Source organism: Lysinibacillus halotolerans (assembly GCF_003711845.1).
GTDB classification, from domain to species: domain Bacteria; phylum Bacillota; class Bacilli; order Bacillales_A; family Planococcaceae; genus Ureibacillus; species Ureibacillus halotolerans.
In genome coordinates, this window is sequence record NZ_RHLQ01000003.1 from 57,672 (window position 1) to 115,075 (window position 57,404).

The 57,404-nt window shown below is 35.9% G+C and carries 70 protein-coding genes, 2 pseudogenes, 1 riboswitch and 1 other annotated feature (2 of these 74 cut by a window edge); of the genes and pseudogenes, 15 read left to right on the plus strand and 57 right to left on the minus strand.

The genetic code is table 11. The features are described from left to right. The 5 genes and pseudogenes from EC501_RS02465 to EC501_RS02485 all read right to left on the minus strand — a co-directional run. A protein-coding gene (locus EC501_RS02465) for a response regulator transcription factor (RefSeq protein ID WP_122970702.1) crosses the window boundary here: on the minus strand, positions 1-479 show its 5' portion. 217 nt of this gene lie to the left of the window's left edge; only the first 479 of its 696 coding nucleotides appear in the window; it begins with the start codon at positions 477-479; the stop codon falls past the left edge of the window. A gap of 14 nt (positions 480-493) precedes the next feature. Continuing rightward, positions 494-1,156: an HAD family hydrolase gene (locus tag EC501_RS02470; protein ID WP_122970703.1), complete on the minus strand. Its 663-nt coding sequence runs from the start codon at positions 1,154-1,156 to the stop codon at positions 494-496. A gap of 17 nt (positions 1,157-1,173) precedes the next feature. After that, positions 1,174-1,749 (minus strand): annotated as a pseudogene (locus EC501_RS02475) (nucleotidyltransferase family protein). 93 nt (positions 1,750-1,842) lie between these two features. Further along, positions 1,843-2,400, minus strand: coding sequence for a cysteine hydrolase family protein (locus EC501_RS02480; protein ID WP_122970704.1), 558 nt, complete (start codon positions 2,398-2,400; stop codon positions 1,843-1,845). 108 nt (positions 2,401-2,508) lie between these two features. Continuing rightward, a complete protein-coding gene (locus EC501_RS02485) occupies positions 2,509-3,255 on the minus strand; it encodes a class I SAM-dependent methyltransferase (protein WP_122970705.1) in 747 nt (248 codons plus the stop codon). A 185-nt stretch (positions 3,256-3,440) separates the two neighbouring features. Here EC501_RS02485 and EC501_RS02490 point away from each other — a divergent pair, with 185 nt between their 5' ends. Genes EC501_RS02490 through EC501_RS02500 form a run of 3 tightly spaced genes read left to right on the plus strand, consistent with a single transcriptional unit; the run spans position 3,441 to position 5,187 of the window. Further along, positions 3,441-3,647, plus strand: coding sequence for a spore coat protein (locus tag EC501_RS02490; protein ID WP_122970706.1), 207 nt, complete (start codon positions 3,441-3,443; stop codon positions 3,645-3,647). Positions 3,648-3,662: 15 nt separating this feature from the next. Next, the gene (locus EC501_RS02495; RefSeq protein ID WP_122970707.1) at positions 3,663-4,031 is read left to right on the plus strand and encodes a spore coat protein; all 369 of its coding nucleotides are present in this window, start codon (positions 3,663-3,665) and stop codon (positions 4,029-4,031) included. Between the two features lie 19 nt (positions 4,032-4,050). Then, on the plus strand, positions 4,051-5,187 hold the full coding sequence (locus EC501_RS02500; RefSeq protein ID WP_122970708.1) for a zinc-dependent alcohol dehydrogenase: 1,137 nt from the start codon (positions 4,051-4,053) through the stop codon (positions 5,185-5,187). Positions 5,188-5,285: 98 nt separating this feature from the next. Here the strand turns inward: EC501_RS02500 and EC501_RS02505 are convergent, their stop codons facing one another. Beyond that, complete coding sequence (locus EC501_RS02505) at positions 5,286-6,461, minus strand: endonuclease (RefSeq protein WP_122970709.1); 1,176 nt, start codon at positions 6,459-6,461, stop codon at positions 5,286-5,288. Positions 6,462-6,634: 173 nt separating this feature from the next. Further along, positions 6,635-7,465: a glycerophosphodiester phosphodiesterase gene (locus EC501_RS02510; RefSeq protein WP_122970710.1), complete on the minus strand. Its 831-nt coding sequence runs from the start codon at positions 7,463-7,465 to the stop codon at positions 6,635-6,637. Positions 7,466-7,857: 392 nt separating this feature from the next. Between EC501_RS02510 and EC501_RS02515 the strand changes: the two genes are divergently transcribed. The 5 genes from EC501_RS02515 (at position 7,858) to EC501_RS02530 (ending at position 13,704) form a co-directional block, all read left to right on the plus strand. Continuing rightward, a complete protein-coding gene (locus EC501_RS02515) occupies positions 7,858-9,036 on the plus strand; it encodes a beta-ketoacyl synthase N-terminal-like domain-containing protein (protein WP_158599659.1) in 1,179 nt (392 codons plus the stop codon). Between the two features lie 717 nt (positions 9,037-9,753). Further along, a complete protein-coding gene (locus EC501_RS02520; protein ID WP_158599660.1) occupies positions 9,754-11,442 on the plus strand; it encodes a GGDEF and EAL domain-containing protein in 1,689 nt (562 codons plus the stop codon). Positions 11,443-11,601: 159 nt separating this feature from the next. Then, on the plus strand, positions 11,602-12,138 hold the full coding sequence (locus EC501_RS18750; protein ID WP_338322880.1) for a TolB family protein: 537 nt from the start codon (positions 11,602-11,604) through the stop codon (positions 12,136-12,138). Positions 12,139-12,170: 32 nt separating this feature from the next. After that, the gene (locus tag EC501_RS02525; protein ID WP_338322881.1) at positions 12,171-13,388 is read left to right on the plus strand and encodes an alpha/beta hydrolase family protein; all 1,218 of its coding nucleotides are present in this window, start codon (positions 12,171-12,173) and stop codon (positions 13,386-13,388) included. Between the two features lie 136 nt (positions 13,389-13,524). After that, on the plus strand, positions 13,525-13,704 hold the full coding sequence (locus EC501_RS02530; protein ID WP_122970713.1) for a small acid-soluble spore protein H: 180 nt from the start codon (positions 13,525-13,527) through the stop codon (positions 13,702-13,704). Between the two features lie 53 nt (positions 13,705-13,757). On the opposite strand, the gene EC501_RS02535 is transcribed toward EC501_RS02530, so the two are convergent. The 6 genes from EC501_RS02535 to EC501_RS02555 are packed head-to-tail and all read right to left on the minus strand — an operon-like array spanning position 13,758 to position 16,601. Further along, positions 13,758-14,750 (minus strand): S66 family peptidase, encoded by a 993-nt coding sequence (locus EC501_RS02535; RefSeq protein ID WP_122970714.1) that lies wholly within the window; start codon positions 14,748-14,750, stop codon positions 13,758-13,760. 20 nt (positions 14,751-14,770) lie between these two features. Beyond that, a complete protein-coding gene (locus EC501_RS02540) occupies positions 14,771-15,337 on the minus strand; it encodes a DNA-3-methyladenine glycosylase I (RefSeq protein WP_122970715.1) in 567 nt (188 codons plus the stop codon). Between the two features lie 13 nt (positions 15,338-15,350). Beyond that, positions 15,351-15,566, minus strand: coding sequence for a hypothetical protein (locus EC501_RS02545; protein ID WP_122970716.1), 216 nt, complete (start codon positions 15,564-15,566; stop codon positions 15,351-15,353). 29 nt (positions 15,567-15,595) lie between these two features. Further along, a complete protein-coding gene (locus tag EC501_RS02550) occupies positions 15,596-16,012 on the minus strand; it encodes a GNAT family N-acetyltransferase (RefSeq protein WP_122970717.1) in 417 nt (138 codons plus the stop codon). A 40-nt stretch (positions 16,013-16,052) separates the two neighbouring features. After that, positions 16,053-16,211 carry a hypothetical protein gene (locus EC501_RS18470; RefSeq protein ID WP_174232634.1) on the minus strand — a complete coding sequence of 53 codons (159 nt, stop codon included), beginning with the start codon at positions 16,209-16,211 and terminating at the stop codon, positions 16,053-16,055. Between the two features lie 33 nt (positions 16,212-16,244). Further along, positions 16,245-16,601 (minus strand): cupin domain-containing protein, encoded by a 357-nt coding sequence (locus EC501_RS02555; RefSeq protein ID WP_122970718.1) that lies wholly within the window; start codon positions 16,599-16,601, stop codon positions 16,245-16,247. Between the two features lie 176 nt (positions 16,602-16,777). Here EC501_RS02555 and EC501_RS02560 point away from each other — a divergent pair, with 176 nt between their 5' ends. Next, complete coding sequence (locus tag EC501_RS02560; protein ID WP_122970719.1) at positions 16,778-17,461, plus strand: hypothetical protein; 684 nt, start codon at positions 16,778-16,780, stop codon at positions 17,459-17,461. A gap of 62 nt (positions 17,462-17,523) precedes the next feature. On the opposite strand, the gene EC501_RS02565 is transcribed toward EC501_RS02560, so the two are convergent. From EC501_RS02565 to EC501_RS02600, 9 genes are all read right to left on the minus strand, one after another. Next, positions 17,524-18,018, minus strand: a complete 495-nt coding sequence (locus tag EC501_RS02565; protein ID WP_158599661.1) for a CarD family transcriptional regulator — start codon at positions 18,016-18,018, stop codon at positions 17,524-17,526. A gap of 221 nt (positions 18,019-18,239) precedes the next feature. Continuing rightward, positions 18,240-19,229: an acyltransferase family protein gene (locus tag EC501_RS02570; protein ID WP_122970721.1), complete on the minus strand. Its 990-nt coding sequence runs from the start codon at positions 19,227-19,229 to the stop codon at positions 18,240-18,242. 323 nt (positions 19,230-19,552) lie between these two features. After that, positions 19,553-20,035 carry a tetratricopeptide repeat protein gene (locus EC501_RS02575; protein ID WP_122970722.1) on the minus strand — a complete coding sequence of 161 codons (483 nt, stop codon included), beginning with the start codon at positions 20,033-20,035 and terminating at the stop codon, positions 19,553-19,555. 42 nt (positions 20,036-20,077) lie between these two features. Further along, the gene (locus EC501_RS02580; RefSeq protein WP_122970723.1) at positions 20,078-20,599 is read right to left on the minus strand and encodes a GNAT family N-acetyltransferase; all 522 of its coding nucleotides are present in this window, start codon (positions 20,597-20,599) and stop codon (positions 20,078-20,080) included. Positions 20,600-20,721: 122 nt separating this feature from the next. Beyond that, positions 20,722-20,898 carry a hypothetical protein gene (locus EC501_RS18475; RefSeq protein ID WP_174232635.1) on the minus strand — a complete coding sequence of 59 codons (177 nt, stop codon included), beginning with the start codon at positions 20,896-20,898 and terminating at the stop codon, positions 20,722-20,724. Between the two features lie 53 nt (positions 20,899-20,951). Beyond that, entirely contained in the window at positions 20,952-21,545 is a 594-nt protein-coding gene (locus EC501_RS02585) for a DUF5700 domain-containing putative Zn-dependent protease (protein WP_122970724.1), read from the minus strand. Positions 21,546-21,772: 227 nt separating this feature from the next. Beyond that, a complete protein-coding gene (locus tag EC501_RS02590; protein WP_122970725.1) occupies positions 21,773-23,197 on the minus strand; it encodes an amidohydrolase in 1,425 nt (474 codons plus the stop codon). 77 nt (positions 23,198-23,274) lie between these two features. Beyond that, the gene (locus EC501_RS02595) at positions 23,275-23,997 is read right to left on the minus strand and encodes a small-conductance mechanosensitive channel (protein ID WP_122970726.1); all 723 of its coding nucleotides are present in this window, start codon (positions 23,995-23,997) and stop codon (positions 23,275-23,277) included. 15 nt (positions 23,998-24,012) lie between these two features. Continuing rightward, entirely contained in the window at positions 24,013-24,726 is a 714-nt protein-coding gene (locus EC501_RS02600; protein ID WP_122970727.1) for a DUF5058 family protein, read from the minus strand. A gap of 195 nt (positions 24,727-24,921) precedes the next feature. Between EC501_RS02600 and EC501_RS02605 the strand changes: the two genes are divergently transcribed. Next, entirely contained in the window at positions 24,922-25,731 is an 810-nt protein-coding gene (locus EC501_RS02605; RefSeq protein WP_122970728.1) for a helix-turn-helix transcriptional regulator, read from the plus strand. Between the two features lie 104 nt (positions 25,732-25,835). Here EC501_RS02605 and EC501_RS02610 read toward each other — a convergent pair whose 3' ends face one another. The 28 genes from EC501_RS02610 to EC501_RS02740 all read right to left on the minus strand — a co-directional run bounded on the left by EC501_RS02610 (position 25,836) and on the right by EC501_RS02740 (position 48,174). Beyond that, positions 25,836-26,960, minus strand: a complete 1,125-nt coding sequence (locus EC501_RS02610) for an NADH-dependent flavin oxidoreductase (protein ID WP_122970729.1) — start codon at positions 26,958-26,960, stop codon at positions 25,836-25,838. A gap of 73 nt (positions 26,961-27,033) precedes the next feature. Further along, complete coding sequence (locus EC501_RS02615; protein ID WP_122970730.1) at positions 27,034-27,297, minus strand: metal-sensitive transcriptional regulator; 264 nt, start codon at positions 27,295-27,297, stop codon at positions 27,034-27,036. Positions 27,298-27,482: 185 nt separating this feature from the next. Next, positions 27,483-27,881 carry a hotdog fold thioesterase gene (locus EC501_RS02620; protein WP_122970793.1) on the minus strand — a complete coding sequence of 133 codons (399 nt, stop codon included), beginning with the start codon at positions 27,879-27,881 and terminating at the stop codon, positions 27,483-27,485. Positions 27,882-27,949: 68 nt separating this feature from the next. Then, complete coding sequence (locus EC501_RS02625; RefSeq protein WP_122970731.1) at positions 27,950-28,942, minus strand: NADPH:quinone oxidoreductase family protein; 993 nt, start codon at positions 28,940-28,942, stop codon at positions 27,950-27,952. Positions 28,943-29,127: 185 nt separating this feature from the next. After that, on the minus strand, positions 29,128-29,343 hold the full coding sequence (locus tag EC501_RS02630; RefSeq protein ID WP_122970732.1) for a hypothetical protein: 216 nt from the start codon (positions 29,341-29,343) through the stop codon (positions 29,128-29,130). Positions 29,344-29,615: 272 nt separating this feature from the next. Then, a complete protein-coding gene (locus EC501_RS02635; RefSeq protein ID WP_122970733.1) occupies positions 29,616-30,770 on the minus strand; it encodes an RHS repeat-associated core domain-containing protein in 1,155 nt (384 codons plus the stop codon). Continuing rightward, positions 30,667-31,368 carry a DUF6531 domain-containing protein gene (locus tag EC501_RS02640; protein WP_122970734.1) on the minus strand — a complete coding sequence of 234 codons (702 nt, stop codon included), beginning with the start codon at positions 31,366-31,368 and terminating at the stop codon, positions 30,667-30,669. The genes EC501_RS02635 and EC501_RS02640 overlap by 104 nt, the downstream gene beginning before the upstream one ends. Before the next feature lie 147 nt (positions 31,369-31,515). Then, a riboswitch (cyclic di-GMP riboswitch) is annotated at positions 31,516-31,608 on the minus strand. Positions 31,609-32,002: 394 nt separating this feature from the next. Then, positions 32,003-32,371: a DUF1801 domain-containing protein gene (locus EC501_RS02645; RefSeq protein WP_122970735.1), complete on the minus strand. Its 369-nt coding sequence runs from the start codon at positions 32,369-32,371 to the stop codon at positions 32,003-32,005. 32 nt (positions 32,372-32,403) lie between these two features. Beyond that, complete coding sequence (locus EC501_RS02650; protein ID WP_122970736.1) at positions 32,404-32,904, minus strand: GNAT family N-acetyltransferase; 501 nt, start codon at positions 32,902-32,904, stop codon at positions 32,404-32,406. A gap of 124 nt (positions 32,905-33,028) precedes the next feature. After that, on the minus strand, positions 33,029-33,532 hold the full coding sequence (locus tag EC501_RS02655; RefSeq protein WP_122970737.1) for a GNAT family N-acetyltransferase: 504 nt from the start codon (positions 33,530-33,532) through the stop codon (positions 33,029-33,031). Between the two features lie 124 nt (positions 33,533-33,656). Continuing rightward, positions 33,657-33,935, minus strand: a complete 279-nt coding sequence (locus EC501_RS02660) for a hypothetical protein (RefSeq protein WP_122970738.1) — start codon at positions 33,933-33,935, stop codon at positions 33,657-33,659. A 41-nt stretch (positions 33,936-33,976) separates the two neighbouring features. Continuing rightward, complete coding sequence (locus EC501_RS02665) at positions 33,977-34,402, minus strand: NUDIX hydrolase (protein ID WP_241559260.1); 426 nt, start codon at positions 34,400-34,402, stop codon at positions 33,977-33,979. A 4-nt stretch (positions 34,403-34,406) separates the two neighbouring features. Then, positions 34,407-34,730, minus strand: a complete 324-nt coding sequence (locus EC501_RS18615) for a hypothetical protein (protein WP_225230204.1) — start codon at positions 34,728-34,730, stop codon at positions 34,407-34,409. Positions 34,731-34,809: 79 nt separating this feature from the next. Beyond that, positions 34,810-34,995: a hypothetical protein gene (locus tag EC501_RS18620; RefSeq protein WP_225230205.1), complete on the minus strand. Its 186-nt coding sequence runs from the start codon at positions 34,993-34,995 to the stop codon at positions 34,810-34,812. A gap of 66 nt (positions 34,996-35,061) precedes the next feature. Further along, positions 35,062-35,289: a hypothetical protein gene (locus tag EC501_RS02675; RefSeq protein WP_122970740.1), complete on the minus strand. Its 228-nt coding sequence runs from the start codon at positions 35,287-35,289 to the stop codon at positions 35,062-35,064. Between the two features lie 134 nt (positions 35,290-35,423). After that, entirely contained in the window at positions 35,424-35,783 is a 360-nt protein-coding gene (locus tag EC501_RS02680) for a DUF4275 family protein (protein ID WP_318241020.1), read from the minus strand. Between the two features lie 187 nt (positions 35,784-35,970). After that, entirely contained in the window at positions 35,971-36,741 is a 771-nt protein-coding gene (locus tag EC501_RS02685; protein WP_122970741.1) for an IclR family transcriptional regulator, read from the minus strand. 65 nt (positions 36,742-36,806) lie between these two features. Continuing rightward, the gene (locus tag EC501_RS02690) at positions 36,807-37,946 is read right to left on the minus strand and encodes a CaiB/BaiF CoA transferase family protein (protein ID WP_122970742.1); all 1,140 of its coding nucleotides are present in this window, start codon (positions 37,944-37,946) and stop codon (positions 36,807-36,809) included. Positions 37,947-37,958: 12 nt separating this feature from the next. Beyond that, a complete protein-coding gene (locus EC501_RS02695; RefSeq protein ID WP_122970743.1) occupies positions 37,959-39,914 on the minus strand; it encodes a TRAP transporter permease in 1,956 nt (651 codons plus the stop codon). An 11-nt stretch (positions 39,915-39,925) separates the two neighbouring features. Then, positions 39,926-40,885 (minus strand): TAXI family TRAP transporter solute-binding subunit, encoded by a 960-nt coding sequence (locus EC501_RS02700; RefSeq protein WP_158599662.1) that lies wholly within the window; start codon positions 40,883-40,885, stop codon positions 39,926-39,928. 21 nt (positions 40,886-40,906) lie between these two features. Then, positions 40,907-41,713 (minus strand): enoyl-CoA hydratase/isomerase family protein, encoded by an 807-nt coding sequence (locus EC501_RS02705; protein WP_122970745.1) that lies wholly within the window; start codon positions 41,711-41,713, stop codon positions 40,907-40,909. 11 nt (positions 41,714-41,724) lie between these two features. Then, positions 41,725-42,777 (minus strand): acyl-CoA dehydrogenase family protein, encoded by a 1,053-nt coding sequence (locus EC501_RS02710; protein ID WP_122970746.1) that lies wholly within the window; start codon positions 42,775-42,777, stop codon positions 41,725-41,727. Then, complete coding sequence (locus tag EC501_RS02715; RefSeq protein WP_122970747.1) at positions 42,774-43,916, minus strand: acyl-CoA dehydrogenase family protein; 1,143 nt, start codon at positions 43,914-43,916, stop codon at positions 42,774-42,776. The genes EC501_RS02710 and EC501_RS02715 overlap by 4 nt, the downstream gene beginning before the upstream one ends. Before the next feature lie 341 nt (positions 43,917-44,257). Continuing rightward, entirely contained in the window at positions 44,258-44,908 is a 651-nt protein-coding gene (locus tag EC501_RS02720; RefSeq protein ID WP_122970748.1) for a FusB/FusC family EF-G-binding protein, read from the minus strand. Positions 44,909-45,047: 139 nt separating this feature from the next. Beyond that, positions 45,048-45,317, minus strand: a complete 270-nt coding sequence (locus EC501_RS02725) for a CD3324 family protein (RefSeq protein WP_122970749.1) — start codon at positions 45,315-45,317, stop codon at positions 45,048-45,050. A 440-nt stretch (positions 45,318-45,757) separates the two neighbouring features. After that, positions 45,758-45,946 (minus strand): hypothetical protein, encoded by a 189-nt coding sequence (locus tag EC501_RS02730; protein ID WP_122970750.1) that lies wholly within the window; start codon positions 45,944-45,946, stop codon positions 45,758-45,760. Between the two features lie 12 nt (positions 45,947-45,958). Beyond that, on the minus strand, positions 45,959-47,152 hold the full coding sequence (locus EC501_RS02735) for a class I SAM-dependent rRNA methyltransferase (protein WP_122970751.1): 1,194 nt from the start codon (positions 47,150-47,152) through the stop codon (positions 45,959-45,961). A 137-nt stretch (positions 47,153-47,289) separates the two neighbouring features. Continuing rightward, a complete protein-coding gene (locus EC501_RS02740) occupies positions 47,290-48,174 on the minus strand; it encodes an AraC family transcriptional regulator (protein ID WP_122970752.1) in 885 nt (294 codons plus the stop codon). Between the two features lie 117 nt (positions 48,175-48,291). Between EC501_RS02740 and EC501_RS02745 the strand changes: the two genes are divergently transcribed. Both EC501_RS02745 and EC501_RS02750 read left to right on the plus strand, forming a co-directional pair. Next, positions 48,292-49,209 (plus strand): EamA family transporter, encoded by a 918-nt coding sequence (locus tag EC501_RS02745; RefSeq protein ID WP_122970753.1) that lies wholly within the window; start codon positions 48,292-48,294, stop codon positions 49,207-49,209. 143 nt (positions 49,210-49,352) lie between these two features. After that, positions 49,353-49,784, plus strand: a complete 432-nt coding sequence (locus EC501_RS02750) for a GNAT family N-acetyltransferase (RefSeq protein ID WP_122970754.1) — start codon at positions 49,353-49,355, stop codon at positions 49,782-49,784. 150 nt (positions 49,785-49,934) lie between these two features. Here the strand turns inward: EC501_RS02750 and EC501_RS18775 are convergent. After that, a pseudogene (locus EC501_RS18775) lies at positions 49,935-50,021 on the minus strand (YjcZ family sporulation protein); the annotation flags it as partial. A gap of 369 nt (positions 50,022-50,390) precedes the next feature. On the opposite strand from EC501_RS18775, the gene EC501_RS18480 reads away from it, so the two are divergent. Further along, on the plus strand, positions 50,391-50,567 hold the full coding sequence (locus EC501_RS18480) for a hypothetical protein (protein ID WP_174232636.1): 177 nt from the start codon (positions 50,391-50,393) through the stop codon (positions 50,565-50,567). Between the two features lie 95 nt (positions 50,568-50,662). Here the strand turns inward: EC501_RS18480 and tyrS are convergent, their stop codons facing one another. From tyrS to EC501_RS02770, 3 genes are all read right to left on the minus strand, one after another. Beyond that, positions 50,663-51,877 (minus strand): tyrosine--tRNA ligase, encoded by a 1,215-nt coding sequence (gene tyrS / locus EC501_RS02760; protein WP_122970756.1) that lies wholly within the window; start codon positions 51,875-51,877, stop codon positions 50,663-50,665. A gap of 83 nt (positions 51,878-51,960) precedes the next feature. Further along, positions 51,961-52,213, minus strand: a binding site (T-box leader). 116 nt (positions 52,214-52,329) lie between these two features. Continuing rightward, entirely contained in the window at positions 52,330-52,797 is a 468-nt protein-coding gene (locus EC501_RS02765; RefSeq protein WP_122970757.1) for a GNAT family N-acetyltransferase, read from the minus strand. A gap of 132 nt (positions 52,798-52,929) precedes the next feature. Beyond that, entirely contained in the window at positions 52,930-53,415 is a 486-nt protein-coding gene (locus EC501_RS02770) for an NUDIX hydrolase (protein WP_122970758.1), read from the minus strand. A gap of 392 nt (positions 53,416-53,807) precedes the next feature. On the opposite strand from EC501_RS02770, the gene EC501_RS02775 reads away from it, so the two are divergent. Continuing rightward, positions 53,808-54,968 (plus strand): LysM peptidoglycan-binding and 3D domain-containing protein, encoded by a 1,161-nt coding sequence (locus EC501_RS02775; RefSeq protein ID WP_122970759.1) that lies wholly within the window; start codon positions 53,808-53,810, stop codon positions 54,966-54,968. Positions 54,969-55,103: 135 nt separating this feature from the next. Here the strand turns inward: EC501_RS02775 and EC501_RS02780 are convergent, their stop codons facing one another. The 3 genes from EC501_RS02780 to EC501_RS02790 all read right to left on the minus strand — a co-directional run bounded on the left by EC501_RS02780 (position 55,104) and on the right by EC501_RS02790 (position 56,409). Further along, a complete protein-coding gene (locus EC501_RS02780; protein WP_122970760.1) occupies positions 55,104-55,436 on the minus strand; it encodes an MmcQ/YjbR family DNA-binding protein in 333 nt (110 codons plus the stop codon). Positions 55,437-55,556: 120 nt separating this feature from the next. Further along, on the minus strand, positions 55,557-55,922 hold the full coding sequence (locus EC501_RS02785) for a DUF3997 domain-containing protein (protein WP_122970761.1): 366 nt from the start codon (positions 55,920-55,922) through the stop codon (positions 55,557-55,559). A 28-nt stretch (positions 55,923-55,950) separates the two neighbouring features. Next, entirely contained in the window at positions 55,951-56,409 is a 459-nt protein-coding gene (locus tag EC501_RS02790; RefSeq protein WP_122970762.1) for a GNAT family N-acetyltransferase, read from the minus strand. Positions 56,410-56,722: 313 nt separating this feature from the next. Here EC501_RS02790 and EC501_RS02795 point away from each other — a divergent pair, with 313 nt between their 5' ends. After that, on the plus strand, positions 56,723-57,404 hold the start of the coding sequence (locus tag EC501_RS02795; protein WP_122970763.1) for a YhgE/Pip domain-containing protein. Its footprint extends 1,484 nt past the window's final position; the window shows 682 of its 2,166 coding nt (coding positions 1-682); the start codon lies at positions 56,723-56,725; its stop codon lies beyond the right edge, outside the window.

Here is a 57,404-nt window from a genome sequence, read left to right on the forward strand (position 1 = left end):
GATGTAAGCTTCACTATCTTATCTTTAACTTGGGCTGTAAATGAATTTAAATCTAATGTCAGTTCTTTGTAGTGTAATGTATTCGCTATCGATTGTTTCTCTACAGTGGAATATTGCGTTGCCCTTCGTATTGCCGCATTTACTCGAGCAGTTAGTTCAATCATAGAAAACGGCTTGCTAATATAGTCGTCGGCTCCAAATCCTAACCCTAATGCTTTATCAATATCGCTACCTTTTGCTGAGATAATTAGTACCGGAACTAAACTAGTTTCCCTAAACTTTTTCAATAACTCCATGCCACTTAATTTCGGAATCATTAAGTCTAGTAAAATTAAATCAAACTTATCTTGTTGAAAATGACTAAGAGCTTCTTCACCATCAAAAGCAGTAATAATCGTAAAGTTTTCGCTCTCTAAGTGACTTTTAATAAGATGACTTATTTCTTTATCATCTTCAACAAGTAAAATAACTTTTTGCATTTTTCCACATCCAATTAGTTTTCATTGTTTAATAAGACCTCTTGTAGTTGATCAACGGAAGGAACGATTAAAGTTGGTTCACACTCTTTTAATTCTTGTAGCGAACCATATCCATAAGTAACGGCAATGAAATCAATTCCCACTTTGTTCGCTCCAATACCATCATATTTCCGATCTCCAATCATTACAAAGTCACATAATGAATGTCCATGATACTGATTTAGTATATACTGAATAATTTCTGCTTTTGAAGAACGGGTTCCATCAAAATGACTACCAACGACAAGTTCAAAAAATGGATCCAGTTGAAAGTACTGTAAAATTTGATTAGCGAATTCAGTAACCTTAGAGGTAGCAACTACTAACTTATATTCCTGTTTTTTCAGTTTCATTAAGAGAGAGGGAATACCGGAATATAATTCATTTTCAAACATTCCCTTTTCTTTAAAACGCTCCCGATAAAATTCAACAGCTTTCTTCGTTTGGCTGTCATCAAAGTTATAAAACTCAGCAAAGGAATGATGTAACGGTGGCCCTATAAACTGTTCTAGATAATCTAAATTAACCTCATCAATGTTCATTTTCTTTAATGCATATTGAACAGAGTTTGTAATACCTTCTTTAGGGTCTGTCAATGTTCCATCTAGGTCAAATAAAATGATTTTATATTTGTTCATAATCGTCTCCTTTATTTCTAATCATCCAACTCATCAATGGAATAAACTTTTAATTGTGGCCAAATGACGTTCCAATTTTTATTGATCCTTCGCACTTCATATAACCTTTTCCCTTCCTTTGTTTCGACTATAAAAGGCGTTGGCTTTACTATTAAATTCACAACATCATGAAAGCCATAGGGTGCCGTTAATTGAAGTTGGTCATTATCATCTATTTTGACACCGATAGCTGTAGCAGTTTCTGGAAATTTAGAAATGGCATCGGTTGAGGATAGATAAGGTTTTACTCCGTTTCTAATATGCATCCGCGCTTCGTTTTTTACTAACTAAGGGATGTCAGGAAAAAGTATTCTTAACTGCTCCTCCAAATCCTTTTCTACTGATTCTCTTAAATTAGTTGGGTCAAAATAAATCACATCAATATCAGGAAGAGGAGTTCTATTTTTATATAAATGGAGCGAATCCCAAATTTTCGAACGAATAAAACCCGCACAAATCCACCAATCTGGTAAATTTAACGTATTTACTACATGTAATATATCCATCATCCATTGATCACTTCGTATTAGTGAAAGTATAGTTTGTTCATTCATTCGTTTAATTTTACTCCTTATAGGTTGTTATTTCCGTTTCTATCAAAATAGTTTTAAAGCGCCTCCATCTCGGAAACGCTTCAAACTTAAAGATTATCGATAGTTGTTGTGGGTCGGGGTAAATAAATCTTCTTCTGCATTACGAACCATTGAAAAATGATACACATTATAATGACCATGAAGAATTCGATTATGATGAAGAATAATTTGTTCTGCCGTTAACATCTTTGAATCATAAGTAGAGTGACCATCTCCAACTAGCGTTACATCAAAACCGCTGACAGTTGCCGTTCTTACTGCGGTATCGATACACGCTTCCGTTTGACAGCCCATGATGACAAGATGTTTAATTTGTTGTTCCTCCAAATAAGCCTTTAAACCAGTCCCATAAAAGGCGTTCGTTGCTGCCTTGTTAAAAATAACTGAGTTATTTGGAACATGAATATCACCATGTACTTCAAAACCCGGGCCTTCCCCGTTGGACACGTCTATGTCTCTTACAAAAATAATCGGAATATTTTCGTCTAACGCCTTTTGAATAACATGATTAATATTAGCTATTAATCGCTCTTTCTTATATACACCTGTCTTTACTTGTTCTCCATCAATTAACGCTTGCTGGGCGTCAATTATTAATAGGGCTTGTTTCAATCTATGACCTCCTCGAGTCATTTTCATAAATAACACTTACTATATGAGTGTCTATTTTTTACTATTCCATTTTAACGAGCCCAAATCCTTGTTCTACTTGTTAAAATTTTACTTTCTATTTCCTTTTTTCGCTTTAATAACAAGAAAGGAAGGTTTCCGTTGTTCATTGATTAATTTCGGCATTTTCTCCAAACCAATTGGAATCGACGTTGGTTCTACTATTTCCTCTAAAACTAGCCCTTTTTTTATTATTGTATTGAGCAAAGTCGAAATCGTGCGATGGTATTTAATAACCCCATCTATATACCAATACTCTTTTCGCATCCCTTCCTCTTGATAATGATCCACAGCCCAATGCAGTTTATTTCCTTCCTCATCCCTTACCCAATTGTTCATGTTTTTTCTTGCCGTTACCATCGGATGTTCAGTAGAGAAAATGAATTCTCCACCATCCGTTAATAAATGGGTAACCTTTGAAATCAATCCTTCGTAATCTTCTATATAGTGAATAGCCAATGAGCTAATAATCAGGTCAAAGGTTTGATTATGTAATTCGAAATCTTCAAAAGGACTACAAAGATATTCTATTTTTTCATGATAATTTTCTTTCATTGCTCTATCGATCATATTTTTTGAAATATCTATTGCCAAAACTTTTGCTGCCCCATTCTCAATACAATAGCTGGCGAAATCGCCTGTTCCACAACCTAAATCTAAAACGGTTTTGTCCTTTAATGTTGGAATAAGCGACTTAATTGCTGGTTGTTCAACAAAATCATTGTACGTGATTCCGCTCTCCCTTAAAGAAATATATTGATTAAAAAACTTCGGGTGGTCATAAATATTTTGTTTCAAAGATTCCCCTCCCATATATTTCATTCAATTGTAAGCACCTACGAATTAAGTTCGCTAAAGACTACACAAGTTCCTTTCAACCTTCAGAGTTAATCAAATTTCTACTTACTGGCCGAATATTTTATTTGAATAAATCTTTACATTAAGGGATAGCCTTTTGAAAGAAAAATAAGGAGGTGCTCTTTATGTTTGAAAAAAAATTAGCACTTCACGAAACGTTAGAATTTCATGAAGTGATTAACTTTATGACGACAAGTTTATTGAAATCAAAACTAAGTCAAGGGATTGTCTTTGACCAAGATTTACGCGAATTATTGGATAAAAACGTTAAATTATCGACACCTGCTTTAGCTGCTATGTTAAAACTCTACTCAAATTCTGAGCTAGAATAATCGGAGGTAAATAACATGAAAGACTATTTAGATCCCATTAACTCTGTCGGCATGCCAGAACTAACGGATTCTGGTATTGCATTGGAGTTTTTATTATCTGTTAAAACGGGTGTACGAACCCTCTCCATCGCTTTAACTGAAACGGCTTCCCCAACGCTTCAAAAAATTTTCAAAACCCAACTGGAAGTAATGATTGAATTATATTTCGAGATTTCCGAATTGATGATGAAAAAAGATTGGCTAAAGCCATATGACTTAGATAAGCAAAAGGAACTCGATATTCGGTCGGCTGAAAATGCCATTAGTATTGCGAAACTTGATTTGTTCCCAGAAAATATGAACCGTAAAGGGCTGTTCCCAACTCCACCAAAGAAGGAAAAATGAATAAAAGGGAGTTTTTAAAATGAAAGCTGTAACCTACCAAGGCATTAAAAATGTTGAAGTAAAAGATGTAAAGGAACCAAAAATTAAAAAAGATGATGATATTATCGTGCGATTAACGACTACTGCTATCTGTGGTTCAGACTTACATTTACTTCACGGCATGATTCCTAACCTAGGAGAAGATTACGTGATTGGTCATGAACCGATGGGTATTGTTGAAGAAATCGGAAAAAATGTGACGAAAGTAAAAAAAGGTGATCGGGTCATCATCCCCTTTAATGTCGCTTGTGGACAATGTTGGTATTGCCATCACGATTTAGAGAGTCAATGTGACAATGCGAACCAAAATGGTGAAATGGGTGCCTATTTTGGTTACTCCGACACTGCCGGAGGATTTCCAGGTGGTCAAGCCGAATTCATGCGTGTCCCTTATGCAAACTTTACACCTTTTAAAATACCTGAAAACAGTGAAGTACCCGATGAAAGTTTAGTTTTGCTAGCAGATGCTGCTACTACCGCCTTTTGGAGTGTCGATAATGCCGGTGTAAAACAAGGCGATACAGTCGTGATTCTTGGATGCGGTCCAATCGGATTATTAGCACAAAAATTTGCCTGGCTAAAAGGTGCCGAACGCATTATTGCAGTCGATTATGTCGGCTATCGATTAAAACATGCAAAGCGGACAAATAAAGTGGAAATTGTTAATTTTGAAGATCATGAAAACTGTGGTGAATATTTAAAGGAAATAACAAAGGGCGGTGCTGACGTAGTCATCGATTGTGTCGGTATGAGTGGTAAAATGACTCCCCTCGAATTTCTTGCCAGCGGTTTAAAACTGCAAAGTGGTGCGTTGGGAGCATTGGTCACTGCCAGTCAAGCTGTACGAAAAGGTGGAACAATTCAAATTACCGGCGTTTATGGTGGTCGTTATAACGCCTTTCCTTTAGGTGACATTTTCCAACGGAACGTAAACATTCGTACAGGACAAGCACCCGTCATCCATTATATGCCCCATATATATAATCTCATTGCGGAAGGAAAAGTCGATCCAAAGGATATCATTACCCATGTCCTCCCCCTTGAAAAGGCAAAACATGGCTATGAAATTTTCGATACAAAACAAGACGATTGTATTAAAGTCGTATTAAAACCATAATCCTATTCAACAAAAAATCATCTTACCTTTAATCTAAGATAAAGATAAGATGATTTTTCATTTTAAAAGGGGGTTTTCTCATGTACCCTTTTCTTCTTTTATTGCCAAATAGCCTCTACCCACTCTGGATGATCAATAAATGGGTTACGGTTATGTTGATAGTCGTTAAAAATGATTTCGTTTCGTTCTCGTTCAAATTGATCGACTGGATCTTGTTGATGCCATTGAAGCAAGACGGATAATTTTCCGTGGTATGGAGCGGAACCGTTATTAACTAAATTATTTAATTCTAAATCTGGTTCTCCACTATCACCTTCATTTCGTACTGCCATATAAAAGAGCATTCGCGCTACGTCTCCCTTTACGCTATCCCGCGGTTCCCAAGAATCAGAATCATAATAATTACCAAGAGCTTCAGAGTGCTCTCTCCCCCCGTTATCAAAGTCTAAATTGTTTCTTGTACTGTTCACTGACGCATCGGTTGGGCGAAGATGATGTAAATCTGTACCGGGCCCCATTGTTGTTCCAAAGTCTCCATGGGATTTCGCCCAAACATGCTCCCGATTCCAATCATTCACCCCTGATCCATTCGTATATTTCCCTTGGGAACGTCCTGTATATAATAAGATTACATTATTCGGATTGTTCGGATCTTCATCCGTTTCTCGAAGGGCATCCCAAACTTCGGAATAGGATAGTTCCGTGTGATCATCAATAATATTATGCAATGCAGTTTTTAATGCTTCTCCCGTTTTTCCAATAGCTGCATCATAGTAACCGTTTGGTATTGGTATTGGATCTGGCTCGGGTTCTGGTTCAGAAGGAGGTATCCCCTCTCCCATTCTTTCGAAAGCTGTTCCATCTTTTAATCCAGCATGGGAAAAATAAGCTGTAAGTGTACCCGTTACTTTAATGCTTTCTCCCATTAAAAAAGGATTCGTTTTTAATCCATAGGAAGAGCGGAACGATGAAGGAACTTGAACATAAAGCATTTTAGAAATATTTGTTTCCGAAGGATTATCGGCTAAAGCAAGGGCATAATCATTCGGAAAACCACTTGTAATAACTGTACTTGTCGATATCGGTTGCCCAACGACGTACCCTTGGACTGTTTTGACTGTGCTAGTTTGACTGTTTACAGCTTGCGAAACAGAAAAAGGTGATGACCATGAACCATCCCCTGCTGCTGCAGTCAATGAAGATGGAATCGTCTGAAGGAAAATGAAAGCAATCAGAAAGATTGTTACTAAACTTTTAATGAAGCTTTTCCCCATGTTACTCCTCCTAAAATAGTTATTTGTTTAATTCCCCTAACGTACTCAATAGTATTATATCATATTTTTAAATTTTCAGACTTTTTATAAACTTATAGAAAACCAACTATAAAGGATACGAGAAAAAGGAGTAGCAATTAGAACTACCCCTCTTTCAAACTTTTTATAGTGTTTTATTTTCTTGGATCTACGTAATCTGGATAATCTGTAATGATTGCGTCAACTCCCATTTCAAATAGGAAGTCTGCTGCTTCTTGACTACGAACTGTCCATGATCCAATTTGCATACCAAGAGAGTGAACTTGGTTAACTAGTTCCTTTGTGACAATTCCGTAACTTGGGTTAAACCAATCTGCATAAGTTGAAAATTCCTGTAAAGCTTCCGGAGTTGTATGGGCACGGTTAGAAGTTAATACACCAATCGGAACTTTCGGAAGAAGTTTATCCATTTTCTTCATTGAATCAAAATTAAAAGATTGGATAATAATTTTTTCGTTTTGAGGTTTATCAAGATTGCGTTCCTTTAATTCCTCCGCCACTTGTTCTTCAATACCTGGATACAGTTCTGGAGATTTCATTTCGACTAAAATTCCAACCTTTCCATGATAACGATCAAGAATTTCATCAAATGTTGGGATTTTCTCTCCTTCAAACTGCTCCCCAAACCAACTACCTGCATCAAGACTTCTAAGTTGTTCAAAAGTTAAATCTCCAACTTTTCCTGTTCCATCCGTTGTACGATCCACTGTTGTATCATGGATTAATACTAATTCGCCATCTTTACTTCTTTGAACATCGATTTCAATATAATCTGCCTTCATCTCAACAGCTAAATCAAAAGCAGCAATCGTATTTTCTGGTGCATAACCTGTTGCACCACGGTGGGCGACATTATCCACTTGTTTTCTTTCTCCTACTGTTGGTTGTTCTGCAAACACCTGACTGAATGGACTAACTAACAATGAAAAAGCTAACCCTGCACCTACTAAAAACTTTTTGTTCACTCTCTCCATCTCCTATCTATCCTGATTTCAATTCCAGTTTAGTAAAGGGATATTGAGGAAGTTTATGGAAATAATTAAAGTAGATGAAGAATGTGTTAATAAAATTCTATCTTTATACTTATATATTTTTACAAATCTATTACTCTAATTTACCTAAAACGCCTTATTCTAGCCCTTTTATGTAACCTTTTTTTAATAGATTAGTTCTTCTTAAAATTGAAATGAAGAAGTTACTTTCGCAATTATTAATAGAAAATGTAAAACTTCATCTAACTTTCAATTATTTAAAATTGAATTTCAAATTTTTTCCGTTGATAGAGTATAAAATCTATCGACCATATCTATTTTTGTTGTTTATAATACAATAAAGTCAAACATTGTAGGTGAAGATATTGGACGATATCGTAATTACAGGTTATGGGATTAAAGGACCTGGTATTTCAGACAAAAATAGTTTTTTACATGTATTAGAAAATGGGATTTGTACCCAAAGCATTTACAACATTGATAATCAGCCCGATTCTAGCATTGTTGCTGGTTTGATAGATGATCACTTTCAAGAAATAAACGGAGAAGATTACAAACGATACCCTCGTTCTGTAAGGATGGCTATTGCGACTGCAGTAGATGCTTCTGCAATGGCAAAGTTAAATTATTTTCAGCCCCAACGAATTGCCGTCATTATGGGGACATCCGCTGGAGCAATATTGGAAATTGAGCAATATTCTATGAATTTTTTCGATTTAAGAAAAACTCCGATTCAAGGTGTTTCGTATGCAGATACGCACACGCTTTCCGGTTCTGTTGCCGAGGCAATTGGTTCTTGTGGGCCTGCCTACACATTAACGACTGGCTGTACCGCAAGTTTAGATGCAGTATCAATTGGGAAACTATTACTAGAGAACGGCAGTGTGGATGCATGTATTGTTGGAGGAACAGACGCTCCCTTAGGTCAATGGACAATTAACGGCTTTAAAAAATTAAGAATCCTCTCTAAAGAAACCTCTATCGAACAAGCTGGAGTTCCATTTTCAACGGAACATCGAGGCTTTGTTTTATCAGAAGGTGCAGGTGTAATCGTTTTAGAGAGAAAACAAACAGCAATCGACCGAAACCAACAAATATATGGAAAAATTGAACGCGTTGTTTCAAGGAACGAAGCACAAAAATTATTAAGATCTGATGTAACGGGCAAACATATGCTTAGCGTTTTCCAAGAAACCCTTGGAAATACAGTACCAACCTACATAAATAGTCAGGCGCTTGGTATCGAAACAAACGATCAAATTGAACGATTCATCCATAACGAAACATTCGGTTTAGAGGTACCGATTACTTCCATAAAGGGAATGATTGGACATTCCTTTGGTGCCATGGGCGCAATGCAAATTATTTCGTCCTTACTGTCAATGGAATACGGATTTATCCCTCCTACAATTAAAACGAAAGGGATTGGTTTCGAAGAACTTCCAATCGTTTACGAAACTAGATATCAAACTGTTGAGTCCGTCTGCATAACTAATCATGGTAGTAGTGGGAATAACGCTTGCCTATTGATGACACATATATAGGAGGATTGTTTCATGTTTTTTATATTTCTAATATTATTATCTTTTATTCCTATATGTGTTGGTATTACACTATTAGTTTTATTTAAAAAAAATAACTTATCAAAAATTATATTTTTATTTCTATTAATGATTTCCATTTGGCAATTAGATGTAGCTTTTTTGTATTCTTATAATCTATTTAGCTACGAAACGATTAAGTTTTTTTTCAATTTATTCCGGTTTGGATCTATCATGATAACCCCATTGATTTTCCATATAGGATATACAATTGTGAATGAGGAATTGTCCAATGATAAAAAAATAAAATGGCAATTCCTCGTAAATCGTACATCAGTCTTATTATTTTATGGAGTAGCTTTTTTTGTCTATATAATAGGATGGAGTGATAAGGGAGTACAAAACATTGAACTTAAACAGATAGATTCAAGTATATTCTACTACCCTGTTTATGGAGAGCTATCGTGGATTTTTTATTCCAACGTTTTCCTTTTCATAGCTAGCATGACTTTCTGTTCTCTGATTAGTTTAAATGTACAAAATAAGAGCATTCGCTCATTTTTAGTTTATTTTAATATCTTTTCGTCTATCGGTTATGCAATTGGCACCTTAAATATGCTCCCATCAGCAAGATTATATCCGAGTTCTATTGCATTACTAGTTTATGCCCTTTCAATTTTAATTCTTTCAAGCCGAATGCATCTTAATATAGTAAACAATATGAATAAAAAGCTATATGATCAATGGAAGTTTTTATATCAAGTCATTGATTTGAACCCGAATTATATTTATGCTCAAGATGAAAATGGACGTTACCTTCTTATGAATCAATCGTATGCCCAATTAATGGGCAAGGATATTCGCGATATGATTGGAAAAACCGATGATGATATAAATAAAGATTCAATAAAAGAGACACCATTTGCCCATCAAGAAATTGATAGTCATAAGTTGGGGAAGTTTTCCATAATTGAAGAATCCATTACGGCTGCAACTGGCGAAGAGAGATGGGTACAAACGGTAAAAGTACCGATTCATATAAATGAAAGTTCCGCATTACTTGCAGTATCAACAGATATTACGGAACGAAAGCAATATGAAGATGAAATTAAATTTCAAGCGAATCATGATGCACTAACAGGTTTGCCGAATCGTAGAATGTTTAATGAAGATTTAACGAACCTTTTGGAAAAAGCAAAAATAAATGGAAGTGAAATTGCCATCGTGTTTCTTGATTTGGATCGTTTCAAATATATTAACGATACACTTGGCCATAATTTCGGAGATTGCTTATTAATAGAAGTATCAAGACGTATCGAAAGGTTATTAAAGCAAAGTTATCAATCCGCACAAGTTTATCGACTAGGTGGAGATGAATTCACTATTTTGCTCCCCCGCTCCACATCAAAAGATTGTGAAGGATTAGCGAAAAGATTATTGAAGCTATTTGTTGAAGGGTTTTTAATAGACAATAATGAGTATTTTATTACTCCAAGTATTGGCATAAGTATTTATCCAAAGGATGGCGATGATGCGAATACATTAATCAAAAATGCAGATACCGCTATGTACTATGTAAAAGAAAGAGAAAAAAATAACTACCAATTATTCACATCTGAAATGCAGCATCACTTCTATCGGAAAATGATGATTGAAAAACATTTAAGAACTGCTTTAGAAAATGATGAGTTTGAACTTTACTATCAGCCAATCCTAGATTTGAAAACAAATAAACTAATAGGGATGGAATCTCTAATTAGATGGAATAACCACATATTAGGACAAGTTAGACCTGATGAGTTTATTTCAATAGCCGAAGAAACGGGAATGATTATCCCAATAGGCCAATGGATATTGAAAACCGCTGTTAAACAAAGCGTTAGTTGGCAAAAGGAAGGAACGGAACCTTTCCGAATAAGCATTAATGTATCTGTGAAACAATTACTTGATCCAATGTTTGTAGAACATGTGAAAACAATAATCGAAAACGCTAACATTGATCCTTCTAATATTATTTTAGAAATAACCGAAAGTATTGCAATGTATGCTGAATCGATGATTGAAAAGTTAAATCGATTAAAGGCGCTCGGTATAAGCCTTTCAATGGATGACTTTGGAACAGGTTATTCATCCCTTAGTTATTTGAATAAATATCCACTAGATTCATTAAAAATCGATAAATCCTTTGTAATGGGCATGCACCGGGACGACGAAAACAAAGCCATTGTCAAAACAATTATAGCTATTGCTAAACAGCTTGATTTGAAAGTGATAGCAGAAGGTGTTGAAGGATTTGAAGAATGGCACTTTTTAAAGGAAATTGATTGTGATTATGCCCAAGGCTATTACTTCAGTCGCCCACTCCCTGCCGATGATTTCAAGGAAAACTGGCTTAAAGAATTAAACTAATCCAACAGTCTAATTATATTTAATCTACACCTCTGTACAGTCTCGTACAGAGGTTTTTCATGAAGCGCCATCCCTCTTTCTAAACAACTAAAATTAATTTTCTGAAAAATCCATATATTGTGTTAATATAAAACTATCTTAATAGATTGGAGAGTTGTTATGGTGAAGTTTGATAAACCGGATGTGGAACAATTTTTTCAAACATTAACAGTTGCGGATTTTACCGTGAGTCCCGACGAAAAACAGCTAGTCATCAGTACGAACTTAAACGGTCATTTTAATCTTTGGGGAATGGATTTACCTAATCAGTTTCCTTACCCACTTACATTTAATAACCAAAGTGTCGATGGCCTTACTTATGCTAAAACAGGTGAATTTATCGTCGTAGGTTTTGACCATGATGGAGATGAAAATACACAAATTTATGCCCTTCCTCCCCAAGGAGGTAAACTTGTACCATTACGTATTCATAAAGGGGAACGCCACTTAGTCTCCCGTATATCGGATGATGGTAAACGGCTATATTACGCAACTACTTATGGAAATTCTACTTATCTTAATAACTATGTCTATGATTTGGAAAGTGGTGAGGAGAAACTATTAGTCGAAGGACAAGAAGCTCCTACCTATTTAATAGCTGTTAGTCCAGAAGAAAAATCGTTTCCTTTAAACAGTTTGGGAATACTCACTCTTTAGCCTACGTTCATCTAAATAATGAAAAATTTTTAATGACGCCTGAGACTAAAGATCAACATACAGTGAATGAAGTAGTTTACACTTCGGAATCGGATATTTATTTTTTAACAAACTATGATTCCGACTTAACTTACCTTGCGAAATTTGATTTAGAAGCGAAAACATTTGAGAAAATATTACAATTAGAAAAAGAAGATTTTACTAACTTAGTATTTTCTAAGAAAGATCAAATACTTTATATAATTGGCTCTTATGGTGTAGAAGATCGATTATATGCATATGATTTAAAAAGTAAAAAGCTAGAGACTATTAACTCTCCAACAAGTATTATTGAAAAATTAATTGTTATGCCAAGTGGTAATCTATATATCAAAGGTAGAACTTCTACAAGACCAAACAATATTTTTGTTTCTAAGGATCGAAGCACCACTTGGGAAGAGTTAACTCGTTACCGTATACCTGGTGTTCGTGATGAAGAATTAGTTGAACCTGCAGTTTTAACTTATCCTTCCTTCGATGGATTGGAAATTGAAGCATTATTCTTTAAAGCGAAAGAGGAAAACTCGAATGGGTACGTCATTTTATGGCCCCATGGTGGTCCCCAATCGTTAGAAAGAAAATGGTTCCGTGCAATGTTCCAAGTTTTGTTAAACCGAGGCTATTCCATCTTCGCACCAAACTTCCGTGGTTCTTCGAATTACGGCTTAAAGTTCGAAAAAATGGTAGAAGGCGACTGGGGCCATGGACCACGCCTTGATAATTTAGAAGGGATAGAATGGATGATTCAAAACGGCTATGCCGATAGAGAGAAAATTCTTTTATTAGGTGGTAGTTATGGCGGCTACATGGCACTTTTACTTCATGGACGTCATGCAGATTACTTCAAAGCGGTTGTTGATCTTTTCGGCCCAAGTAATCTTTTCTCCTTTATCGAATCTGTACCTGATTTTTGGAAACCATTTATGGATCAATGGGTAGGACATCCAGAAAAAGATAAAGAAAGACTGACGAAGGATTCCCCTATCTCCTATTTAGATGGCATGACAAAACCGATGTTAGTTATCCAAGGAGCAAATGATCCTCGTGTAGTACAAAAGGAATCTGACCAAATTGTAGCTGCATTAAAGGAAAAGGGACGTGAAGTGGAATACATCGTTTTAGAAGATGAAGGACACGGCTTTTCCAAAAAACAAAATGAAATAATGGTTTATCGCAAAATGCTCGAATTCTTTGAACGTTATGCGGATTAATCGCAAGAAGCGCCTCATTTTTATAATAATGAGGCGTTTCTTTAATTTAGCCTTAACATCGAATGATTTTTTGACAGGTTGTGAATAATAGTGAGGAGATTTTTATTACAAAATTCCAACTAGGAGGTTATTACTTATGAACGCTCAAAGGGCACAAGAAATTTCAGAATCACCAGTTATTGCAAATGTATTATATAACGGTATGAAAGTGTATATACAACACGTTAATGAAGATAACGAAACTGCTCGAATTTATCCGTTAGACGATCCTCAAAAGGAACAGGAAGTGCCTTTAAACCAATTAATCGAACAATAATATAAAAAGAGAGAATCAGTAAAATTAAGGATTCTCTCTTTTTACATAGCTTTTTATTCTAAAGTCCATTTTTCAATACAATATACTTTCTTTTCCGTTGCATTTAGTCTCACCTTTTTACCAATGGCGATTGGGTGCATCGGGTGGGTATGACAAATATCAAAGTCTGCTAACACTGGAATTTGATGACCATCCAATTGTTCTAATAAAAGATCATAAGGTTTCTTCCCTGTCCCTAAATCTTCATATTGTTCATGTTTGCCTAGAATAATGCCCCCTACTCGATCAAAAACTCCATGAAGTTTTAACATGGCAAAGTTTTTCTCCACAATGGATGCATTTTTCATACAATCTTCAATAAGCAAAATATCCCCATGTTTTATTTCCGGAAAATACGGCGTGCCAATAAATCCATACATTGCATTAACATTTCCACCAATTAATCTTCCTTCAACGTTGCCTGGAATAACGGTTTTCCATTCATTTGGATACAATGTTTTTTCCGTCGTTTTTTCTAACCAGTTGACCGGTTCATCGGACCAAAATGTTGGTAGTGGAATTTCATAAGGAGGATTATTTTCAGCCATAAAATATTGTTCAAAATAATGATATGTATCATTTACTAACGGTTCAAATTCCCCAAAGGATGGAATTAATGCCGGTCCATAATAAGTTGGGATACCTGTTTTTGAATATAAAGCTAATAATATAGCCGTTGCATCGGAATACCCTAGGATATATTTAGGGTGGCTCCTGAATGCTTCGTAATCGATATACGGAAGCATACTATTAGAATTGGTCCCCCCTATCGTCGACATGACCATTTTTATTTCTGGATTACGTAACAATTCATTTAACTCGTCTGCCCGTTCCTTAGGCGTTCCTGAACGGTAATAGTCGATTTGGCCCGTTAACTTCCCTTCCACTAGTTCAAAACCCTTTGATTGTAAAAAGGCTTTTGCCCGTTCAAATCGTTCCCGAGCTGTTACCGTTGCTGGAGATGAAGGGGTAAAAATGCCGATCTTGTCACCTTTTTTTAAAACCATTTATACCGACCCCTTATTTCTTATGAATTATTTGATAGATGACAGAAACATTGTAACGTGTGGTCATTTACCATCCCTACCGCTTGCATATAGGAATAACAAATTGTACTGCCAACAAATTTAAAGCCGTCCTTTTTCAATTTTTTACTCATGGCATCACTAATTTCCGTTGTAACAGGGACTTCCTTTACGGAGGCCCAATGATTAATGATTGGTTGGTGATTGACAAAGCTCCATATGTATTTTGCAAAGGATCCGTATTGTTCTTGAATTTTTAAGAAGGCTTTTGCATTCGTTACAACACTTTGTATTTTCAATTTGTTTCGTACAATACCGGGATTTTCTTTTAACTCCTGCAATTTTTCTTCTGTATAGCGGACAATTTTTTCTGCATCGAAATTGTCAAAGGCTACTCGGTAGTTTTCCCGTTTTTGTAAAATAGTCCACCAACTAAGACCGGCTTGAGCTCCTTCTAGACATAGCATTTCAAACAGTTTTTGATCATCATAAACAGGGACTCCCCATTCGTTATCGTGGTATTGTATATATAAAGGTTCTTTTGTAACCCAATGGCATCGATTTGTCATAATAACTCCTTCTTTATTTAACTTTTGGTTTAGGTACTCTTACTAATAAAATTATTGCGATTATTGTCATCACAATAACAAATATACCATTCCCAACATTTGCTTCTCCAAAAATCATGTATAACAACCGGTCAAATGTTGGTATCCCTAACCATTGGAAAATAATTGGTATAATAATTATTCCGACTAAAATCCCCGAAACAAAGTACCAAATATGCTTTTTCTCCACTAATATCTCCCCATTCCACAATGTGTTAATTATTCTAAATAATCTTCAATTAAATTGGAATTTAAATATCTTGCCATGCCTGTTTCCATTTTCTTAAAGCCTAGTTTCCTATAAAAACCTTCGTTCCTTTTTGTAGAAATAAGGTGAACACATGAAACCTGTTTTAATTGATTTAGTAAACTTTCTATTATGCGCTTCGCAATCCCATTTCTTTGAAATTTAGGATGTACGACCACATCATAAATAGCAGCGTTGAAGACATGGTCTGTTATAGCTCGGCTAAAACCTACTACTTCCCCCTTCACAGTAGCAAAAACATAAACATTACTTGCTTCAAATACTTGTTCAATAATTGCTTCTGTATGTTTCTCCCACCCAACAGCCTTATAAATTACCTCCAATTGATTAAGGGAAACTTTACTAAAATCATGATGAATCTCGATCAAATTCAATTTCACCTCACAAATTTAAAGAGAAGAGAACCACTTACTCGTTGTTAATCATTCGTTCTAGTAATGAAATAATTTGTTTGTTTTGTTCGACTTGAATATCGCTGTTTACTTTTATGATACGAATCCATCGAATAAGAAACGCAACAATAATAATAGGTAATACTGTAATGACCGCAGCAATAAATTCTCCCATTCCCATCACCTCAAACCTTTCTTATAAATTCGTTTATCGTTGTAAGGGCATAAAGGCAGAAGGATTTAATTCAACACTTTCAATGACTATGGCCGTTAACCCATGCACTGTTTTTGTTTCATGCCATTCATCCTGTTCCCAAAACACGGCATCACCAGCTTGAACTTTTATATATCCTTCTTTGTCATTGCGTACATATCCTTCACCATTTACGACTAATAGAAGTTGAGGAACGATAGCTTGATGGTAACCAATTACCCCATTTCCCTCTAAGTACATACAACCGATGTGGGTTTCCATATCCGTCTGAAGTACACGGGACATAATAAATTGGGATTGAAATTGGGTAATGCTTTTCCCGCAATGTTTACTAAAATCATAAAACTGCAAACGATTACCTCCCAAATACTAGACTATACATCACATATTCCAAATCTTTACCCGATAATCCTCTTTATTGAAAAAAATTTATTGAACGAATTACCGAAATTTCAGTCTTTTGTCTAACGTAAACTTTTTTAATTTGTATTAGTATTCATAACAAATACCGCTTAGGAGACTATTTTATGAAAATAAATAAAACGATATTATACATTCATAACCTTGAACAAATGATAAATTTCTATGGGGAAAAGTTAGGTTTTCCTATATTAGAAAAATCACCAAAAGGGTTTCAAATAGCTGTAGGTAACAGTATTCTTGCCTTTGAATTGATTTCACCAACGATATACAAACAATATCATTTTGCCTTTAATATTCCGAGCAATCTTTTTGACCTTGCGAAGGGTTGGATTCAAAAATACACACCGTTATTAACCAATCAAGGGGAGGATGAAGTTTTCTTTCAAAACATTAATGCTCACTCCCTTTACTTTTATGATCCTGAAGAAAATGTGGTGGAATTCATTGCCCGTCACGATATCAATCCTAAAGTGGAAGTTGACACATTTTCTGTACACACAATCATTGATATTGGCGAAATGAACCTAACAACTGATGATTTAATGTATGTCGGTAAACAGTTAATAACAATCGGCATTCCCGTTCGAAACAATGAAAAACTCGATGAAACATCCCTTAATTTTATGGGAGAAGCAGATGATGGTGTCCATCTTTTACTAGGACCTAGTAAGAGGAACTGGTTTTTCTCCACCAAAGATGCAATTGTTAGCCCAATCGTTATAGAGATAAATGACAACATTAAATTAGGCATTGATATTAACGGTCATTTTAAATGGGAGAAAATATAGTAAATAAAGAAAGAAAGAGCATTTCCCCTTTGGCGAAATGCTCTTCTTACATATATGAACTATTAATTTTGTATCGTTTCTTCAACTCTCTTCATGACTTCTTCGACGGATAATTCTAGACTAATTGCTAATTCTTCGTAAAAAATCGGTGAAACTTGTTTCAAAATTTGCGTATCGTGATTTGTTAGTTTTTTATTATCTTGTTCTAACTCGTTTTTCTTTCTCAAAATGGTATTCATCATTTGGGCAATCTGTACATGATCCTTTGACTCTAGTATATTTTGATAATGTTGAGACCGATCGACCATACGCTCTTGCCAAACATCAGGAGGATTTTTAAATATTTCTAAAATACCCTCTGCTTCCTTTTTAGAAGTAATGGGTGCTAATTTTGAATCTTCCGTTTCAACTGGATGATATAATTTTATGGATGCATCATGATAAGAATGTAAGACGTAGTAATGCTTTTGTTGCCCAGAAAAGGATAATTCCTGAATATCTTGAATCACACAAACACCATGAGCACCATAAAAGACTTTATCACCGATTGTAAACATTACATTACCTCCCATTAAATACCTTTTGAATTAAAATAAACATCCTACTAGCAAAGGATCCTCGTATCATTTAGTTGATACATATCAATATATGCTTTCACTAAGCTGTACTTGCCTTTTTTACAAATAAAGAACAAAAATTCACCATTACAAAACCGCGCATAACCTACACTGTTGGGCTATTCGTGAAATAAAAAAGGAACTAGAGAATCATTTCTTCTCTAGTTCTGCGTAGTTCGTTCATTTTTCTTTTTCACCGTTATTAATGGGGCGATTACTTTCCAAATCCATTTATTAGATAAGACACAAACGATTATAAACGCTATACCAAATAATAGGATATAGTTCCCCGTTTCCTTAATCCATTCATAAGCCACTGTTGATTCAAAGGCTCTTATAATAAATAAATGTAATAAATATACACATAGTGTTTTTGCACCTACATTTGTGTACCAACGCTTATTTTCAGGTACTAAAGATAAGAAAATATAAGTCGCCACAAACATGAATACATATACGAGTAAGCGGCTTAACGCACCTATTTCTAGAATTGAAAATTCGATTTCCTCATAAGGAATTCGTCCAAATAGCCATTCTTGCCAACGAACATCTCCGTAAAGATGGATGACGATAACAAGCACTAGCCCTAAAATACTCGCAATGGATACATTCCATTTATTTTTCATCTTCACGAAATTTTCACGACTCATGTAATACCCCATTAAAAAGAACGGGAAGAAGAAAAATATTCTTGCCAATGACAGCCATTCATTTACTTCACTAATATAGCCGACAGATAATGATAAAACTACTGACATTACTACCATAATCCAATGACGGCCAAATATCGTTAACATCAATTTCCACATGACCATACTCAATAAAAACCATAAAGCATAACGCGGTTCAAAAAAATCATAGGTAACATCGTCACCAAAGATGTTTTTATAATAAAATGTATAGGCTATTTGAAAAATGATGTAGGGTAGCACTAACGTTTTCCCTATTTTTTTCAAATCATTTTTACTTTTGATCGTTCGAGAAAAGTGCCCTGATATTAATATAAATGCCGGCATATGGAATAAGTAAATGACCAAATATAAAGTATCGAGATACTCGTTCTCTTGTAGATAACCAGACATTAAATGTCCTAATACCACTAAATAAATAAGTAAGGCTTTTGCGTTATCAAAATATGCACTTCTGTTCATTTTTATCCCTTCTTTTCCTTTCAGATTACTATTCTAACATAGAATCATAGTCTTCCAGATTTCCAATTTCTTCACCGGGATGAAAAATAGCCCGTTTAAAAATTAATTGATTTCTTATATAAACGTTTAATTATTCTATATGAATGCGCTTTATTCATAAAAAATGAAATTTACCCCATTTTCAAAATTTCTGAAGGGTGTCTTTTATCTTACCGAGTGCTATTTTTTTACAATAATTCATTTCATTTTAATCCCACTTCCAAAATTCCCCTCCGCAAAAAAGGGGCAATTATCAAATAGGATAATTGCCCCTTCATTCGTTACTACCACGTTTCATTTAGTTTATTGGCATAAAACCGAATTGCTTTTTCATAGTTTAATAGATCTTCATCCGTCGTTGTGTTAACTAAACAAAGAAGCAATACTTCCATAGCTTGCTGATATTCTTCTAGATTATATAAAGTCATTGAGTAGAAGACTTTTATTGCGTGATTGTTTGGGAATAATTTTAATCCTTTTTGAAAGGTTTCTTTTGATTTTTCATATTCTCCAATTGTTCGATATGTACTGCCTAACCCTATAAGGGCACCTTCCAATTCTTTTTTTGGTAAGCCTAATTTAATTGCTTTTTCATAATAGGGAACGGCTCTTGTTTCCTCTCCTAATACATCGAAACTCCACGCACATTGATAGTTAAGAGAAGCATGGTTAGGAAAGTTTTGTACAAGATCAATCAATATGTTATTCGATTCTTTAAGCTTTCCTTTTCCCCTTAAATCTAATGCTTTTTCTAATATTTGTTCCATTTTTCATCACCACCTTTTTCTCCACATTTCCCCAGTATTGTTTCATTCATTTAACAGAATTGCATCTAAACTTTCCCATCGATAAATTAACAATTCAAGTTCTTTCCCACCAATTTTGATCGTTTCTGATTTGAAAAGTTCAGCACCAAACGCTTCGTAAAAGTAGCGGGTTTTATTGTCTTCTAAAACTTCCACAAACACTGTGTCATAACCTAACTCTTGAAATTGCAAGAACAGTTGCTTCATTAACTTCTTCCCAATCCCTTGACCTTGGTATTCTTCTAAAAGATAGATAGACGTTAAATCCCCTGAATTTGGAATTAGGTTTTCTTTTCTTTTACTACAATCAGCAAACCCTACAATATCTCCCGTTGGACTTTCAGCAACGAACACGTAATTTCCCGTTTGCGCAATATTTCGTTTCCACAATTCCGTTCTTTGCTCGTATGACAGTTTTGCTAAGAAACTATCCGGTATAATATTTTTATAAGTCGTTCTCCAAGAATCGACGTGTACTCTTGCAATTCCTTCTGCATCAGATATTGTTGCCCTTCGAATGTTCATTCTATCCTCCCCTTCATCTTCCTATATTTGTTAATGAATAGTATTCAATAAAAAAAGCATTTATCCTTCAACGGACGAACGCTTCATTTATTTCCTTATAAAGTTTTAATAATAGTGAATGTTTAATCATCTAAATCATTACTGAAAAAGGATTTTTGTTCTTCTTTCATTCCATGCTTTTTTTCTAAATACCGGCCAATAACGGAACTATCAATTCCTTTTCGAACAGCCGTTTCAATGATGATATAAAATATAATTAAACTAACGATGTATAAAATAATCGAGATAAAAATATTCACAAAGTTTCTTCCTTCCACAGACGTTTTAATTTCATTTTATATCGTTCAAGATTTTAATTTATAAAGTTTATTAAAACTTTCTCTATTTCATGAGAAAATTCTTCTTTTTTCCATAGCATAACCGCCTTATGCTCTCCAAACTTTTCGATTAAAAATTGAAGAATAGAGTAACCAATAAAATAAGCTAGACGAGTATAGCCGAAACGACTACCACCATTTATGGAAAACCATTCCATATATACCTCTTTTGATGATAAATGTTTTACATCCAATTGAAAAGCTTTAATAATTTCCTTTTTGTTGTTATTCGCAAATTGTAGCCACCCTTCCCTATCCTCTTCATATAGAAAATAAATTTCTTCATTTACATCTACAATTTGCTTAGAAAAGTAAGTTGCACAACCTTCTTGTAATAGCCATGTATAAGGATGTTCCCATTGCATATTAGCCCAATTTACCCCTGCTTGTTCTGAAAGAATATTGTGTAGAACGTGACCAAATTCGTGGGCAATGATTACCTTTAAATGGTGCTCTTTCGATGACAATTTTTCTAAACAGAAAGTGATGTCGGGGATGATTTGACGATGGGTAAAGGCATTCGATCCATGCAACCCTATAATTATATGGATATTTATATTAAATTCCACATCGTATTTCCTTTTGTATAAAGTGACAATTTGAGAGATTATTTGTTCAACTACCTCGTTGGACTTTCGAATATCATCCATCTTAGCAGGATACTTTAGAAGCGACAGCTCGATTCTTTTTTCAAAGTTATTTTTAATATGAGATTGAAAGTATTCGGTAAAATGGAAAGAACAATCTCTTAAAAAACAAGAGATTGTTCTTGAAAGCGATCCGAAGAATTTATTCTTTACACTAATGTCGATTCGGCTACTTTTGATGCAAATGGCGGTTTCACTTCCTCTGGGATTCCTGGAACGTATTTTTTCCCTCCCGTTTCCACAAAGAATTCTTGTCTCGCTTGGTCAATCAGTTCTTGATTTGTAAGCAAATCATATAGCGAAAGGGCCATTGTTTTAGCTGCTAAATGCATTCCTTTATAACCTATAGAAGAACCGTAGACAGCAGTTGCCTGCCAAGAATGGGCTTGTACGCCAACCGGTGCACAGGTCGTCATAACCTGTCCAACTGGCGTAATCCAGCTAACATCCCCAACATCGGTTGAACCTCCGATTGAAACACCCTTTAAATTTTTATAGTAGTCAAAGCTAGTTGGTAAAATGTCTTCAATATAAGTACCAAATTGTTTCTTTGACGTTTCAACGATTTTTTCATCCACTGTATTGACCAACTCTTTAGCAAATTCCAATTCACTTTCAGTAAAGAGAGGAGCTCCCACTAGTTTCATATTTTGAAGCATTAATTCATTTAACACATCATTCGGAAGCGTTTCGTAAGCAAAGGCTAGTATTTCAGAACGGACTTCCGTTTCGGTCATCATTGCCGCCCCTTTAGCAATCTTCTCTATTCGTTCAAGCATTTCATCTACTTGTTCCTTTGTTGCTGCCCGCAAATAGTACCATACACTCGCTTGATCTGGAACAACATTTGGAGCCATCCCTCCATTTGTAATGACATAATGAATTCGTGAACCATCAAGCATATGCTCTCGCATATAGTTCGCTCCAACGTTCATTAATTCCACTGCATCTAACGCACTTCTACCAGCATGGGGTGCTCCGGCTGCATGGGCAGTAATGCCTTTAAAATGAAATTTCACTGAAACCATCGCCGTCATACTCATATTTACTACAAAGTTAGATGTGCCCGGATGCCATGTTAATGCGCAATCTAAATCATCAAACACCCCTTCTCGTGCCATAAACGTTTTCCCTGATAGCACTTCTTCTGCTGGACATCCATAATAACGAATCGTCCCCACTAATCCTTTGGCTTCCATAACTTCTTTCACTGCCATTACGGCCTCTACTCCCGCTGTTCCTAGTAAATTATGTCCACAGCCATGTCCGGGTCCATTTGCTACCACTTCCGTATGAACAGTACTTACCGTTTGTGATAACCCTGGTAATGCATCATATTCTCCTAAAATACCAATGATAGGATTACCAGAGCCATATTCTGCTACAAAAGCAGTGGAGGCACCGCCAATTTCCCTTGTAATCTTAAAACCTGCCTGTTCTAAAGTTAGCATTTGCAACTCACTTGCGTATTTTTCTTCATAGGCAATTTGGGGATTGTCCCAAATGTTTTGAGCCATTTCTGTAAAAACACTTTGATTATTTTTAATCCATTCTAAAATATTTTCTTTTGTCATTTTCAACAGCTCCTCTTTCTTTTTTATTTAATGAATATTGGAAATACGAAAACTATTAAAACAAACATAGAGATAAATTAAGCGACAGATTTTTTACGAGCTTTTACTTTTTCTAAATAAAGACAAATAGTAATGGTAATTGCAATACAGATAATTCCTCTGAAGAAAGGTATAATCGGGGTTAAATTTATAACGATGCCTGTTATGACAGCGATTAATCCATATAACGGGTTTTTAATAGCGAATTGAGCTAAAATACCTCCAAATATGGCCGGTACGACAAATTGAAAGGTAGCTTGTACAGATGAGGGTATAATCGAAATCAGGTAAGAGCCACTAGCAATAATTATGGCTATCACAACAATATTTACTAACGAAGCGGCTGCAATGGCTAATGCGGCTGTAATCTCTCCTTTTTTCGTTCCCGGCTCAGCTCCAATCGTATTTTGAGCGGCTGCAGCAGCGGGAAGACACATATTTGAAATATTGCCAGTTAAAAAGGCTAAGTAGGTACCTGAAACACCTAATGTTGGATAATAAGAAATTGGTTCAATTACCCATGCATATCCAACCATGGCTGCATAGGCTATAAATGCTGCAACAATCGGGCCCCATCCAGGGTGATAGCCGACAACAAATGAAAGGTAGAGCGGCAACAGAACACTTAAAATAATAACTGCCCACATTGTTAAGCGGCCCCAAAAATGAGATTTTTGATGGAATTGTTCCATCTCTAGACTTTCGACCTTTGGATTTGCGGCAATTTCCTCTGCTACTAAAGCTTTATTACTCATTTCCATCCACTTTCCCCCTACTTATATAATGAAGAATCCGACTGACAATGCTGCCAAAATTGAAAATCCTAATGACCATTCTTTTAACCAATTCAACTTAAACTTATTCGCAATAATCAGTAAAATGAACATGAACAAAGCTGCGGTAATAATAACAACAGCATTGGTAACTCCCTTCAATAACTCAGCACTTCCAAAGTTTCCAAAGACCCCCAGCATAGCAGCACTTGAAATAATTGCCATTAAGCTTCCTCGTTTACTTCCTTGTTGACTGGAGATTTTCTCCTGCATTTTACCTAAGGATTTCGTAAAGAAAACTGTTACTAATAACCATCCTAATCCACCTAAACACAATGTCCAAACGATTGTAGTATAGGCTTGTTCATTAAAACCATCAGAGCCAAGTTCTGTACCAAAGGCAGTAGCAGCTAAATTAGCACCCGCTGATTCAGTAGCTGAAGATCCAATGACAACAGACCTCATGAAAGTCACTGGGTTTCCGAGAAATGTCATTAAAGAAATGGCAATAATTAAGCTGGCCATCGCTGGACCGATTGCATTAATCGCCCCTACTTTAAGTGCGCTCTGGACTTCCTGCTTAGTCATTCCAACATTTTGACTTGTCCTAGTAGCAAGTCTTATAAATACAATCGCTTGAAAAATAACAATCCCTATAACAATTGCGGCAAATATCCAGACCGGATAGCTATTCGCTAATTGTAAAGCCTTTTCCACGTGACCCCTCCTTCATACTTAAACTTTTATAACCTTCTTCCTTTTGACCACATGTAATATCTCCTTTCATTATTTTGTATTTTAAGTTAACAGAATATTTTAAACATTGTAAAAATCGGAAATCCATGTTATATTTCTAACAATACTAAAAGGTAATATAAAAATAATAGTAAAATTTTTATTTGGGGTGATTCTATGAAGTTAGTAAACAAGTTTAACCCTCTTCAACCTGAATGGAAAAAAAACATACAATCTTTGCAAATGTCGAAAACTTCTCCTCCATTTCAAAATTCCATAGCCTTTGTTTATCAGTTCAAAACGAAAGGAAATATTAACGAGAACATTCTTTTCCCGAGCATACCAAATGGTTGTATCGATCTCCTTTTTCATCTAGACGGCATACAGTCGCAATGTTTACTCGTTCCAAGTCCTAAAAAACGGACATTCCTTCCTTTCAGTGCATACTCTACATACTTTGGAATCCGTCTATTTCCTCTACAAAAATTATTTCCTTTCCAACTATCTTTAAAAGAGATTAATAGTGAAAAGGCTTTCTCGTTATTTGAAGTTGCCCCCTATCTACGCCCTCTTTATGAGTTACTTCTACAAAAGCATACTTTTATCGAACAAATGCAACTTCTTGAGTGTTACTTAAAACATCCTCGTAATTCACAACTTTATTCCACCATCGTTGCAAGTTGTATAAACAAAATCATCTTTCACCATGGTCATTTGCATGTGAAAGATTTAGAACAATTTACTGGCTACTCCGAACGATATTTACGTCTGTTGTTTCAAAAAGAGCTAGGCATTCCACCAAAAACATTCCTTCAACTTGTGAATTTTCAATATATAATCAACGACATTGTAAAAGGTGATTTTCATATAGAAAAACACCTAAATGAAAATCTCTATTATGATTCATCCCATTTCTATAAAACTTTTAAAAAGTTCACGAATATGACGCCAGGGGAGTATCGGAAAATATTAGTTGATGAGGTTTAAACTAAATGTGGAAATGTTAGTTGTTTACCTAAAAGTGAAAATCAAAAAAGCTCCATAAAAAAATCAGACCTCTACTTATTGTAGAGATCTGATTAATCGTTCGTTTATGCAATTGGGAACCAACCTGGAACATTTAAAATTCGATGCCATAATGGATCAGGTACGACAAGTTGTTCTTGATTGTTTTTATCAATTTTCGTTACAATTTCATCTTCTCTTCCTTCGGCAACTTTTTGCACCCAATCTGGGTCAATAATCAGTTCTCTGCCTATAGCGATAAGAGGAACGCCTGTTTCAAAGGCTTTTCGTGCATCTTCTGCAGTATGAATCGAACCTACACCAATTAAAGGAACTCGATTATCGATTTTTTCAAGTAAATAATCGATACGCGTTTTCGTTAAATCTTCTACCCCTCTTCTTGGCGTTGAGAAGAATTCCGATAAAGAAACATGTAAATAATCAAGACCTTTATTAGCTAAAGCATCTACCAACGCTAATGTATCGGCCATTGTAATGCCTGGTGTTTCCGGTTCTTCTGGTGAAAAACGATAACCAACGATAAACGGTGACGTTGCATGTTTTTCCACTACACTTTTCACCTTATCCACAATCGCTAATGGAAATGTCATACGTTTTTCTAAACTGCCTCCAAAGCGGTCTTCTCGACGATTACTATGGGGTGAGAAGAATTGTTGAATTAAATAGCCGTTTGCTCCGTGAATTTCTACACCATCAAATCCAGCTTCAATCGCTCGACGTGTTGTTTCACCAAAGGCTTCAATAATTTCTTCGATTTCCGTTTCTGTTAAAGCTCTTGGTGAAATGGCTCCTGGCTGTTCAGCTGGCACATCGCTAGCACTAACAATCTCTCCATTCGGTACTAATTCTGGAGGGCATAATCGACCACCATGGAAAATTTGTAATACCGCCTTTGCTCCTTCTGCTTTAATCGCTGAAGCAAGTTGTTTGAAACTCGGAATCATTTCATCTCGATCGCCAGCAAATTCACCGTCAAATCCTTTTCCATTCGGTGTGACATATGTACAAGCAGTAATAACCATACCAACACCATTTGAACGACGAACATAGTAGTTAACCTCTGCTTCGGATACAGTTCCATCCGGATTTGCTGAGTAATTCGTCATTGGTGCCATGACGATACGATTTTTTAATTCCACACCATTAGGTAAAGTATAAGACGTAAATAAATCTTGGTACTTACTATTCATAGTAATGTTCCTCCCATAAACTATATTTTATAAAAGCTATCTAAGCTTCATAAGCATGATAAAAAATTATATATTATCGACTTTTAACAAACAAATTAACTGCCTCTTGAACGGAGTCTTGCAATTTTTCTTCGTCACCATTAGCTTGCTGGATACAATCCATTAAGTTATAGCTTACGATTAAACCAATTGTGCGATCCACCCCAGAACGTACTGCTGAAAGTTGTGTAATGATTTCCTTACAATCTTTCCCCTCTTCCATCATTTTCAAAACGCCCCGAAGTTGCCCTTCAATCCGCTTTACCCGATTTTTCAATTTATCTTCGTAGGAATTCAACTGTATCCCTCCCTCTAATGATAACTTTTAGCCACATGGTATACCCCGATAGGTACTTTGTCAAATAAATCCACTTATTCATATATGAATACTTCTATTCCTTTTTTGTCCCAACGAAATCTATTCTTAACACGAATAAAAAGCGTTAATCCTTTTTTCAAAGATTAACGCTTAAGTCATCATGATTATTTTTTGCTAACAACCGCCATCGTACAACGAGACACACAAATTAGTTTCTCATCTTCATCGACAATTTTAATGTCCCAAACCATCGTTGTCCGTCCTTTATGTAAAGGAGTTGCAATCGCCTTGACAACGCCGTCTTTTTTACTGCGGATATGGTTGGCATTGATCTCCATTCCAACAGGATTGTACTTTGTTAAATCAACATTTATAGCCGTAGCAATACTTGCAGCCGTTTCTGCTAAAGCAACGGATGCGCCTCCATGCAAAATCCCTGCAGGTTGTCTCGTTTTTGGCCCGACTGGCATTGTCATAACGACCCGATCTAATGATAATTCTTCATATTGAATATCAAGAGCTTCGATAAGCGTATTCAATGCTTGAGATTGAATTCGCTCCATATACGCATGTTCATCTTTCACACCATACAAATCCAACACTTCTTGAGAAACAATCATGTTCCAACCTCCTAAATTAATTTTACAAGGATTCTTCCTCTTGCTTGAGCTTTTAACAATGTTGGCAAGACTTCTGGAAGTTGGGCAAGAGATACTTCTTGTTGAATAAATTCTTCTAAACACTCAGATTGGTAAACATTCGCTAAACGCTCCCACACTTTTAGACGTGTTTCCATATCACAATATACGGAATCAATCCCTAATAAATTCACACCTCGAAGAATGAATGGATAAACCGTAGTTGGAACATTTCCTCCTGCCGTTAAGCCACTAACTGCGACTGACCCACCGTATTGAATTTGGCTAAGTAACGCAGCTAATGGTTCTCCACCAACAGGGTCAACTGCGGCAGCCCATTTTTGTTTACCTAGCGCTCGAATTTTACCGTCATATACTTCTTCCCGTGGAACAATAGAAGTAGCGCCGAGACTAGTTAAATAGTCTTGTTCAGATGCTTTCCCTGTACTTGCTTCTACTTCAAAGCCAAGTTTAGAAAGAATCGAAATGGCAAAACTACCAACACCACCAGTTGCTCCCGTCACTAACACTTTTCCTTTTTCAGGAGAAACACCGTTATCTTGTAGTCGCTGTACGGACAAGGCTGCCGTAAATCCTGCTGTACCGATAATCATTGCTTTTTTTAAAGTTAACCCATCTGGAAGAGGCACAACCCATTTAGCTGGAATACGGGCATATTCGCTATAACCTCCAAAATGGGATACCCCGATTTCATAGCTTGTCGCTATAACCTCGTCCCCTTCTTTAAAACGGGGATCTTCTGAAGAAACGACAACTCCTGCTAAATCAATTCCTGGTACAAACGGATAGTTTTTAACAATGTTCCCATTTGGGATTGAGGCTAGACTATCTTTATAGTTCACTCCAGAATAGTGAACTTGAATTAACACTTCCCCTTCTGGTAAATTGTTTATTGTTAGTTTTTGAACATCTACAGAAAATTGTTCTTCTTGTTTATTTACGACAAGCGCATCAAATGTTTGCATATGTAAATACCCCTTTCAATACAACTTTATTAGGCAAAGACTAAATAACCATTTCACCTTTTACAAATTCCACATTCAGTGGCAAGACTCCTTCTTAACGAACAGTTAAGCTAAGTTATGCTTCTATGGGAGATGAAATATCAAGCCTATTATTATATTATACTTTAAATTAACAAGGACTACCGTTAATCATGTTCTATTACTTTTATAGCCAGTTCAATTGGAAGTAGCACCTTTCTCAGAATAGGTATATTGATTTGGACTCTTTCTGCCGTTTTAAATTGCTCCATTATGTGCCTTTTTACGGCTGATACATATCGCTCAGGTAAAATCGGCTTGCCTGGAAGTATACTTGCATTTGGTGGTGCTCCGTATTTGGCAATTTCTTGTTGGGTTTGCATAGCAATCTCTGCAGCACTTATTTGTTTTGTCCAAGAGAGGGTATCTGTTACCTGGAACGTTTGATCTTCTTGTGATGTTACTCTCTCAATATCATTTGTAATTAGGTAATGCTTATATTCATATACCCATGTCGTTGTTCGATCTTGATAATACGTTTGCAGATAGTATCGTTCAAATTGCGTAGTATCTGCAAGTGTTGTTTCACCTTAACTTACAGTTGGTGCTTCATATTTTGGAAACCATCCATCATATGTGTTGTCGCTTACTTGTACTACATTCGATTCATAATTCCGTACCCATTCCGGAATAAGCCTTCTGGATATAAGTTTTCCGCCACATGTCCTGTTGGATCCCAGTAGTTTACCGGATTGTTCATGACATAAGAATAACGGTTCAATGATTGGGTTTGCATCATATTACCAGGATACGTATCTTCCGACATGAAGCGACCTATGGATGGGTCGTACCAACGGGCATTCATGTTCACTAATCCGGTTTTCCCATCGTAAGACATTCCCGTAAAGCTATTGAAGTTATACGGTGTTGTCGTACCTGTATAAATTCCACCAAAGGCATCATATCGATACTCTTCAATCATATCTCCGTAACGATCTGTTACAGCGGAAACGTTACGTATACCATCATACTGATAGTATAACAAACCACCCGTTGTTTTTAGGTCCGGATTATGGGATGGATTAGATAACCCGTGCATCCCAAACATTTTTCGGGAAACCGTTTGATTGTCTGGTCCTTGATAGTACTCAGCATAAGGAGAACCACTTTCACTGTATTCTTTATGAAGAACGTTTGATAATCCTTCATATAAATAGGTCGTTTTCTTATGATAAATGTGGTCCATACTGTTTTGACCATTTTCTTCTAACCATTTTTTATATAACCCAAGTTTTTTTCCTTGCCCCGGGTTATTAAATGGACCATTTCCATTACCTGGATTACCTAGATTGCAATTGTTACTATTTTTATTGTTGTTTTTGTTCGCATTTTCGTTTCGTTTTTCTTCGCCTTTTCCGTTATTACCTTTGTTGTTATTGCTAGCTACTTTGTTCCCATCATAATCTTTCCATGACATTTCCTCACGGTATATTTGACGACCTAGTCCATCATAGGAATAGCTAGTATAACTTTCATCTTCAAATTCGGCTAAAGTTAGTTGATTTGCACCATTGTACGTATATTGAACAGTTTTTCCTTCCGATGTTTTGGATATTACATTGCCGTTATCATCATATTGATAATCGGTATTACCATCAGAAAGAAGTTGATTCATCACGTTGTACGTATAATAGATCGTTCCTTGGTCATTTTTCATACTTAATCGATTGCCTGCTGCATCGTACGTATATTGAACGTTGTTTTGAGCAGGTATTACTTGTAAGGGTATCTCCGTTTTCAGTTGTTTCATAATGCCCTTTATCAAGCTCGTAGTTTGTCATTTTATCGTTATCATATTCTGTGATATAAGCTTCTGGGTCATCTTTAATAAATTCATAGCTTTGCGTACTTCCATCTAAACGTGACTCTCCGATCGAAAACTCCGTGTACATTTGTAATCGAGAGTCTGATTGGATGTTCCAACCTTTTCCAAAATAGCCTAATTCACTATCGTTGCTTGAATAGTTCCTTGTAAGATTTAAGGAAAGGGTTACTTGAGGGACATTTATATCTACTTCTTCCAGTTCTAGATACCCATTTTCAACATTTACTGGTGGTTCTTCCTTTGTTTCCGCAGAAATAGGTTCTTCGGATATAGCTCTTGGTTGTGACGGGTTGAGATTTGAATTTTCAGTTAAATTTCCCGACACTAAGTTTGGAAGCCCTTGCGTAACACTATTCGCTTCACTATTATTTCCTATTGTTTGATTGGACGTGGCGCTTGTCAATGTATTGGCCATAGTATCATTAGTCGTATTTTGTTCAGAGACTAAATCTAGCAAACTATTCGGATTTGTGAATAACTCATTGCTATTACGGCTATCATTTTTTTCCTTTGTCGGGAACACAAAATATGCTCCAACACTACTGAATGCGAGTAAAAAAGATAGTAAAACTAAAAAAGCCTTTTTTTTTCAAAAAAATAAACCCCTTCCATTACTAAGCGAAAAAAGACAGTACAAAACAAGCTACCAGTAAGAGGAGTTTATCGATATTACGGTAACTCAGCCACCTTGATAGGATTTTTTACCCACTTTAGGTCTGTAGCTTTGCGTCCCCACCTTTCGATAGGTTTGCCCCTTGCGCCTTAAAATTAAGTATTTTTTACTACAATGCTAAATTGACCAAAAGTAATAAACCTTTTTTTCACAAAATTAGTAATATTTACTCATGTCTAATATAACTGATTTTCAACATTTTTTTTACATATTTTGCGATGTAAAATTTTGAATTAGGAGTTTAATAGCAATAAAAAAAGCAATCACCATTACTGATTGCTTCTAATCCAAAAAATATTATTTTATTCCCATCTCATGGGATAAGGATCAGTTGTAAATGAGGATGATTGACCACTGTTTCATGAAATTTTTCATCTATTCCATATAACGTTTTGAAGGAATGTTAGCATTGACTACACTGCACAAGTATTCGCTTGGTCAAATAAAAAACGATAATCTAATTAAGATTATCGCCTTACTTATCCTATTTCTCATTTATTGCAACGGCTGCCTGAATAAAGGAAGTAAAAAGATCCGGTTGAATGTCTTCCATTTTTTTAATTTGTATATGCCTCATAGTTTTACCTGAACCTTGTAGTAAGTGATGGACATCCATTTCTTCAAGCTCAATTCCTTGATGGAAACCGAGGTTCACATGTTTTTTCGCCGTTTGTAAATAACATACTAATCCATTGTTTGAATAGTTCGGCATGGACCATTTGTACTCTTCCTTCAGTTTCGGTGACGCATCTAAAATTAGTTTTCTTAAAACGAGGGTCATTTCTTGAATGTTTTCGGGTAGCCCCTCTAACCATTCGTCCACTTCCTTCATTGTTCTTTCTCTATAAGTCATTGTGAATCTCCTTTTTATATGGAAAGGTATCCTTAGGATAAGGAATATAAATAAACATCTTGCCCTTTTAAAACAATTTCCTTTTCTAATGTCATTCCAATCTTTTCTGCAACCTTTTTGGATGCCGTATTAGCAGGTTGAATAAGGGCAATAAACCTTTCTAGTTTTAATTGCGCTTTACCATAATCCAATAACGTTTTAGCTGCTTCAGTTGCGTAGCCTTTTCCCCAATATCGTTTGGCAATCCAATAGCCGATTTCGATCTCTTCTTTGCCGTCTATCGTTTGGGGTACTAATCCAGCATGCCCAATTAAGCTGTTATCCTCTTTATTGACTAACACCATTAAGCCATAATATTCACCGAATTCATATGTTCGATAAATCCAATTTAAGAACTCTTGCCCACCTTCTTTATCTCTTACGTTCCCATTTCCAATGTAGCGAACAACATCCGGGTCAGATAATAATGACATGAGAAAATCAAAATCCTCGTTCGTATACCTGCGGAATCGTAATCTATCGGAAGTAATCAATGTTATCCCCCTTAACTAAAACTAAATTGTGATAAAACCTTTTCTCCCTTTACAACCGAAAATCCTTCATCTTAAAAGAAAAAGGAATTCATGCTTTAAATTCCTTTTTGTTGAATCAATTGATTTACGATACTTTTTTACCTAATATAATTAAATCTCTTTTGATACCGTCTAAAGTAGCAACCTCTGGTAATAACGCCCACTTTTCAAAACCAAAACTAGTAAATAGGCGGAGGCTTGGTTCATTGTGACCGAAAATAAATCCTAGTATCGTCTCCACTCCATAATTTGGAGCGGATTCAATTACTTTCGTTAACACTTTTTTCCCGAGACCATGCCCTCTAAAATTTTCATCTAAATAAATACTTACTTCTACCGTTGCACTATAGGCGGGTCTTCCATAAAAATCTTGAAGGCTAACCCATCCACAAATTTGACCATCTAGCTCTACTACCCATAACGGTCTTTTTGATGGTGAATGTTCGTGGAACCACTTTAATCGATCTTCGACTGTTACAGGTTCTGTATCTGCCGTTACCATTCTACCAGGAATGGTAGAGTTATATATTTCAACAATTCTCGGTAAATCTTCTAGTGTTGCGTCTCGAAAAGCTATTTCTTGTGACATCCAACCACTCCTTTTTAGCCAAGTTTTATTTTCATGTTAATGCTCATTATCTCCAAATACAATAGAAAGTTTTTGCTCACCATCTCTATAAAAAAAACGCCTCTACAAATGGTAGAAACGCCTCTTAAAATTTTGGTCGTTCTCTTTTAAAAATTCCATAATACAGTAAAATAAATCCGATGACCATAAGGAAGACAAATCCATAGACCATCACCGTCATTCCGACGAAGCCGTCCCCTTTATTCATACCGAATAATATCCCTAATATCCATGATAATAACGGTGCGACAAAGACGATGGTTGTAATACCCCAAACAGTAAATTTTCGTTTTGCCGATTTATTCCGACTGAAATATACAGCCAAAATAATTGCTAATACTAAAATACAAATGGCAATAAGCAACTAAAAACGCGCTCCTTTAACATGTCTTGATGACTAAGTTTTTATAACCATTCCAATTGTATCGCTTTTTTATAAGCTAAATCTAGTATTTGAATTCGTTTCTCAAAGTTCGTTTCAAGCTTTGTAATCATTTGTTTTGCCGTGTTAAAGTTCAATAGAACATATCCTGTTTTTTCATTTTCAAATGTATAAGGCAAAAATTGTTGTACTTTTACCAAATACCAAATCGTATATGTGTCAGTCGATTCCCAGTACCATGAGGCAAAAGGAATTTTTTCATTTGATATCGTCATCCCTACTTCTTCCATCGCTTCTCGCTCCAACGCTTCTTCAAAGCTTTCGTTCCCTTCTATTCTTCCACCGATTGTTGTGAGAATCTGTTCTTCCTTGTCCCAAGCCATTACAACTAACCCATCATCTGTTATCGGAACACAATGTACGCCCGCAATCGGTTTATCGTTAGGCAACTCTTCAATGGCCATCTACATTGGCAGAGACCTCCTCCTGATTCCACGAAATGATTTCTACATTCGTCACATCTATTTCCCCTAAACTTAATACATGGGGAATGAAGTGAAACATTCCAAAAGGTTTTCCATTCTTTTTTCCAGCATTATAATATTCCACTGTTTCAGAAGGAATTTTTCTCATTTCTTTATATTCGGCAATATCGAGCAGCAGGAAGTCCTGTTCATCAAATTCTTCTGCTGGCCCTTTAAAATTTTCCTTAGAGTAGAGATAGAGAGCATTTTGATTCGGTTGGAGTCGTTCCACTGGAATTTTGAAGAAAAGCAAATTTTCCTTTTTCTTGATTTCTAACTTAGTGAGTGCATCATACACATGAAAAGGATGCATAGGTAGGAAATGAAGCACATCATTCCATAAAGCAATGTAATTTAGGAACTTGTCTTTTGAGTAGATTTGGTCGGTCAGGATGGTCAAAATATTTTTTTGTATATTGCTCATACAAGTGGGGATAAGTTGTTCCTAACACATTTAATGGAATCAGTCGATCTCCTTGCATATCTTTTGGAACCATATGGTAAACATATTGGGACATACTAGCACCTCCAAAAATGGTAACGCCTTTATTTGATACAATTAAAATGCCGAGCCTTCTAGCTTATTACACCCATGTTTTCTTTTTGATAAACCACATTAATATAGTTAAAATAAGTAATATAATTGGCGTAATCCCTACAAATTTCCAAACATCATTCGCACCCGAAAAATAGTAAGCAATTGGTAAGAAAGTGATTGTGCTAATTAATAGAAGTATCCAAGACTTTTTTTCGATTCCTAATATTAAAGTAACCATTGAAATAAATAGTGAAAGTTGCCATAAAAGTACCAATTTACCCCCTCCATCTATCCAAAATTCCCCTTAACTTTACTTTAATATTCTACAAACATTTCCAAAAAGCCTTGTTTCCCCATGAAATTGATAGAAGAACATAAAGAAGGCTCTCCCCTAAAGTAAGAGAACCTTCATATTTTCGAAATGAAATAAGGTCCGCATAGTTCTTCATGGGTCATCATGAATGTCCAATTTCGTTCCCAATCCATTACGTAAATATCGCCGTAGTCCATATGGTATTGGTCATACGGTAAATCTTGAATAAGTAGACCTTTCCCGTTTTCTACTAAATAAGATTCATCTACAAATTGATAAAAGATTGTACATTTCCTTTTAGCTTCTTTATTAAAAAGTTTAATAGCCTCTTCTTTCATTGCACAATCAACAGCTTCCCAGCTACATAAATGCCATAAGAAACTATTTAAATGAATCTCTTCCTTTTCTTCCTTTGATAAATGGTTGGCAAATTCATTTTCCCATGTCTTGCGCAATATGGACCCCATTTTGGAAGTTCTAAAACTTTTAATTCTTGTTTAAAATGCATATTTTTTAATTCTCCTAAAATCTAATTCACACTACGATTTTACACTGAGTTGTTCAATGGTGTTGAAAAAATTCATTAGAAAAAGCTCGGCATTCGACTTGCCAAGCTTTTTTCAAAACAGTAAAAAATTCCACTTATGAAAGATGCTTTTCAATCTCCCTTTTTGCATTGAAAAGGAAGTCTCTATACATTTCTGTATCCTCATTGTTAAATCGAACATCCGGAACAATAATGGCAATAGATGCGATTGGTCTACTATGAGAAATAATAGGGACACTTACAGAACAAGCCCCTATAATTCGTTCACTTTCAGTTTGGACATAGCCTAGCTTACGAATTGTTACTAAGTCCTCTAAAAGTTTATCGCGATTCGTTATTGTATTATCGGTAATCGGAACCCTTTTTACCCGATTCAAATAATCATCGATTTCATGTTGGGGTAGATAGGCAAGAATGGCCTTTGCTGAAGCCCCAGCATATAAAGGGGATGTATCTCCAACATGGTTTCTCGCTGTTAATTGATGAATACTCTCGTAATTCAAAATGCATCTTCGCTGATCCCCGTCTAGAATGCTCATAGAAACACTTTCGCCTATTTTTTCACTTAATGATTTTAAAATAGGTTCTGCTATAGCGAGAATAGTAGATTCCTGCTCGACTAATTTTCCTAAATAAAATAGAGATAAGCCAAGCTGATATTGTTTGGTTTTTTCATCTTTTATGAGAAACCCTTCATGTACGAGTGTCGCTACAAATCGTTGTAAGCTTGAGAGGCCAATACCTGTTTTTTTATGAAGATCCGTTAATGATAGCTTTGGTTCTTCCCTTGTAAAGGCTCTTAAAATAAGGACCGTTTTTTGAACTGTATTCATTAAATAATTTCTTTCAAAAGTCGTTTGATCCATAAAAGCTCCCCCTTGCACAACCATCATAACAAAACCTATTCCCCATTGTTAAGTGAATTCAAACATTACACTTTCAAAGAATTTAAATATTCCGACGTATGTTCTCCTAATAGTGGAGGAGCTTGATCATAGGAAATGTTTAAACTTGAATGTTGTAATGGATTTTTAACGAATTTCACCTTTCCGTATACCGGATGTTCCAATTCTCCGATTAAGTTCCTTGCTTTTACTTGAGGCTGTTCCAAAGCTTCTTCTATTGTATTAACTCGACCACCAGGAATTTTATGTTGTTGCAATAAGCTTAACCATTCATCCCTCGACTTTGAAACAGTAATTTCTTGTAGAAGTTCCGTCAACTCTTGTTCATTTTGTTTTCTTAATGTATTTGTTTTAAAACGTGGATCTTCTGCCCATTCTTTACGACCGATCATATGACAAAACTTTTTAAATTGGGCATCTGTACCGATACAAAACATTAACGGTCCATCCGCGCAAGGGAATACTTGATATGGTGCAACATTGTTATGTTTATTGCCTAATCGTTTTGAAACAAAATGGGCATTTAAATAAGCACTGGATACATTGGCAAGGCTACTTAATTGAACATCAAGGAGAGCCAAATCAATAAACTGGCCTACATTTGTTTGATCCCGTAAGCGTAACGCTGCTAAAATCCCTATCGCTACATAATTAGAAGTTAAAATATCTGATATAGGTACACCGACTTTTGTCGCTTCCCCTTCCGCATCCCCGGTTACATCCATTAAACCACTCATTGCTTGAATTACTGGATCGAAGCCCGGCTCATTCGCAAGGGGGCCAGTTTGACCAAAACCCGTTACAGCACAATAAATAATTCGAGGGTTCACTTTCTTTAATACTTCGTAACTTAACCCCATTCGTGCCATATCGCCCGTTTTAAAATTTTCTAATACGACATCCGCATCTGCAACGAAAGATAAAAATTTCTCTTTATCTTCTTGTTTTTTTAAATTTAATACAATTGATTTTTTATTTCGATTGGCACAAAGATAGTACGTACTTTGGTCATTCACAAATGGCCCCCAATCCCGCATGCTATCTGAACCATCGGGATGTTCAATTCGGATGACCTCTGCCCCTAAATCTGCCAATAACATAGACCCGGCAGGTGCCGCATAAACCCTTGATAAATCTAACACACGAATTCCGTCTAATGGGCGCATACTTCACCCTCCTTACTCTTCAATTAATGTCGTAACAGGGTTCGCCTTTTCCTTCATTAGAAGTTGGGTAGCTACGATACAGCCTACAGCGACTAAAGCAATGATATTGACGAGTAATGTTGTATCCATCAAACTAATCCCTGCTACGATAAGTAACACTCTTTCGATTAAAAATGTTTTTCTAAACATAAAGCCTTTAAGTCCCGCCGCTAGCACGACTCCACCAACTATTGCTGTAATAGCTGCAAATAAATATTCGGTTACTGTACCACCCGTTAATAATAATGTTGGATTGAATATAAAGAAGAACGGAACGATAAATCCGATTAACCCTAACCGAACAGATTCAACGGACACTTTATTCGCCGATTCCCCTGCAATTCCCGCTGCTGCATAGGATGCTAATGCAACTGGAGGCGTAATACTTGATAGGGCTGCGAAATAGAAGGCAAACATATGGGCAGCAATTGGCGCTACACCTAGTTTCGTTAAAATAGGAACAGAAATCGTCGCAACGATAATATAGGCCGCTGTTGCTGGTACCCCCATACCTAAGACGATACTAATAAATGCTGTCAGTAACGCAGCTAGAAGCACGCTTTCACCTGCAAACCCTAGAATATTATTACCTATTATTAAGCCGGCACTTGTTAACGTAATCGTCGCAATAACAACCCCTACAATGGCGCAGGCAATCCCAACATTAATAACACCTTTTACCCCTTCAACAATCGAATCTAGTACGAGTTGGAAACTCATACGTGTACTTTTTCGAATGGCTGCAGCTGGAACGACAGAAAGTAACGAGAAGATTGCCGCGTACAAAGGAGAAAATCCTGCAAATAACATCACTAGGAGAATGAGTAAAGGGATAAAAAGATGACCGCCTTCTTTTAACACCTTTTTTGCTTCAGGTAAATTTTCTTTGGAAATCCCTGATAAGCCCATCTTCTTCGCTTCAAAATGGACGATCATAAACAACGTTAAATAATAGAGGATAGCTGGGATGATGGCCGCCAGTAAAACAACGGAATACGGTACCCCGAGATATTCCGCCATAATAAAGGCCGCTGCCCCCATAACAGGTGGCGCAATTAACCCGCCCGTAGATGCAACGGCTTCCACTGCACCGGCAAATTTCTTTGAATAGCCCGCTTTTTTCATCATAGGGATCGTAACCGTACCTGTCGTTACGACATTACTTACCGCGCTACCACTAACGGTTGCCATTAAAGCGCTTGCAAAAACGGCTACCTTTGCAGGGCCACCTGCTGTTCTACCTGCAACTGTCAAAGCTAAATCGTTAATGAAATCGGAAAAACCACTGTTTTTTAGAAAAGCACCGAACAATACAAAAACAAAAATGTATGTCGCCGAAACGCCTAGTGCTGTTCCAAATACCCCTTGACCTCCCCAATACATAATATTGATGACACGCTCTAAACTAAATCCATAGTGCCCTAATATGCCAGGTATATAAGCACCAAAAAAATTGTATGCCAAGAAGAATAGGGCGATTATCGTCAATCCCTTTCCAACAACACGACGGCTTGCTTCAAATAATAGAAGTAATGCGATCCCGCCGATAAAAATATCCAATGTGGAATTTTCCCCACCACTTCGTACAAAAGCATCGTAAGTAAACAGGAAATAGAAAATTACTAATATAGATAATCCAATACATAGAAGATCAAAGATCGTCGGTAGCTTCCGTGATCCTACACTCTTTTTAGTAGCCGGATAAAAGACAAAACTAAATAATAGAAGAAAACCTAAATGCCAAGCTCGGAACTTGACTGCATCCATGACACCGAAACTACTCATATATAATTGGAATAGAGTCCAAATGATTGCGACTATTACGATACCCTTTCCAAAAATACCGATATACTTTCGTGAGTTTAAATTTTTCTTCTCCAAATCCATTAACTCTTGCATATCATGATTTGTTAGATCCTTCGTAGTCATTTGAATCCCCCCTATTCCAATATGCCAATTTCTTTATAGTATTTTTCAGCCCCTGGATGAAGCGGTACACCCGCAGTACCTTCAATTGCTTTTTGAGGATCAAACTGATTTGCAATACTATAGGATTTCTTTAGTTCATCAACATTTTCCCATAGTAGCTTTGTCAGTCGATAGGCAGCATCTTCTGAAACACTTTCGTCAATTACAATCGTGCTATATTGACCAACCGTCGTAATCGGTTCTGGCTGTTTATCGTACGTATTTGCTTCAATGACATACTCAAAGTTCCACGGGTAATCTTTTACCAATTGATCGATGGCATCAGGTGAAAAACTGAGCACCTTCGAATCAATTGTTGAAATTAATTCGGTCGTTGCCGCTGCAGGTACCCCAGAATAAATATTTACCCCATCGACTTGACCGTTTCTGATTAAATCCGTCGCTTCCGTAAACCCGACATAATTGGCATTCACATCATCAATGCTTACACCATGGGCTTCAAGAACAAGCTTCGATTCTAATTCAGTAGAGCTACCGGCAGCACCAAAAACAAAACTTTTCCCCTTCAAATCTTCAATGGATTGAATATCTTCATCATCAACTACTACAATATGACTGACGTTCGGGTAAAGATTGGCTAAAATTCGAACTCCATCGTATTGTTTTCCTTTAAAGGAACCTTCCCCGTTATATGCATCATAGGCAATATTCACTGTAGTGAATGCTAAATTGGCTTCCCCTTTGCTCATTAAATTTAAATTTTCCACACTGCCATTCGATGCTTGGGAAGCAACAAGCTGTTCCATCTCTTTTGTCCATAATGTTGAAAGACCTGCCCCTAAGGAATAAAATACCCCTGTTGTTGTACCTGTTGTGAAAATAAGCGGCTCCCCATACCGTTCCACATTACTTTGACACCCCATTAAAAGACCTAGACATAACAGTACCGTTACGAAAAGGTTACGTTTCATCCCCATTTCCCCTTTAACTGCTTATTTAAAGACAGCTTTGCGTTTTTCCAACACTGCATTAACCCCTTCTTTATGATCTGGCAATTCCGTTACGATTCCCATTTTAGAAGAAATATAGTCTAATGAAGATCGTAGACTCATCGTCTGGCTTTGATAAATCGCCCGTTTAATAATTCGAATCGCTTCCTGTGGACCTTTACTTAACTTTTCCACATAAGATTGCACAAATGTGTCCAGTTCCCCATCTGGTACAACAAAAGTGACCAATCCTTTTTCTTTTGCTTCCTCCGCCGTTAGGATTCGCGCCGTCCATAACATATCCAACGCCTGATCGATTCCGACTAGTTTCGGTAAAAAGTAAGCGCCTCCATCTCCTGGCACAATCCCTACATTAATATAACTTTCTGCAAACTTAGCAGATTCTGCAGCAATTCGAATATCGCACATTAAGGCCATATCGAGACCAGCCCCCATAGCATATCCATGCATTTGGCAAATGACCGGCTTATCAATCTCCTCTAAAAGCAACGGGATTCGTTGTATTTTTTTCCAAAGGGAGTTCTTTCGAGCAAGGGCTGTAGAAGTCGTATCCTCTTTACTTTCATAGAACCCTTTACCGGCAACCATCGCTTTAACATCCCCGCCAGCACAAAAGGATTTGCCATTCCCCTTTAGCAGGACAACTCGAATTTCATCCCGATCCCTTATTTCTTCTAATGCCGCTATCCAGTTTACAATCATTTCTTCACTGAAGGCATTGTAGCTTTCAGGCCGGTTTAACGTAATCGTGGCAATAGAGTCCTTTACTTCAAATAATAAATCCGGCATATGCATCCCCCTTAAATATGTTCCATTTGTTTCTTCGTTGTTAACTGTTCCCATAAAGTTGCTGACGATTGTAACCATTTATTCGCCAGTTCTTTTTTCCAAAAACGGCCTGTGTAATCTTCGTCACGCCATGCCCATAATCGGCGTGTATAGTGATGTAATCGGTGTTCATGGGTAACACCTAACGCGGCATGTACTTGGTGGGCTGAAGTAGCAACGATTCGACTGGAGTCTTCTATTTTTAATCTGGCAAAGGCTACTTCATCATGGACTTCCCCTTGTTGTAATAGAGCGATGACGTTTTCCATCGCCGCTGCCGTTAACGCCTGTTCTCCAGCTAAAGTAGCTAAATGTTGCTGAACTAATTGAAAACGATGAATCGGACGACCAAACTGTTCCCGCTCTTTACTAAATTGGACTGATAATTCAAATGCCCGATCTATCGCACCAGTCATTTTACAAATGGTAGCAATCGTCTGTAATTTTTGAAGGAACGTAAATTGTTCTTGTGTAATAGATTGGCATGTTACAACAGCTGCATCGGTAAAGGTAACATGGTCCCGTGGTTCTGCTGCAACGTTCATTTCATGTTTTATTTGAGCATCCTTTAAATCTAGCAATACGATAAACTCTGTTCCTTGCTCTGAAGCTAAAGTTACAAGTTTCTTCGCATATCTCGCCCACGGAACATAGTGTAGGGCTCCTGAAACTTTTCCGTTTACGATGGCTAAAGGGTTTGCGTGTAAATGGACTGTCGTTAATTCATTCATTGGGTGAATATTGGCATTTTCCTGTACGACATTGGCAAAAGTATGCTCAACAAAAGGAATAGGAGCTGCATATTTCCCCATTAATCGGTATAAATGAAATAGATCTTCATAATCTCCTCCAGCTCCGCCATGCTCTTCTCGAACAGCTACTTGTTGCAGCTCATTCTCCAACATAATGTCCCATATATGTTGGGGCCACGTATTTTCTTCTAAAAGATCGACCATTTCCTTTTCAACCTTATCATTGAGTATTTTTTCAACAACATCGACAATCATGTCTTTCATTTCGCTCATCCTGCAATCACTCCTTTCGCGATAATGCCGTATAGTACTTCTGATGTTCCACCACGGATTGTAAAGCCTGGTGCATGAAGAATAGACTCTGCTAGGAATCTATTCATTTTCTGTTCCGCTTGTAGTTGTGGATAAACATCCATTAAAAGACGAACGACTTCAGGAACTTTTTGTTCAAATTTCGTTCCAATACTTTTAACAAGGGCTGCAGGTACCATTACTTCCCCGCCTTCTTCGAGCACTTTGGCTACTCCGATGGATAAATTACGCAAGCTCCATAATTCAGCTACTAGTTTAGAAGCTTCCGCTAAACCTTCTAGATTGTGCTGTCGTTTTAATTCTTCAATTGCTTCATTTAATAATGGGAAGGTACTTAATATCCTTTCTGGGCCACTTCGTTCATATGCTAGTTCAGCTAAACCTTGTGCCCAACCATTTCCTAACGTTCCGACAACCATTTCATCCGGCACAAACACGTTATCAAAAAATACATCATTAAAATGATGTTCCCCAGTCAAATAACGAATAGGTGAAATTGTTACTCCTTCAGAATTTAAATCGATAATTAATTGGCTAAGACCGGAATGCTTCTTCTCGGAAACAGGTTCTGTACGAACGAGGGTCACCATATAGTGGGCATGTTGGGCATTACTGCTCCACGTCTTGGCACCATTCACAACCCAGCCACCTTCTACTTTTTCAGCTCTCGTTTTCACGGACGCTAAATCAGAACCACTATTCGGTTCACTAAGCCCAATCGCAAAGAAGCATTCCCCTTTTACAATTTTAGGCAAGAAGAAATTTCTTTGTTCTTCTGTACCGAATCGTAATAAAAGAGGACCCGTTTGGCGATCTGCAAACCAATGGGCCGCAACGGGAGCTCCAAAGGCTAAAAATTCTTCCGTTAAAATATAGCGATCAATCGAACTACGCTCCCCACCCCCATATTTTTTAGGCCACGTCATGCCGATCCATCCTTTTTCTGCCACTAGCTTCGAAAAATTGGCATCACAGCCACTTAACCAGGAATCGCATTTCGTTTGAAATGTCCCCTTACTCAACTCGTCTTGTAGGAAAGCACGAACCTCTTCCCGAAACCTCTCCTGTTCTTTTGTAAATTGAACCGTTGGTAATTTCAAAACAACACACCCCTTTACGCATTTGCGGTAACTGTTACTATATATTAATATTTTATATTTTCTGAATATTATAGTCAAACCGTTTTCAACAAATAAATTGATTAAAACAGAATTTTTATTGTAAAATAGAGAATTTTTATGTCTGATGTACAAGCTATTTAATATTTAGAAATAACTGTTCGATTCATTATGTTCAAAACGATTTTGGATATCGGAGAGATAATTCAATCTAAAAGTTAAAATTTCCTTATATTAAAAAAATGAAAAAATTTTTTATTAACGAAAGAGCAAAATAAAAAATGATGCCTGCATCAGACACCATTTCCTGATTGTGAAAATAGTTATATTCCTAGTGAGTCTTTTAAAAAGCCCTCTAAATAATCTACATTCGTCATTTTTTTATTACATTCACTACCATCGGCACAAATATAGTTGCCAATTGATCGATAATAATCTGGATTTTTTGTTTTCTTCGTTTTCGTTACCGTAGAAATTTGGGAAACTTCACCAAAACAATTACAGAAGGAACAAAGATTTTTTTTAGTAGTCGATGAAAATTCGCATTCAATACCAACCATTTTCCCTTCTAATTCATAGATGATTATTTTTCTATTGGATCTTAAGTCGTTCCAGCTTAAATAGGTTAGCTGACGATGATCGATATTCGATAAATCCGGCAACTTTAATTTTTTTTGTTTTGGGAACATTTTTTTTAATTGCTGCTCCGTCATTATTGGGAATGGAAGCAAATATTCCGAAAGATGCTGAATGTATTGTTCATAGTCCGATTCTGTTTTCAGTTTGGAAACGTCGAGCATTTCACTTTGTTCATCTGATAAATGGGGAAATAAATCCATGATTTTATCATTCGCTAGGTCGATTACAGTTGCTAATACATTTTTTGGAACATTCTTGTTCTTGCTGTCCTTAATAAATGTAATTTGCTTTTTTATAAAGTTTAACTGTTCATTTTTAATAAATTTTTCAGTCATTTGTATTTCTCCAATCACTTATACTATCTTTCCATTTATTTTAAACAGAACCGTAAAGTAGTTATATGGAAAAAATCATTTAGAAACGTTTTTTACATAAAACGGCACTGATGAATTACTTTTCACCAGTGCCGTTCATTTACTTTTTATGTGAATACACAATTTTTTTAATCGTTTCAATGGAAAGATAATATTCCTCTGCCAATTGTTGAATACTGCTGCCGCTAATAAAAGCATTTCGAATAGCAGCATTACGGCGATCAAGTAACCGCCTTCCTCCACTTCGAGCTCCCCATTTCTCATACTCCGTTTCTTGCTTTGGAATATAAATGGTTTCTCCTTGGACATATTTTTGAATTTCGTTAATGAGCTTTTCAGGTAAAATTTTGTTTGCGTTCGTATACTTCAATATTGCTCGCCCCTTATTTCAATTTTGGAAAAAATAAGGTGCAAAGCCAGCATATTAGAAAAGCTTATAAAGCGATAAATTAAATGTTTCGCCCCATGCAAAGTATCGCCTTTCCAATAATAGGCTTTGCATGAGTGGAAGAAGTACTAGAAAATCGTTTATGATTCCCCATCAGTAAGCACCCCCTTTAATTCATCATTATATCCGAAGCTACCCTATTATTGAATTGTTTTCCTTACATGCAAGTGAATAGAGGCAATTACTTTAAAACTACTTGCTATAGCGTAGTATCTAATATTAACTTACTATGAGTCGCAAGTAAGGCGTTACAACAAAAATAAATAAAGTATAAATACTTGTATGAGTAGATTTCTTTTAAAATTTTATATTTCCCTAAAAAACCCCCCTGTTTCATTGTTTAACTGAAACAGAGGGTTTTATTATTGCATACGTTCTAATTCTTGATATTCCTTCATATATGGGCCATTATCAGCGACCATTGAGTGAAATAGCGTTTTTATTGCTAAGTTTTTCTCTAGGCCCATTTCTACTTTTATTTTCTTTAACTCATTATGCAGTTCCCGGTGTTGGTTAATCAATTTCGTCATTGCCTTTTTATTATATTTCACATTTTCACATCCTTAGTTCATTACTTTTATAATGACAACTTTTAAATAATTAAATTCAGGAAAGTTATGTGGTACCGTAAAATCCTCTGGCAACTGATACTCTTCTATAATTTTGTAGCGAGTATTTTTTTCCTTGAACGCTTTATCAATAAATGTTTTAAACTTTTTCATATTAAAGCTTGCGTTATTCGTTGATGCAATAATCGTACCGCCTTCATTTGTAATGTCCAACGCATCTTTTAATAGCTTAGGATAATCCTTTGCCGTACTGAACGTCATTTTTTTCGTACGGGCAAAGCTTGGCGGATCCAATACGACAATATCAAATTTCAACTGATGACGTGCTGCATAACTAAAGTAATCAAAGACATTCATGACTTTAATGTCCTGGGATTCATGATTGATATCATTCACCTGGAATTGCTCAATCGTTTTTGGTAAGCTACGTTTCGCCAAGTCTACACTTGTTGTTCCTAACGAACCACCAAGTGCTGCCGCTACAGAAAAGGCACCCGTATAAGAAAAAGTATTCAGCACGGTTTTCCCATTAGAGTGATCATGCAAAGCTTTTCGAACATTCCGCTGATCTAAGAAAATTCCTGTCATGGCACCATCATTTAAATCTACCGCATACTTCATCTTATTTTCCAAAATAATTAATGGAAATTCACCTTTTTCCCCTGACACGTAATCATCTTGTCCCACATATTGGCCATTTGTATGAAACCGTAATTTTTCATAAACTCCACGCGTATTGACTACTTCATCAAGGGCTTGATAGATGTCCTCTTTAAACGAATAAATTCCTTCACTATACCAGCTCACCATATAAAAACCGTTGAAGAAATCGATTGTTAAACCACCAATTCCATCCCCTTCACCATTAAAAACACGGAAGGCAGTTGTATCTTCTGATGTATAAAGGTTTGCCCGTTTAGCTACCGCTTCACTTATCTTTTTGGCAAAAAACTTTTTATCAATTTGTTCCTTTTCCTTTCGGGTTAAGACCCAGCCAATGCCTTTATTTTGCATACCGTAATACCCTGTTGCAATATAACCACCATTTTTATCAACTAAGTGTAATAAACTTCCCTCGTCCATCTCACTTGTGGAAGGTTCAATCGCATCTTTTAAAATTAAAGGATAACCATTTGTAATATCTTTAATTGCTTTAGATTGTAATCGTACTTCTCTTAACTGTCTCATTTAGTCATCCTTTTTATGTTTAATCTATACATTATGCCACTTTTCATCCTAATAAGCGAAAAAAGAGTGGTGACCATTCAAAATAAGTTACTACTTCACTTTTTTAATTGTATTGCCCATCCTATTTCAAACATAGTTCAATTCGTTTTCATCTTCTTATAGGCTAGCGGTGTTATTTTCATAGATTTTTTAAATTGTTCAATGAAGTAGCTTGTACTATTGAAGCCTACTAGATAGGCTACGTCTGTAACATTAAGGTGCGATTGTTGAAGTAGAATGAAGCTTTTCTGAATCCGATAATCGGTTACGTAACTCAAAGGCGTTTTCTTTAAATAACGTTTGAAGTAGCGACAACATTCAGAGCGACTTAAATGACCAGCTTGCGCAATATCTTCCAATAAAATTTTTTCTGCATAATGTTGATGAATCCAATTGAGCATTTCCTTCATCCGCTCATTTTTTAACGCTTCCTTCTGTTCGTACTCTAACGGTACACCGTTTTTAATTAAATTTTTCCATATGGATGTTAACTGCATGCTAATATCTATTTCATAATAGGTGGCCTTTTCTTTAATAATCCCCGAAATTTCCTTGATTGATTGTAAAATTTGATATGCCCATAACTCCTTTGGAGACAGCCGTAAATAAGGAATATTTGTTGCATGAATATATGGGTCTACAAAATGGGCATAAAGTTCATGGGACAATACGAAACTTGGTGAAACGTTTAAACAAATATAAACACAACCCGTACCCTTTTGATCTTTTGCCATGTGTAAACAACCAGTATTGATAAAAATCCCTTCCCCTTCCCGAACAATGATTTTATCTTCATTTATTTGAAACATAGCTTCCCCTTTTATAACGACAACGAACTGAAATTCTTCATGCCAATGAAGCGGTATAAATCCATTAATATTATCGTTAATCGTCGTTTCATAACATGCCATCGGTAACACGACGGTACGATGTTCGGTTAACTCTTTTAAACTTTCGTCCACGGTAAAATTTTTAATTTGCATTTTACCACCTCAATATCCTTATATTTTTAAGTTCAATCTATATATTATTTCGTATATTTTTTCATTATTATAGAAAATGTTATCACACTATTTTTATATTTGAAGGTGGCAATATCGATGAATCGACAAAAAGGAATCGTTCTTGTACTAATTGGAGCGGTATTTTGGGGAATTGGCGGGACGGTTTCCAAAAAGCTTTTTCAACAATATGCTATTGATGTAGATTGGCTTGTAACAACCCGATTACTAATAGCAGGTGTATTACTGTTAGGAGTACAGTATTTTACAAAGGATCGCTCCCAAATATTTCGTGTTTGGAAAAATCGTAGAGTAGCAATTCCATTAGTGATTTTCGGGTTAATTGGAATGCTCGGCGTTCAATATACATATATGGCATCGATTGAACATGGCAATGCTGCTGTTGCAACTTTATTGCAATATTTAGCGCCCGTTATGATTATTATTTATTTACTACTCCGTAAACAAAGCATATTGACGCGGGGAGATATGTTAACCGTTTCCTTAGCACTTCTCGGTTGTTTTTTCTTATTAACTAATGGTTCCCTTTCCCAATTATCCGTCCCTCCTCTAGCAATTATTTGGGGATTTTTATCTGGTGTTGCTTTAGCCTTTTATACGTTATACGCGATTCCTTTACTAAAGCAATTTGATTCCCTCGTTATCGTCGGGTGGGCAATGATCATCGGAGGGATTGCTTTAAGTCTTATCCACCCGCCTTGGCAAATTAACTTGAGCAACTTTACGTTGGACACTTATTTATATTTAGTTTTCGTTATTATTTTCGGGACAATGATTGCCTTTTGGTTTTATATTGAAAGCTTACAAAGCCTAGCCCCTAAAGAATCTAGTCTTTTAGGTAGTGTAGAGCCATTAGCTGCTGTTTTAACAACGGTCTTTTGGTTAAAGGAACCCTTTGGCATTTATCAATGGCTCGGTACTCTGTTTATTATGATCATGATCGTTATACTTGCAATGAATAAAGGAAAATCTTCAGACAATCGCGAGGCCACATAAGGGGATTTAAGGGATAGTACCGATAAACACGGTATTATCCCTTTACTTTTAAACAGTTCAAGAAATTTTGTTGAATTTACAACAAAATTCATTCAATATAGATTGTATGATGACTTGTTTATGAAGAAAGGGTTGAAAAAGAAATGGAATCAAAAAGAATATTAACTGAAGAGGATTTATCAATTGCCTTTGACATTAGAAAAGAAGTATTTGTAAAGGAGCAAGGTGTTCCTCTATCAGAAGAGTTTGACGAATTTGATACTTTAGATGCCCCATGCAAACACATATTAGTTTATTATAATGAGCAACCTGTTGGAACAGGACGAGTTCGTTTCGTTGATAGTTATGGGAAGTTAGAGCGAATCTGCATTTTAGAACCTTACCGTAAATACGGTTTAGGGAAAGTGATTGTGAAAGTGTTAGAAGAAATAGCAAAGGAAAACGGTGTCGATAAAGTAAAATTACATGGCCAAACCCATGCAGAAGGGTTTTATCATAAGCTAGGTTATGAAACAGCTTCTGATGTCTTTATGGAGGATGGCATTCCTCATGTCCTAATGACAAAAAAATTCTAATAAAAAAGACACCTAAATTTTTCTTTAGGTGTCTTTCGTCTTTAGCTGTCTTATATTGAGTGCTTTATAAAGGAAAATACATTTTTAAGAAGGGATTTGTTGAATAGGTATAATGAGATGGCAAATCAATCTACCTATTTCGTCATTAAATTAGCAATCATCATGTTTCTTTTTAGCAAAATGAGCACCTACAATGATTAATAGGATAAACAGTACAACGATTAACACAAATTCCTTTTTATTGCCTCTATCGTCATAAGCTCCTCCTACATTACCATAATCATTACAGTAGTCATAAGCTCCTCCTACATTACCATAATCGTTACAGTAATCATAAGCTCCTCCTACGTTATTACCACAACCCATACCATTCACCTCCTTTACCACCATATTTTATGGTTTGTTTTGAAGGTGATAGTGTACAAAAGTGGAGTTCCAAAAATTTTTTATAAATTTTTTTGTTGTGAATGGGTTGTGAACGCCACAAAGATCATTTCGTAGAATTCATTTTTTATTATTTTCATCCTAGTAAAATCGTTAGTCTCCTTACTCATATGTATAAGTTCATCTACTCCAGCAAAAACTTTTGTAAAGGAGTGATACGACTTGGAAAAGAAGGATAATTACCCTACAACGGCACCAAAAAAGAAGGAAATTACGATTGAAACGAATTCCAATTTAGAAAATGCCATTAAAAACTCGGTAAATAAGCATAAAGAGTATGAGGCTGTGAATATTTCAATCGGTGCGGACGAAATTAAACAACAAAATGAAAATTTATAATATACTTCATTAATTTTAAAAAAAATCTGGCTACTCTTACGGATTTAGTGTACTCACTTTTTCGTAAGAGTTGCACAGTTTTTTTTCATTCATCGTTATTTTACGAAACGAAGAAATCGTTTTTTCCCAATTTGTAATACTTCTCCGTTCATTAATACGCGGTCTAATTCATCTTCACTCATTTTTTCTTTATTCAATTGAACACCGTTTTGTTTCATTAGCCGCAAAAATTCACTTTTACTTTTCACAAAACCTTTTTCAATTAATTGAGGAATGATATCTTTAACGGTTTCTGCACCTATTTCGATTAGTAGTTCTGGGATATTTTCAGGTATTTCTTTTTTGCTAAAAGCTGCTTCAAAATAGGAAATGGCTTTTTCCGTTTCTTCTTCTCCCCAGTATAATTTTGTAATATTTTCGGCTAATTTTAATTTAATATCCCTAGGATTAGCACCCTTTTCTAGTAGGAGCTTTATTTTTTCAATTTCATCTGGATGTTCGTCTGTCGCTAATTCAAAGTATTTTATAATCAATTGATCAGGGACCTCCATTACCTTTTTAAACATTACTTCAGCCGGTTCGCTGACACCAATGTAATTCCCCAGACTTTTACTCATCTTTTCTACTCCGTCTAGCCCTTCAAGGAGTGGCATAAAAAGGGCAACTTGCTTTTCGAGTCCCCAATGTTTTTGCAGGGTGCGACCCATTAAAACGTTAAAGGTTTGATCGGTACCTCCTAATTCAATATCCGCTTGAATTTCAACGGAATCATACGCTTGCATTAAAGGGTAAAAAAATTCGTGAATGCCAATTGGCACTTGTCTGTTATAACGTTTTTGAAAATCATCCCGTTCTAAAATTCTCGCAACCGAAGTTGTTGCTGCTAATTGAAGAACTTCTTCAAAGGTTAACTTTGAAAGCCATTCACTATTAAAACGGACCGTTGTTTTGTTTGAATCTAGCACTTTAAAGATTTGCTCACAGTATGTTTGGGCATTAATTTGAACCTGCTCATCACTTAGAGCTACGCGTCCTTTTGCTTTGCCTGTCGGGTCACCAATTCGACCTGTAAAATCACCAATAATAATGACCACTTGGTGTCCTAAATCTTGCATTTGTTTTATTTTTCTTAAGACAACGGCATGGCCTAAATGAATATCCGGTGCAGAAGGATCCAATCCTAATTTAATCGTAAGCGGAGTCTTCGTTTGATAGGACTTTTCTAGTTTTCCTAATAACTCCTCTTTATTGACTACTTCATGAACACCTTTCATAATGATCTTCATTTGTTCTTCAGGTTTTACTAACATACGAACATCTCCTTGGAATATTATTTCTAATATTGCAAGTTCTATAAGAAACAAAGGATAAAAAAACGCCCTTTTGGATTAACCAAAAGGACGATTCATCTCGTGTTACCACCTTTAATTCATAAGCAACTCACATTGCTTATCTTCATAAGTACAGTCTTTTGACGATACTTTCGCACATGATGACGGGTGCTAAGCCGGCGTAGCCTACTAAGGAAATCCTATTCGGTACACAGCTCCAAGATGTATTCACAATCGTTCAACGTGCTCCTCTCATCAACCGGTCGCTTTCTGTCTGTTTACATGATTGCTACTAATTCTTTTCATAGCCTTTGTTCTTATACTCCGAAATGTTGAAAACAAATCTTCGTTATGCACATATTAATTGTTCTTTATTTTATCCATTCATTTCAATTTGTCAACATTAAAATTTTTTTATATAAAGAATGATATTAATTGATCTTTTTCATCATATTAATACCGGCAATTTCAAAACCAAGCTCTTCGTATAATTTCCGCGCTCCTGTATTACTACCGAAAACGTGTAATTTAAAGTAAGCAATCCCTTGCTGATGTATCCATTCCTCTACAGTTGTCATAACTTTTGTGCCAAAGCCCATTCCTCTAAATCGTTCGAAAAGATAAATTTCATAAAGAAAGGCACTTTTCTTTTCCTTCTCTACCTTTATCCAAACATACCCAATCATCTGGTCGTCGTTCAATATATGGAATAAATGATGATCAGGAGTTTCTACTCCTTTTGGAAGTAAATTATGTAGTAGTCTATATGCTTTAGATTTTGGTTGTTCGTCTACTTCCTCATGTACATTTTGCGATAATACCTCCGCATATCTCTCAACTTTATTTTCAAAGTATTTCGTAAATTCTCGCTCTGACATTCGCTTTAATAGTATCTTCATAGAACTCTCCTTTTCCGCCGAACTCTTTCTATTAATCCCCTTTGTCTCCTCTTATTAAATTACGAAATCATTTAGAATTGGTTGCATGTCGTTCATTTTAAGAACATGTTGGTTTTAAGTGAAAGAAAAGTTCTATTTCGCGTTTCCTTGTTCACTAAAATGTTTTTTATAAGTAATACTTATATAGTCATTTAATATCGGTAAATCAGGAGGACTAATATTCTGAGGAAGCTCATGATACTTAAAAAACTTTAACTCTTGAACTTCGTTTACTTCTCTTGTTATTACCCCTTCGTAATCATTGCATATATAGGCTGTTACGACATTATATACCTCATCACCATGAGGATATTTATAGTAGAAATTTTCTCCTGAGTACACATTGAATAACTTTAATTGATTTGCAATTAAGCCCGTTTCCTCAAATAACTCCCTCTTTGCTACTTGTTCTAACGTTTCGCCGATTTCTAATGAACCTCCTGCCAATCCCCAGCAGTTATTGTCATTACAAAGTTGCAATAGTATTTCTTCATTTTCATTCATTAAAATCACACAAGCCCCAACCATTATAATAGAACGGCTTCCTACTAACTTTCTTAATTCCATAATGTAGCCCATATAACCCTCCTTTTAAGGTGATATATTTCAACTGTTAATTTTGACGGATTGATTCATTACTTATTTGGAAAATATTTATATTTTTAGTTTACCATAGGTTTTATTTGTAAAGAGATGACAGTAAAATTCGTACGTAACTCTCTACAATTATAAAGATTTTTATTTTCTTTACTCCAAAATCGATGATGAAATATTACAAAAGTAAAATGGGTGGAGCGGTATAAACTGGCTTCTTTCTCTAATAGTGGCTACAAGCCCTATATTATTAGTTAATAGTATTGCAATATAAATGCCATAGACGTAAACGAATTAACACCTCCCTGTGCTTTTTGTCAGAAAAATCTATGTTAGGATTATTAAAAATTAGCAACAAGAACATGGAGGATAATTGAATGCTTAAAAAAATGATGTCAATTGTACCAGTTGCAGCACTTTCTTTAACTGTAGGTGCTACTGCACAAGCTGCAACGGTGACAGTGCAAAAGGGAGATACCCTTTGGGATTTTGCCCAAGAAAACAATACTACTGTAGAAAATATTCAATCAGTAAATCATCTTACTACTGACCTTATACATCCTGGAGACTTCCTAACGATTCCAAGACAAAATGAATATGGTGTAAGATCTGGTGATACATTATGGGACATTGCCCGGAATCATGGGGTAACGGTTTCTCAAATTAAAGAATGGAATCAATTACATAGTGATCTTATTCATCCTGGGGATATCCTAACAATCGCTCAAGAATATTTCGTTAAAAACGGTGACACATTATGGGATATTGCTCGAAGTCATGGGGTAACCGTTTCTCAAATTAAAGAATGGAACGAATTACATACGGATATTATTCATCCTGGTTTAAATCTAGTTATCTTTAAAGGTGGAGAAAGTCATCATACTACTGCACAAGTATCACAGGACAGTAAAGTTGATTCAAAAGCTCCAGTAAGTAATGCTGAAGTGAGAACAGAAAATACACCGGTGGTCACTGCTCCATCTACAAATGAGGAAGTAGTAACAGAGAGTGAGAAAGAAATGGCTCCTGCAACTAACGAGGAAGTTCCAGCTGATAGTACTACTGAGGAAACAGCTCCTGCTACAAATGAAGATGCTGTAACGGAAAGTACAACGGAAGAATCGGCTCCTGCTACAAACGAGGAAGCTCCAGCTGAAACTACAACTGAAGAGACAGCTCCTGCTACAACTGAGGAAGTCGCATCGGAAGACACTGCCGAAGAATCAACGACTGTATCAGAGGAAGCGCCAAAAGAATTTATTATGGAAGCGACAGCTTATACAGCGACATGTGAAGGATGTTCAGGTATTACTTCTACTGGAATTAATCTGATAGAAAACCCAGATGCAAAAGTGATCTCGGTTGACCCAACTGTTATTCCTCTTGGAACGAAAGTTTATGTTGAGGGCTATGGGGAAGCTATCGCTGGAGATACTGGTGGCGGTATTAAAGGTAATCGAATTGATATCTTTATTCCTGATAAACAAGATGCAATCGATTACGGGGTACAAACTGTAAAAGTAACCATTTTAGACTAGTATTTACAGACTATAATAAGATTTTCAAAGCAAAAAGGAAAAGTTACGATTCCTTTTTGCTTTATTTTGTATATGAAACAATGCGTAGAAGCTTCCCACTTTTTTCCAAAGTAAATTTTGAACGTAATATAACGATTACTTCGTTTTCGTTAAATGGTAGCTCTCTTTTATCATTTTATAAATTTCTTCATTTGGAATGGTACCATCAAGAATAATAGAGTTCCAATGGTCTTTATTCAGATGAAATGCAGGAACTACTGACTCATAAACTTGTCTCCATAATTCGAGCATCCCATGTTCACACTTTACATTCACCCAAATATGTTCTTCTTTTTCAAAAATCCACGCGAACACTTTCTTATTTTCTTTATGACGCATTAATGTCCAATTTTTATCACGAAACGGATAGTCTTCATATGTATTACCTAACTTCAAGCAATAATCAACAGCCTCTTTTCTAGTTTTCATGTTACCTCCCCAATGTTTTTATAAAAATATATTAATTATTTTCACAATAAAAGGCTATTAATCCTTTGATTAAAGCCCTTCTTTTCGATTTATATGAGTTAATATAATTAAAAAATATTTCTACGGCTTTATGTCATCTACTGACTTTAATTCCATTTCTATATTCATCTTCTCTTTTCGTTTCAAATATGCTTCTTTTGATAACGGGCCATAGTTTACTTCGTCCTTTAGATCAATAATCCAGTACTCTACATCGCTATTATGTTCCCTTTTCGCTATTACATAAGAATCATCCCAATTTACTTCGGATATAGTTGGCTCAATAACAAATTGCCCATCATCACGATAATTTATCGAATATGTACTAGGATTCGTTCTTCCAAATTCTAAATTTGAGTTGATAGGAATTACGTAATCTGTCGCTCCATTACACCCACTTAATACAACTACCAGCAATATCATAATCATCTTAGTAGTTAATTTCATACAGTTCAATTCCTTTAGGAGATATTCTCTATTTTCTCGTCTCTTTTTCGTAAAGCTTAATATGATCACCACTTACTCCGTACACTACCCCACTATGTTTCCATCCATATTGCTCATAGTAATTTTCTAAATCTGTTGATAAATAAAGTTTATGATACCCCTTTTGTGCCGCTTGTTCTAAACTATGTTGAAGTAATGTAGAGCCTATTTTTCTGCCCCTATATTCTTCCTTCACGTAAAGGCAAGCGAGCCATGGGCATAAATCCTGACGACTGTTTAAATCATTTCTTAATAATGCATAAGTTCCAATAATATTGCCATTTTCGATCGCTACATAAAACCTTGGAATATCGGAAGAAGTCGTATAAGAATGAATCATCGCGTCTTCATAAAATTTGAAGTTATGATTGTTTCCCCATTGTTTCCAAAATACATGCACTGCCTTTTCAAAAAGCTCATTTCTATCCTTCAGTTCTATAATTTCCATATTATCCTTTACTCCCCTTATTTTATATTTTATAGCAATGCTTGCTCACTTTTTCAACAGAAACCCTTTCAAATTCCTTCTCTACTAACTTCAACAAAAATAACTTCAATCCTTCTCGATTTTGCTCCTATTTGTCTCCCTTAATAGTTCCTATTTCCAACTTTTCACAATAAATCCTTCATTTAAGTATTACATGATGATAGAATTGTTGAGCAGCGTTATACTTTTAGCTTGAATTATTTTAATAGATTTTACATAATTTAAAGGATTTTTCACATAATCAAATAAATAAGAAAAGATTAGGATGAGTAGTATGTGGAGTATTTTCAAAAAGGATATTAAAAGCATTGTGACTAACTGGGTTGCAGCCATACTTATCGGAGGTTTAATGCTATTACCTTCTTTATATGCCTGGTTTAACATTAAAGCATCTTGGGATCCTTATAGTCAAACGGATCAGTTACCAGTAGCGGTTGTGAACGAAGATATAGGAGCTACGGTTCGTGATATAGAGTTGAACATCGGGGATGAAGTTGTCAAAGAACTAAAAAACAATAAAGATATGGATTGGCATTTTGTTGACCGTAAAGAAGCGATGGATAAAGTGGAATATGGAGACTATTTTGCTGTCATCGTTATTCCCGAAAATTTCTCTAAAAAATTAGGTACGGTTATTGAAGATCGCCCTGAAAAGGCGAAAGTCGAATATTATGTGAATGAAAAAATTAACGCGATAGCACCTAAAATCACTGCATCTGGTGCGGGCGGAATCGTTGATAAAATTACAAGTAACTTTATTTCAACCGTGAACGGTACGATTTTTGAAAAGTTCAATGAATTAGGACTAGAGATTGAAAAAGATCTACCCGACATTAAAAAATTTGAAGAGTATGTTTTCCAAATGGAAGAAAAACTACCTGAAATTCATACTTTATTAAATGACTCCTTAGCAGATGCGGAAAATGCAAAAGGGATGATTGATAAGGCACAAGCGC

Excerpts from the sequence above, each read along its gene's own strand:
- EC501_RS02470 (WP_122970703.1), bottom strand. The coding sequence starts at position 1,156 with ATGAACAAATATAAAATCATTTTATTTGACCTAGATGGAACATTGACA.
- EC501_RS02490 (WP_122970706.1), top strand. The coding sequence starts at position 3,441 with ATGTTTGAAAAAAAATTAGCACTTCACGAAACGTTAGAATTTCATGAA.
- EC501_RS02495 (WP_122970707.1), top strand. The coding sequence starts at position 3,663 with ATGAAAGACTATTTAGATCCCATTAACTCTGTCGGCATGCCAGAACTA.
- EC501_RS02500 (WP_122970708.1), top strand. The coding sequence starts at position 4,051 with ATGAAAGCTGTAACCTACCAAGGCATTAAAAATGTTGAAGTAAAAGAT.
- EC501_RS02505 (WP_122970709.1), bottom strand. The coding sequence starts at position 6,461 with ATGGGGAAAAGCTTCATTAAAAGTTTAGTAACAATCTTTCTGATTGCT.
- EC501_RS02520 (WP_158599660.1), top strand. The coding sequence starts at position 9,754 with ATGAATAAAAAGCTATATGATCAATGGAAGTTTTTATATCAAGTCATT.
- EC501_RS18750 (WP_338322880.1), top strand. The coding sequence starts at position 11,602 with ATGGTGAAGTTTGATAAACCGGATGTGGAACAATTTTTTCAAACATTA.
- EC501_RS02525 (WP_338322881.1), top strand. The coding sequence starts at position 12,171 with ATGACGCCTGAGACTAAAGATCAACATACAGTGAATGAAGTAGTTTAC.
- EC501_RS02530 (WP_122970713.1), top strand. The coding sequence starts at position 13,525 with ATGAACGCTCAAAGGGCACAAGAAATTTCAGAATCACCAGTTATTGCA.
- EC501_RS02535 (WP_122970714.1), bottom strand. The coding sequence starts at position 14,750 with ATGGTTTTAAAAAAAGGTGACAAGATCGGCATTTTTACCCCTTCATCT.
- EC501_RS02540 (WP_122970715.1), bottom strand. The coding sequence starts at position 15,337 with ATGACAAATCGATGCCATTGGGTTACAAAAGAACCTTTATATATACAA.
- EC501_RS18470 (WP_174232634.1), bottom strand. The coding sequence starts at position 16,211 with ATGGGAGAATTTATTGCTGCGGTCATTACAGTATTACCTATTATTATT.
- EC501_RS02560 (WP_122970719.1), top strand. The coding sequence starts at position 16,778 with ATGAAAATAAATAAAACGATATTATACATTCATAACCTTGAACAAATG.
- EC501_RS02565 (WP_158599661.1), bottom strand. The coding sequence starts at position 18,018 with ATGTTTACAATCGGTGATAAAGTCTTTTATGGTGCTCATGGTGTTTGT.
- EC501_RS02570 (WP_122970721.1), bottom strand. The coding sequence starts at position 19,229 with ATGAACAGAAGTGCATATTTTGATAACGCAAAAGCCTTACTTATTTAT.
- EC501_RS02575 (WP_122970722.1), bottom strand. The coding sequence starts at position 20,035 with ATGGAACAAATATTAGAAAAAGCATTAGATTTAAGGGGAAAAGGAAAG.
- EC501_RS02580 (WP_122970723.1), bottom strand. The coding sequence starts at position 20,599 with ATGAACATTCGAAGGGCAACAATATCTGATGCAGAAGGAATTGCAAGA.
- EC501_RS02590 (WP_122970725.1), bottom strand. The coding sequence starts at position 23,197 with ATGACAAAAGAAAATATTTTAGAATGGATTAAAAATAATCAAAGTGTT.
- EC501_RS02595 (WP_122970726.1), bottom strand. The coding sequence starts at position 23,997 with ATGGAAATGAGTAATAAAGCTTTAGTAGCAGAGGAAATTGCCGCAAAT.
- EC501_RS02605 (WP_122970728.1), top strand. The coding sequence starts at position 24,922 with ATGAAGTTAGTAAACAAGTTTAACCCTCTTCAACCTGAATGGAAAAAA.
- EC501_RS02610 (WP_122970729.1), bottom strand. The coding sequence starts at position 26,960 with ATGAATAGTAAGTACCAAGATTTATTTACGTCTTATACTTTACCTAAT.
- EC501_RS02620 (WP_122970793.1), bottom strand. The coding sequence starts at position 27,881 with ATGGAGCGAATTCAATCTCAAGCATTGAATACGCTTATCGAAGCTCTT.
- EC501_RS02625 (WP_122970731.1), bottom strand. The coding sequence starts at position 28,942 with ATGCAAACATTTGATGCGCTTGTCGTAAATAAACAAGAAGAACAATTT.
- EC501_RS02630 (WP_122970732.1), bottom strand. The coding sequence starts at position 29,343 with ATGCAAACCCAACAAGAAATTGCCAAATACGGAGCACCACCAAATGCA.
- EC501_RS02635 (WP_122970733.1), bottom strand. The coding sequence starts at position 30,770 with ATGAAACAACTGAAAACGGAGATACCCTTACAAGTAATACCTGCTCAA.
- EC501_RS02645 (WP_122970735.1), bottom strand. The coding sequence starts at position 32,371 with ATGACTTATAGAGAAAGAACAATGAAGGAAGTGGACGAATGGTTAGAG.
- EC501_RS02655 (WP_122970737.1), bottom strand. The coding sequence starts at position 33,532 with ATGTCACAAGAAATAGCTTTTCGAGACGCAACACTAGAAGATTTACCG.
- EC501_RS18620 (WP_225230205.1), bottom strand. The coding sequence starts at position 34,995 with ATGTCCCAATATGTTTACCATATGGTTCCAAAAGATATGCAAGGAGAT.
- EC501_RS02685 (WP_122970741.1), bottom strand. The coding sequence starts at position 36,741 with ATGGATCAAACGACTTTTGAAAGAAATTATTTAATGAATACAGTTCAA.
- EC501_RS02690 (WP_122970742.1), bottom strand. The coding sequence starts at position 37,946 with ATGCGCCCATTAGACGGAATTCGTGTGTTAGATTTATCAAGGGTTTAT.
- EC501_RS02695 (WP_122970743.1), bottom strand. The coding sequence starts at position 39,914 with ATGACTACGAAGGATCTAACAAATCATGATATGCAAGAGTTAATGGAT.
- EC501_RS02700 (WP_158599662.1), bottom strand. The coding sequence starts at position 40,885 with ATGAAACGTAACCTTTTCGTAACGGTACTGTTATGTCTAGGTCTTTTA.
- EC501_RS02705 (WP_122970745.1), bottom strand. The coding sequence starts at position 41,713 with ATGCCGGATTTATTATTTGAAGTAAAGGACTCTATTGCCACGATTACG.
- EC501_RS02710 (WP_122970746.1), bottom strand. The coding sequence starts at position 42,777 with ATGAGCGAAATGAAAGACATGATTGTCGATGTTGTTGAAAAAATACTC.
- EC501_RS02720 (WP_122970748.1), bottom strand. The coding sequence starts at position 44,908 with ATGACTGAAAAATTTATTAAAAATGAACAGTTAAACTTTATAAAAAAG.
- EC501_RS02735 (WP_122970751.1), bottom strand. The coding sequence starts at position 47,152 with ATGAGACAGTTAAGAGAAGTACGATTACAATCTAAAGCAATTAAAGAT.
- EC501_RS02740 (WP_122970752.1), bottom strand. The coding sequence starts at position 48,174 with ATGCAAATTAAAAATTTTACCGTGGACGAAAGTTTAAAAGAGTTAACC.
- EC501_RS02745 (WP_122970753.1), top strand. The coding sequence starts at position 48,292 with ATGAATCGACAAAAAGGAATCGTTCTTGTACTAATTGGAGCGGTATTT.
- EC501_RS02750 (WP_122970754.1), top strand. The coding sequence starts at position 49,353 with ATGGAATCAAAAAGAATATTAACTGAAGAGGATTTATCAATTGCCTTT.
- tyrS (WP_122970756.1), bottom strand. The coding sequence starts at position 51,877 with ATGTTAGTAAAACCTGAAGAACAAATGAAGATCATTATGAAAGGTGTT.
- EC501_RS02765 (WP_122970757.1), bottom strand. The coding sequence starts at position 52,797 with ATGAAGATACTATTAAAGCGAATGTCAGAGCGAGAATTTACGAAATAC.
- EC501_RS02770 (WP_122970758.1), bottom strand. The coding sequence starts at position 53,415 with ATGGGCTACATTATGGAATTAAGAAAGTTAGTAGGAAGCCGTTCTATT.
- EC501_RS02775 (WP_122970759.1), top strand. The coding sequence starts at position 53,808 with ATGCTTAAAAAAATGATGTCAATTGTACCAGTTGCAGCACTTTCTTTA.
- EC501_RS02780 (WP_122970760.1), bottom strand. The coding sequence starts at position 55,436 with ATGAAAACTAGAAAAGAGGCTGTTGATTATTGCTTGAAGTTAGGTAAT.
- EC501_RS02785 (WP_122970761.1), bottom strand. The coding sequence starts at position 55,922 with ATGAAATTAACTACTAAGATGATTATGATATTGCTGGTAGTTGTATTA.
- EC501_RS02790 (WP_122970762.1), bottom strand. The coding sequence starts at position 56,409 with ATGGAAATTATAGAACTGAAGGATAGAAATGAGCTTTTTGAAAAGGCA.